Origin of the sequence: Aeromonas sp. 600774, assembly GCF_049175075.1 — a bacterium.
GTDB lineage: Bacteria > Pseudomonadota > Gammaproteobacteria > Enterobacterales > Aeromonadaceae > Aeromonas > Aeromonas veronii_A.
In genome coordinates this window covers 1-57,671 of the sequence record NZ_JAAKUJ010000016.1, presented here as the reverse complement: position 1 = coordinate 57,671, position 57,671 = coordinate 1, and the positions used below count along the sequence as shown (strand labels likewise).

Here is a 57,671-nt window from a genome sequence, read left to right as displayed (position 1 = left end):
CCCGGCGGGTCTGGAGCAACTCGGCGTCAAGGCCGATGACTTCGATACCCTGGCCAGCAACGCCCTGAAAGATGCCTGCGGCTTCACCAACCCGAAACAGGCGAGCCACGAAGAGATCGTCGCCATCTTCCGCGCGGCGATGTAAAGGCCACCGGATTGCCAGAAAGGGTCGCAGTGCGGCCCTTTTTATTGGCTGATGGATCAATGGCTTTTTACTTCCGTGGAGGGAGTCGGTATGATTTGCCGAGCCAAAAAAGACTGTATGGATGATCTGAACTCGATATGCGGATGAAACACCTGATTGCCGCGGCTTTGACCGCCCTCACCCTCTCCGGTTGCAGCCTGGTCTATCGTATCGATATTCCCCAGGGCAACTATGTGGAACAAAAACAGGTCGACAAACTGCGCCAGGGGATGACCCGCGAGCAGGTCAGCTATGTACTGGGGACCCCCATGCTGCGCGACGGCTTTGACCCCAACACCTGGTACTACCTCTATGAATTCCAGCCGGGCCACGGCGACAAGGAGCGCAAAGAGCTCACCGTCACCTTCGCCAACGACAGGCTGACCACTGTGACGGGTGACTTCCCGCTGCCAGCAGCTTTCAATACCCCGCTCTGATATCCCGCAAAACCGGCCTCGCGCCGGTTTTGTTTTATCCAGTCCCGCGTAATTCATCCTGCCCGACAACACTGAGTCATTTCTCCCCATTGCAGCTGCCCGCAAATTGCCTGATGCTGATGAGCAGCCACCATGGCATCAACACCATCGAATGACACAGGGAGAATCCCCATGAGCCGGATCCTGATTGCCGGAGCCAGCGGCCTGATCGGTCGCGAACTGGTGCAGCAACTGCCTGCCGAACATGAACTGACCCTGCTCTGTCGCAAGCCGGGCAAGAAGGCGCACCACTGGCTGCCGGTCGATTTTGATGATCTGGCCAGCGTCACCCTCTCCCGCTCGGTGGATATCGCCTTCTGTGCCCTCGGTACCACCCGCAAGGAAGCGGGCTCTGCCGAGGCGTTTCGTCGGGTCGATCTCGACTATGTGGTCGCCTTTGCCGAGCTGGCCCGCCGCCACGGTTGTCAACGGCTCATCGTGGTCTCAAGCATAGGGGCCAGTGCATCGTCCCCGGCTCTCTATCCGCGTACCAAGGGGGAGATGGAGCAGGCCCTGCTGGCCCAATCCTGGCCACGGCTCGCCATCGTGCGGCCCGCCATGCTGCTCGGAGATCGCCAGCCACCGCGCCTCTCCGAGCAGATCTTTCAGACCATCTACCCGCTGTTTCGGCCGCTGCTGGTGGGCAAGCTCGCCCGCTGGCGCGCCATCGAGGCCAGTCAGGTGGCTCGCGCCATGATCGCCCTCTCGAAACTGCCCGCCGGGTGCGAGATTGTCGAGAACGAGCAACTGCTGGCCCTCTGAACCCGGCCTTTTCCACCGCTTTCGCATTCAGTCGTGAAAACAGAAGGGCAAGCCAACCGGCTTGCCCTTTGTTTATCTGTTGGCGAGGTTCCTAACCACCCTGGCCACTATCGGTGGTCAGGAAGAGTGCCATCAACCGCGAATATGGTCGATAAAGGCGTCGATCTGCTCGCGAGTGCAGGCAGGATTCATAAAGACCGCCTTCTCCCCGGCGATGTAGGAGTACTTGCCACGGGCGTCATAGTCGGAATGGGCCACCGCCTCCACCCAGTTGGTGTAGAGCCCCACCTTGCCGCGCCCCTTGAACAGGCTGCGGTGATAGTCGGTGTTGCGCTGCAAGCGCGCCTTGTAGGCAGGATCGCCGGAGCGGGCCAGCTCGAAAGCGAACTCGGCCTCCGGATCGCTCACCCACTCGGAGTTGTAGATCTTGAAGCCGACACTCGGCCCCTGATTCTCCTGCGCCACCAGCTTGACGTTGCCAAGCTGACTCAGGCGATAGCGGAAGTAGTTGGCATTTTGCAGGCAGTGGGCCAGCACGGTGCGATATCCCTCGACCCCCATGTAGTTGAGCGCCGCATAGGCACCGAACAGACCGCTCGCGCCGCGGGAGCACTCGATGGTGGATTGCAGGTGGGTCTGGCCCTGAATGTCCCGCTCGAAGTAGGAGAAGTTCTCCGGGTCATTCTCCATCGCCTTGAGGTCATCCTGCTCCTTGATCATCACCAGACTGGAGGTGTAGGGCACATAGCCCCACTTCTGGAAGTCGACGGTAAAGGAGTCGGCATATTTCAGCTCGGCAAAGCGTGCCACGTTGCGCTCGATCCCCGCCAGAGTGGCGCTGTTGATGGCGAGCGGGTTGGCGGCAAAGTCGTAACCCAGGAAGAAGATCATCGACCAGCCGATAGCTGCATCGACGTGGATGTGCGGTTTGACTGCCACCTCGAACTGCTCGCAGAGGCGATTGCGCAGCTCGAACACGGGTTTCACCTGATCCACCCCGAAAGTGTCGGTAGTGCCCATGGTGAGCATGATGGTGGGCACCACGTGTTTCAGGGCAAAACAGGCGGTCAGGGTGCGTTCTAGGTGGTCGAGATCGATGTCGTTGTTCTCCCCCACCTGAATGCGGATGGTCTTGTTCTCGATGTCGACCCCGAGCAGGGAGAGGTTGGTGATGTTGGAGTAGTGGCCGCCCTGGGAGTTGATGATGCGGTAATCCTGATAGTGGCCGAGCCCCTTGTGCTTGGCCTCGGGCAGGCTTTTGCGAATGCCGAGCAGGTAGCCATAGAGGTTACAGAAGGTCCCCCCCTGGGTGAAGATGCCGGTAGCCCGCTCGGGGTCATAGCCTGCCAGCAGCGCAATCTGGCGCACTACCTTCTTCTCCAGCTCCTCGGCGACCCCGGCGTATTCGGAGTAGACCAGATTGGGGTTGGCCAGAATGCCCAGCTGGGCACCGTAAATGGCGGGATCCGCTGACATGGTGATGACGTTCTCGACGCTGGAGGGGTTCTCCCAATCCTTCGACAGCGCGGCGGCAAACAACAGCTCGGCCATCGGCTCGCCCGGGGTGCGCATGGTGGCGGGCACCGGCATGGTCTCGCAGAGATCGGCCAGGCGGGCACGGCCATCAGGCCAGGCGTTCAGGCGGGCATCCGGCGCCAAGCCACGAGCCCGAAATTCGTTGAGGGTGGCAAATCCGGGTTCGCGAAAAACGGGCCAGAGATCGGGATTGCGCGAGAAAAAGTTGGCTTTGACGGTGGCGAAACGGGCGGAGAAATCGGGGTGGACGGCATTGACGCTTTCGTCTTGCAGATAAACTAAGTCACTCATTTTTATACCATTAGTACAGCAAATGTGCGGCCGTTATACCCCTGTACCAGCGGGGCCAACAGTGACAATATCTAATGGCCTACCCTACTTTTTGTCATGTATCAGCCATCACAAGGGCTGGCAAAAAGGCGCCTTTGAGGCGCCTCTTTATATTTCGTGATCTTGCTCCCATCCTGGCTGACAGCGCCCTCAGTACCAGACCATCATCAGCGCAGCACTCAACGCAGGGAGGCCAACAGCCACTCGGCAAACTCCGTCAGCTCACTCTGCTGCTGCGGGAAGGCCGCCAGCCAGGGCTGCAGGCGCGCGGCGACAGCGTCCGGTCGATAGCCGCAACCCGCCAGTTCGGCCGCCAGCAGATCAAACGGGGCCGGCTCCAGAGTATCGCTAAAGAGTTGCGCCCGGGTGATGCCCCCCTTCTCCACATCAAAGTGCAGCTCCACCCCGCCCCAGCTGAACCGCTCCTCCAGCAGATGGCTGAAGGCCGGGGCATGGCCATAGTTCCACTCCCAGCTGCGCTGACGGGCGAAGGTCTCGGCAAAGCCCGGCAGATCCGGCATCTGCTCCGGGGAGATATGCTCGGGCTCAACTCGCGCGCCGTAATGGTGGAAGAAGGCCTCCTGCAGCGCCTCGCTCATCTGTCGATGGTCGATCCCCGGCTGCAGTTCGCACAGATTGGCCACCCGGCTGCGCACCGAGGTGATCCCCTTGGCCGCCAGCTTCTTGGGGTCGGGGTTGAGGTAGTTGGCAAGGCGGCCGAGATCGGCATCCAGCAGCAGGGTGCCGTGGTGGAACCCGCGATCCAGAGTCTCCCGATAGGCCGACCCCGATACCTTGCGCTCCCCGTCCGGGGTGGCCACCAGCAGATCGTTGCGACCGGAGGCAAACGCCTCGATCCCCAATCGCTTGAGCCCGTCCAGCACGATGGCGGTGGAGACGCTCTTGTCATACTCCGGCTTGCCCGCCATGAAGGTGAAGCAGCTGTTGCCAAGGTCGTGGAACACAGCGCCGCCACCGCTGCTGCGACGCGCCAGGGTCACCCCGTCCTCTTCCATGCGGCGGGTATTGCACTCCTTCCACGGGTTCTGGGCACGGCCAATCACCACGGTATTGGCATTGCGCCAGAGGAACAGCACCCGCTGGCCGGGGTCCATCTGGCGGAAGATGCACTCCTCGACGGCCAGATTGAACAGGGGATCGTGAGAGTCGGAGACAAGCAGACGCAAGCGGGACATAAAAAGACCTTATCCGGAACAGGGAGCAGCATGATAACACTGACGGGGTCCCATCACTGGCCCGTTACGCATTAACCGATGCGCAGCAGGTGTGACACATTTGCGTTACACCTGACCGCCCCATAAAAGTATCTATTGATATAACGACACAGCCTGACGTGCAACCACCGAGGAATCGCGGTTAAGCCGCAATCGAAACAATAAAAACGGGAGAAAATGGCTAGAATGCGACCACAGAGATAAGCCATATGGATCTCTTATTAATCACCTGGCTTGCGAGAAACAGCATGTATATATCCAGTGTGATGAATGACAACAAAATGACTACCCAACCCACCGATGCCTCGTTGCAGAGACTTGTTCTCCCCTTGCAGGTTACAAAGAAGTGCTTGAGTCCAGCTTAGAATCTGCTGCTGTTTCACCACGACCGCGACCATGGTCCGTTCTAACGCGCAGCGAGGAACGAGAGGTAAGGTTGATCGCTCCCCAAAAGTGGAGTTCACCCGATAATCGCGCCAATCACGGCAATGCGCGACACCACAGCCCCGGCCCTGCGGGCTGTGTGGCTAGTGCAGAGACATCAACAGACCCTGGACACAGCTCCCGAGAGAAACATTGTATGACGGAGAACGAAGCCCCTCGCCAGCACCTCAGCTGGTTTCTGCCAATGCTGGTCGGTATGGTTATCGCCACTCTGACTTCAATCCCCGTGCGAGCCCGGGAGCAAGTCATCGTCCAGTTGCCATGGCAACACCAGTTCCAGTTTGCTGGTTACTATGCGGCCATCGCCAAGGGGTTTTATCGGGAGGCCGGTCTGCAAGTGACCCTGCGCGAAGCGGATTCCCGCACCGATGTGGTCAGCGAGGTGATCTCGGGAAAGGCCCATTTTGGCATCAGCGGCAGTGATCTGCTGCTGGATCGGGCTGCCGGTCGTCCGGTAGTGGTGCTCGCCGCACTGCTGCAGCACTCGCCTCTGGTTCTGCTCACGCGGGATCGGCCAGATATTCGCAACCCGGCCGATCTGGCCAACAAGCGACTGATGCTGGAGCCAGGCTCCAACGAGCTGCTGACCTACCTTTCCCACCAGACCCGCAGCCGCGACTGGGTCACCCTCCCCTACAAAGAGGGGATACAAGCACTGCTGGCGGGCAAGGTGGATGCCATCAGTGCCTACAGCACTACCGAGCCCTTCTATCTGCAACAAAAAGGGATCCCCTATCGGGTCTTCAGTCCGCGCACCATCGACTTTGACTTCTACGGCGACAACCTGTTTACCTCCGAGCGGGAGCTGATCACCCGACAGGATCGGGTATACGCCTTCCAGCAGGCCAGCCTCAAGGGGTGGCGCTATGCAATGGAACACCCCGAAGAGATGATCAACCTGATCATGGCGCTGTATCCCAACGCTGCAAGTCGTGAACAGCTTGAGTTCGAGGCCCGCGAAACCAGAGAATTGATGCAACCGGACCTTATCGAACCCGGGTATATGCAACAGGAGCGCTGGCAGCAGATCGCCAAAACCTATCTGGAGGCAGGCATGCTCACGGTATTGCCAAACCTCGACCGCTTTATCTACGACCCCACGCAGGAGCGGCTGCGCCAGCAACGGCAACTGCTCGACAAGAGCGTGGCGGTGGCCATGCTTATCACCTTTACCCTGATGACCCTGCTCGGCATCTTCTTGCACCTCTACCTGCGCCTGCGTCAGGAGGCGCTGGATCGCCAACGGCTAACCCGCGAGCTAGCCCAGAGTGAGCAACACTACCGCTTCGTAGCGGAGAACAGCGCCGATGTGATCTGGACCATGGATGCCGCCAGCTTGCGCTTTCGCTATATCAGTCCGGCCATCGCCTCCCTGAGCGGCTACGAGGCCCCCGAACTGTTTGCCCTGCCCCTCAAACAGCTGCTGCCGGATGCTTCAAGACAACTGCTGCGCGAAGAGATCTCTGCCACCCTGGAGGCATGGTTACGGGGAGAGCATGACCAGACCCGCCGGGTCATTCGCACCCAGTTGCGCCACAAGGACGGCCATCTGGTAGCGACCGAGACCATTACTACCCTTCATGGTAACCACAAGACCCAACCGGAGGCGATCCTCGGGGTCACCCGGGATATCACCGAGCGGGCGGCGCGGGAGGAGATGATGCGCCGCCTCGCCTTCTATGACTCCCTCACTGGCCTACCCAATCGCCGCTTGCTGCAACAACGACTCAAGGAGCTACTGGAGCAGGAGACGCCTCGTCCATTGGCTGTGATGTTTATCGATCTCGATCACTTCAAGCCGATAAACGATACCTTCGGCCATGAAACCGGGGATATCTTGCTCAATCTGGTGGCCGAGCGGATGAGCCACTGCGTGCGCAAACAGGACCTGGTGGCACGGCTGGGGGGCGACGAGTTCGTTATCTTGCTGCCGGAGACTGGCGACGAAGTGCTGGCGGTGGCCGACAAGCTACACCAGCAGTTGCGCCATCCATTCCAACTGGAGGAGCAGAAGCTGCTTATCTCCAGCAGTATCGGGCTGGCGCTCTATCCCGAGCACGGGGAGGATGCCAAAACCCTGATGCACCACGCCGATCAGGCTATGTATCAGGCGAAGCATCGCGGCCGCGGCCGGGTCTGCCTCTTTACCCCGGGCCTTGATCCGGAACAGGGTGCCCTGCTGTGGCAACCCGGCCACGAATGCGGTCACCCGCGTATCGATGCCGAGCATCGTCAGCTGTTCGTGCTGACCAATCGGCTGCTGGAGCGGATGAAAGCTCAGCACGACAACCCTGCTCCGTTTTTGGATAGTCTTGAGAGACTGTTAGAGATGGCCCGCCATCACTTCGCTTTTGAAGAGCAGATGCTGGTGGAGATCGACTATCGGGAACTCGCCAGTCACCGTCAGGATCACCTGCGCCTGCTCAACAAGGCAAGCCAGTTGCTCCTCGCCGCCAAAGCGGGGACGCTGGGCAACGACGAGCTGCTCAACTTCATCATTCAGGAGCTGGTGGTCGGACACATGAGTCAGGCGGATCGCCGCTACTTCCCTCTGTTCAGATCTGAGCGCAGCGTGCCGGTTGCGGAGGTGGTCGCCTAGTCCCCCTGTTCAGACCCGAGCGTAACGCACCTCTTGCGAAAGGGGCGACCTAGTCACCGCGCAGGGCAACTACTGGGTCGAGACGCACTGCCCGCAGCGCAGGAGCGACCCCGGCCAGCAGGCCAACCAGGGCGCTGCAACCGAGCGCCAGCAGCAGATAGAGAGGATGGAGGGTGAGCGGCAAGCCGGCCGCCAGCAGGGTGAGCAGCAGCTTGAGCCCCCCGAGCAGTGCCAACCCCATGGCCCCGCCCAGCAGCGCCAACACCACGGCTTCGAGCAGGAACAACAATAGAATGCGCCGCCGTGGGCAACCCAGCGCCATCAGCAAACCCACCTCGGGGATCCGCTCCTGCTGGGCGATGCTCATGATGCTGAAGATGCCGACCGCCCCGATCAGCAGCGAGATAATGCCGAGCCCGCCAACCGCCAGCTTGATGATAGAGAGGATCTTGTCGAGGCTGGTCAGCATATCCTGCTGGGAGGTGAGGGTGAAATCCTCGGCGCCGTGGCGGGCGATCAGCACCCGCCTAATCTGGGCAGTGATCTCGGCCTCCGTCTGTCCGGCGCGATAGATGACGTCGATCTCCTGCAGCCCCTCCTTGTTGAACAGCGCCTGAGCGTGGGCGGCGGGCAGATAGATCATGTCGTCCAGATCAAAGCCGAGAAATTGCCCTTTGGGGGCCAGCACCCCAGCCACCCGAAAACGGCGATCACCGGCGCGCAGCAGACTGCCCGGCGCATCGCCCCCGGGAAACAGCTCCGCCGCCACCTTGGCACCCAGCACCGCATAGGCGCGGGGCATGGCACTGTCGTCCGCGGGCAGAAAACGCCCCTGCACCAGGGTGAGTCGCCAGCCGGAGAGCGCCGCCGGGCCGGTGCCCAGAATGGCGGTGCTGCGGGTGAGCCCGCGGCTGCGCACCTCCCCTTGCCCCTGCACCACAGGGAGCGCCGCCTCTACCCCTGCCAATCTGGCGAGGGCATCGGCATCCTCCAGCAGCAGGGGGCGACTGCTGGAGAGGATGCCGGGCGGGCCGCCGGCGGTTTCGGTCTTGCCCGGGGTCACGGCGATCAGCCGGGTGCCAAATTGGGAGAAGCTGTCGAGCAGATAGAGCCTGAGCCCCTCGCCGATGCCGGTGAGCAGGGTCACCGAGGCGATCCCGATGGCGATGCCGAGCGCCGACAGCAGACTGCGGCTGCGCCCCGCCAGCAAGGCGCGCCAAAGCCAGAACAGCAGATCGGCGGCGCGCATCAGCCACCGCTCCATTGCCCGCTGCGCAGGCTGCTGACCGGATCTTGCCGTGCCGCCCGGGAGGCGGGCAGCCAGCTAAATAACAGCCCGGTCAGCAGGGCCGCCGGTATGGTGCAGAAAGTAGCGAGCAGAGGGACTGCCGCCGGAAATCCAGGCCAAATCACTCCGGCGAGGGCAACCAGGGAATAGCCCAACACAGTGCCAAACAGCGCGCCACTGCCGCTCAGCAACAGCGCCTCCCACAAAAACAGCTGGCGGATCTGGCGACTGTCGGCCCCCAGCGCCTTGAGCAGACCGATCTCGCCAGTGCGCTGGCGGGTGCTGATCAGCGCCAGATTCATCATCATGATGCCGGAGACCAGCAGGCTGATGGCGCCGATGCCGGCAACTGCCAGGGTGAGGGTCGAGAGAATGGTGGAGAAGGTGGCCAGCATGGCGTCACGGCGCACCACGGTTACATCGAGCACCCCGTGGCGCGCCTGCATCAGCTGCTCCAGTCGCTTGACCAGCGGGGGCACTGCTTGTCCCGCCAGCGGCTGGATCAGCAGCCGAAACAGCCCCTCGGTGTTGAACAGCCGCATGGCGCTACCGACCGGGATCAGCGCGGCTTCGGCCATGTCCATCCCCAGATTGCTGCTCTGGCTGGTGAAGACCCCCACCACCCGAAAGCGGCGATTGTCAAAACGCAGCCACTGGCCGACCGGATCGGCCTGACCGAACAGCTCACGGGCCACCTTGGCCCCGAGCAGAACGACCGGGCGATCCTCTGCGGCATCCCCCGGTAGCCAGCGGCCGGAGAGCAGCTCCAGCCCGTGGGTATCGCGCAGCCCGTTGCTGCTGCCAAGCAGCATGGTCTGGCGCAGCCGCGCCCCCTGCTTGGCCTCGGCAAAGCCCATCACCAGCGGCACCAGCCGCACGTTTGGCTGATGCTGGCCAAGGTAGTGCATATCATCGAGAGTGATCTGCCGCAGACTGTTGCCGGTGACCGGCGGCAGCCCGCCGGTGGTCTCCTTGCGGCCCGGGAACATCACCAGCAGATCCTTGCCAAGGGAGCTGAACTGGTCGGCCACATAGCGCCTCGCCCCCTCTCCCAGCGCGGTGAGCAGCAGCACGGAAGTGACGCTCAGACTCACCGCCAGGATCAAGACCAGCGCCCGTGAGCGCTGGCGCAGCAGGGCCACGGCGGCAAAGCGGATCACATCGGGGCGCCGCATTCAGCCACCGCCGCTATCAATGTTGATGCGGCCATCGTTCATCAGGATCCGCCTGCCCGCCCGATCACCGAGGCGCGGGTCGTGGGTTACCACCACCAGCGTGATCCCCTGCTCCCGGTTGAGCACCTCCAGCAGGGTAATCACCTCCTCCCCGGAGCGGGAGTCGAGATTGCCGGTGGGCTCGTCGGCCAGGATCAGCCGCGGCGCCATTGCCATGGCACGGGCGATGGCTACCCGCTGACGCTGACCACCGGAAAGCTCGGCAGGGCGGTGTCCGGCCCGGTTCTCCAGCCCCAGCTCCCCCAGCAACTGCTGGCTGCGACGATGGCGCTCGGCGGGGGCGATCCCGCACAACATCAGCGGCAGCTCGACGTTTTCACGGGCGGTGAGGCGGGAGATAAGGTGAAACGACTGGAACACGAAGCCGATGCGATGACCGCGCAGCTGGGCCAACGCAGGTTCTGACAGAGTGGCGGTGTCCTCCCCTCCCAGCCAGTAGCGCCCCTCGTCTGGCCGATCCAGCAGCCCCAACACATTGAGCAGGGTCGATTTGCCGGAGCCCGAGGGGCCCATCACCGCCAGATACTCCCCCTCGGCAACCCGCAGAGAAACGCGATCGAGGGCGGCCACTTCGCTCCCCCCCAGAGTGAAACGACGGCTGACGGCATCAAGGCGAATGAGATCACTCATCCGTCTGCTCCGTGGCGGCGCTGAAAGGGCCCTCCCCGACAATCTGTCCGGGCTGGGCAGCCAGCCTATCACCGGTAGCGAGCCCCTCGGCCACCTCAATCCAGTTCCAGTTCTCCACGCCCCAGCGGGGCACCACCCGCACCAGCTTATCCCCTTCCAGCCGCAGCACACTGCCATCGTCGGCCCGGCTGCTGGCCGCTACCCGCAGCACATCGGTGGCGCGGGTCACCTCGACCTCAAGATCGGCGCTGTAGCCAATAAGCAGGGGCACATCGGTGGGCAGGGCAGTGAGCGCCGCCTCCACCTCCACTGTGCGGGCCTGCTTCTCCAGCTCCTTCACATAGGGGGCGATGCGGGTGACGGTGGCGGCAAAATCGCGCCCGGGCATGGCGTCGAGCAGTACCCGGGCAGACTGGCCCACCTTGAGGCGGGCAGCATCCACCTCATCGATGGGGGCTGAGACATACAGACAGCGATCGTCGATAAGATCGATAACCGGGGGCATGGCCACTCCGGGCGGTGAGGGGGTCATATATTCACCCAGCTTGCTGTTGACCTCCGCCACCACTCCGGCAAACGGCGCCAGCAGGCGGCGCTCGCTCAAGCGGGCCTCCACCTGGGCGACCTGCGCCTCGTCGACCCGCTCCTGCTGACGGGATGCCTGACAGATATAGCGGCGGGTATCGGCCAGATTCTGGGCCTGCTCGGCGAGGGTGCGGGAGGTGAGATTTTTGGCCAGCAAGGTGGCCAGCCGATTGGCCTCCCGCTCGTAGTAGGCCGCCTCGCTGCAACGCTCCTCGCGCTGGGTCTTGCCAAGGGCCTGCTGGGCACGGGCACGGGCGAGATCGGCGTGAATATCGTCACTCCAGAGGGTCAGCAGCAGATCTCCCCGGGCTACCCGCTCCCCGGCCTTAACGGCGATCTGCTCCACCACGCCGCCACCGGGCAGACTGAGCCCGGCCCGCTGGCACGACTTGATGGTGCCGGCCCGGGTATTGACCACGGTGACCAGCACATCCCCCCGCCCGACCTCTGCCAGCCTGATCGGCGTCGGCTGCGGTCGCCACCACCATGCTGCCGCAGCCACCGCTAGCACGGCGCCACTTCCCCACCACAACCAACCTCTCTTCATCGCGCATCCTTTCGCTAGTGACTCCCGTCATGAGCGTCGGGAGAGCAGGGCATAATAGAGCAAGGGTATCACCACCAGGGTGAGCAAAGTGGAGACCAGGATCCCGAAAATCAGGCTGATGGCCAGTCCGTTGAAGATGGGATCATCGAGGATAAACAAAGCCCCGATCATCGCCGCCAGCGCCGTCAGCATGATGGGTTTGGCCCGCACCTGCGCCGCTTCGATCACCGCCTGCTCGAACGCCACTCCGGCGCTGCGCTGCTGCTCGATAAAGTCCACCAGCAGGATGCTGTTGCGTACGATGATCCCGGCCAAGGCGATCATCCCGATCATCGAGGTAGCGGTAAACTGGGCCCCCAACAGGGCGTGGCCCGGCATCACCCCTATGATGGTGAGCGGAATCGGGGCCATGATGATGAGTGGCACCAGATAGGAGTGGAACTGGGCCACCACCAGCAGATAGATGAGGATCATCCCCACCCCGTAGGCTAGCCCCATGTCGCGGAAGGTCTCGTAGGTGATCTTCCACTCACCGTCCCACAACAGCGCCACCTCTCCCAGTTTATCCGGCTGCTGTACGTAATATTGGGGCAGGTCGATATCGGCACCGACGGCAAACATGCCGTAGAGCGGGCTGTCGGTGTGGCCACCCATGTCGGCCACCACCATCACCATGGGCTGCATGTTCTTGTGCATGATATAGCTGGGGGCCACCTCATCACGGCGACTCACCAGCTCGGAGACCCGCACCAGCTGACCGCTCTGGCTGCGCACCTTGAGGGCCAGCACACCCGCCAGATCCCGTTTGTCACCGGGGGCCAGTTCGATGCGGATCGACACCGGATACTTGGCGCCGTGACCCTGCAGCCAGCTGGCATCCTGATAACCCACCCCGCCATTGAGGGTGTTCACCAGGTCGCCGAGATCGACCCCGAGCAGGGCCGCCTTGCTGCGATCCACCACCAGCCGCCACTTGGGCTGCGGGTCGGTCAGATAGATATCCACATCCACCAGATCCGCCGTGGCCACAAAACGGGCCTGTACAGCGCGAGCGGCCGCTTCGCGGGCGGCCTGAGTCGGGCCATAGATTTCGGCAACGATGGGGGACCAGACCGGCGGGCCGGGGGGCACCTCAACGACTTTCAGGTTGCCCCCTGCCGCACTGGCGATGGCCTGCAGCGGCTCCCGAACCGACTGGGCAATCTGGTGGCTGCTGCGATCCCGCTCATGCTTGTCCACCAGATTGACCTGAATATCCCCCACGTTGGCGCCGCTGCGGATAAAGTAGTGACGAACCAGGCCGTTGAAATTGATGGGGGCGGCGGTGCCGGCATAGATCTGGTAATCCTTCACCTCTTCCACCTTGGCAAGCTCCCGCCCGACCGCCAGCAGGGTGCGCTCGGTCTGCTCCAGGGTCGCCCCCTCCGGCATATCGAGCACCAGCTGAAATTCCGACTTGTTGTCAAAGGGGAGCATCTTGAGCACCACCCACTGCACCACCGGCATGGCGGTGGCGGCCCCGACCAGCAGCAACACCACCAGCCAGAGTTTGCGTCTGGCGCGCTTGGCGCCATCACCGATCAGGAAAGGAGTCATCAGCCGGTGAAAAAGACCCGCCTTGGCCTCGCCGTGGGCACCGTGCACCGAATCCTTGAGCAAATGGCTCGCCAGCCAGGGTGAGAAGATAAAGGCCACCAGCAGGGAGATAAGCATCCCCATACTGGCATTGATGGGGATGGGGCTCATGTAGGGGCCCATCAGGCCACTGACAAAGGCCATCGGCAGCAGGGCCGCAATGACGGTCAGGGTCGCCAGTATGGTCGGCCCTCCCACCTCGTCCACCGCCCCCGGAATCAGATCCTTGAGCGCCCCCTTGCCCAAACCGCGATGGCGGTGGATGTTCTCCACCACGACTATGGCGTCATCCACCAGAATGCCGATGGAGAAGATCAGCGCAAACAGCGACACCCGGTTGAGGGTAAAGCCCCAGGCCCAGCTGGCAAACAGGGTCAGTGCCAGAGTGATGACGATGGCAACGCCAACTACCAACGCCTCGCGCCAACCCATGCTCACCAGCACCAGCAGCACCACCGCTGTGGTGGCAAAAATCAGCTTGCCTATCAGGGTGTTGGATTTGGTCTCGGCGGTGACGCCGTAGTCCCGGGTCACCGTCACCTCGACCCCGGCAGGAATAAGCCGGTTCTGCAAACTTTCGACCCGCGCCTCCACCCGCTTGGCCACATCGACCGCGTTCTGGCCCGGCTGCTTGCCGATGGCCAGGGTCACCGCCGGATAACTGGCCTGCCCCATCCCCATCCAGCTGCGTTTGGTCGGAGTCTCCTGACCCAGAGAGACCTTGGCCACCTCCCCCAGATAGACCGGCTTGCCGTCGTGCAGCCCCACTACCAGCTCGCGGGCCTCCTGCTCGCTTTGCAGAAACTGCCCCACCTGCACCTTAATCTCACTGTTGTTCTGCTCGATAGCCTGTGTCGTGCCCACCTGATTGGCGGCCGCAAGTCGCTGGCTCAGCTCGCCCCAGCTGATGCCGTGGGCACTGAGGGCCGCCGGATCCGGCATCACCCGCAACACGGCACTCTGGCTGCCCAGCGTGTAAATATCGCGGGTACCGGGAATGCGCTTGAGTTCGGTCTCCAACTCATGGGCGACCCGGGTCAGCTCGGGTGCCCCCAGTTGCTTGCTCCCCTCTTTGCTCCACTCTTTGCTCCATAAGGTCAAACTGACGATGGGGACATCGTCGATCCCCCTCGGTTTCACCAGTGGCTGACCGACCCCGATCCCCTGTGGCAACCAGTCGCGGTTGGAGTCGAGCTGGTTGTTGAGATCGACGATGGCCTGCTCGCGGCTCACCCCCACCTTGAACACCACCACCAGCAGGGCGCCATCGGGTTGGGAAAAAGAGTAGAGGGTATCAATGCCCTTTATCTGGGAGACCACCTGCTCGGCAGGGGTGGTGACGAGAGAGGCCACTTCAGCCGGGCTGGCTCCCGGGAAGGGAATATAGACATCGGCGAAGGTGACATCGATCTGCGGCTCCTCCTCCTTGGGGGTCACCAGCACTGCAAACAGACCGAGCAACAGCCCCACCAGCGCCAGCAGCGGCGTGATGGCCGAGCCCTGAAACAGCGCAGCCAGCCGACCGGCAGGCCCCAGCCTCTCCTTGTTGCCGTTCAGCTCGCTACTCATGGGCCACCTCCTGCTGCTGCGCCCAGGCATCGGGAGCCAGCTTGTCACCGGCTTGCAGCCCGGCCAGGATCTCGCACTGCCCTTCAAAGCAATGGCCGACCCGCACCGGCGTCAGGGCCCAGCCAGCGGGCTGCTGCAGATAGACGCCATTGAATTCCCCTTGCCGCAGCAGGGCGCGATCCGGCACCTGCAACACCTGACGCTCACCCTGCTTGAGCTGCACCTTGAGCCACATGCCGGGCAATACCCCGGCGGTTTGCGGCGGCAAGTCGAGGCGCAACCTGAAGGCGTGGCTCTGGCTGTCGGCATAGTTAAAGCGGGTCAATTTGACCGGGGTAACAGACTTGCCATCCGGCAGCAGCACCTGCACATCCGCAGGCTCACGAGCCAGCGTCAGGGCGGATTGGGGCAACTCCACCTCCACCCGCAAGGTGTCGAGAGAGAAGCCGGAGAGCAGCGGGGTACCGGGGGCGACAGTCTCCCCCAGCTCTACCAGCCGTTTGGTCACTACCCCTGCATAGGGAGCCAGAATGCGGGTATAACCGTAGGCCTCGCGGGCTTGAGTGAGAGCCGCATCGGCAGCGTTCACCTCGGCGCGGGCGGCGCGATCCGTCGCCTGGGCATTATCGAGCTGGGCGCGGGTGATCACCCCCTTGGCAATCAGCGCCTGAAAGCGGGCGAGCTGGCGCTCGGCTTCCACTTGCTGAGCCTGCGCCCGCGCCAGCCGCGCCTCGGCCCCCGTGACGGCGGCAAACTGCTCTTTGCCGCTGATCTCCAGCAGCGGTTGCCCCGCCTGCACCTGATCGTTCACATCCACCAGCATGCGGGAGACCCGGCCGCTGGTCTGGGCCGCCACCGTCCCCTGATTGATGGCACTGACAGTGCCATCCAGCGTCAGCCAGTCGGTCACCGCCTGTGGCGCCACTGTCAACGGGGGCACTGTCAGTGGGGCAATAGGCTCCCCGTCTGCGGCAAGGGCCCGGGGGGATGTCATGGCCTGCGATGTCATCACCAACAAGGTGATCCCCAGCAACCGGATCTTTTCCATCATTACTCTCCTTCCCTGGCATCATCAGTCACTTCACGGGATCAGCCGGTATGGGACTGGCGCACCTTACCCTTTCCCCGAGCTGGCGCCTTGGTCAGCACCCTGGCCAGCCCTCTGTCAAACAGCAAGATCCCGGCAACCATGGCCGCTATAAACAACATTATCATGGGCTGCCCGCTGGAAATGAGACTCAGAGCAGGCCCCGGGCAGATACCCACCAATCCCCAGCCGATGCCAAACAGCGCGGCCCCGCCGATCAGCCTGCGCTCCAGCCGAGGGGCTGGTACGGCTGCGATGGGCTCCCCCAGCACACTCTGGCGACGGGGTTTCACCAGCAGAAAATAACCCGGCATAAAGACCAGCAGAGCGCCCCCCATCACGAAGGCAAGGCTGGGATCCCAGGCCCCGGTCAGATCGAGAAAACCGGTGACCCGGGCGGGATCCATCATGCCGGAGATGGCCATCCCCAGTCCGAACAACACACCCGCAAACAAACTTGTCAGCAACTTCATGGCAATCAGCCCCTTACAGCAGATGATGAGTGACGAAGACGGTGATAAAGCCAGCCGCCATAAAGGTCAGGGTGGCGACGATGGAGCGCAGGGAGAGCCGCCCCATGCCACAGATGCCGTGGCCGCTGGTGCAGCCATTGCCAAGACGGGTACCGATGCCGACCAGCAGACCGGCCAGCAGCACTACAGGCCAGCCGGGCAAGGTGGTGAATGCGGGCATGGTGGCCCAACCCAGAGTCAGCGCCAACCAGGCGCCCGCCCCCAGCCCCAGCAGAAACAGCACCCGCCACGGTGCTCGGTGTTGCAGCGCACCGGCCAGAATGCCGCTGATCCCGGCCACCCGGCCGTTGAACAACATCAGGATCAGGGCCGACAGCCCCGCCAGCATGCCACCGCCCAAAGAGAGCAGCCATTGGCTTTCCATCATCAAGATTCCTTATTTTCTGAGTGACAAAAATGGGTTTGCAGCGCCCCCAGCACATCGGCGGCCGCCTCGCTCACCAGCGAGTAGTAGATCTGCTGGGAGACCTTGCGCGAACGGATAAGGCCGTAGCGCTTCAATACCGAAAGTTGCTGGGAGAAGGCCGACTGCCCGAGTTGGCTATGGGCCAGCAGCTCCCCGACCCCCTTCTCCCCCTCCACCAGCTGGCAGAGCACCATCAGGCGTTCGGGATGAGCCAACGCCTTGAGCAGGGAGGCGGCGGCTGTCGCATGTCTGTTCATCTCGTCGAATTGGCTCATAAGAGTAAATTAGCAATTGCTGATATTTGTTCTATTGTATAAAACAACACTAAATTAGCAATATCTAAAGTAGATAAGGAGAAAGACCATGACAGTAGATAACGGAGTCAGAATCGTCGCGGGTTGCATGTTGCTGCTCTCGCTGATCCTTACCACCTGGGTTCATCCGGGCTTTGTCTGGTTGAGTGCCTTTGTCGGGGTCAACCTGATCCAGAGCGCATTCACCGGTTTCTGCCCGGCCGCCATGCTCCTCAAGCGCCTGGGGCTGAAGTAACAGGTCGCGCAAGACAGGGGCGGTCCTGCTAGCGGGGCGTCATCGCGCGGCGATGGCTATCGTCGCTCCCTGATGCTTATGGAGGTAGCCAGTCGGCCCCATTATTGACAAACTTGTATCTAAATGTTGCTGGAAGGTCGATAAGGCTTTACCTCACCGCTCTGGATGAGTACCATTTTGCCGTTCTTAACACAGCGGAGACCATCAGTGGGCAACTCATCAAGTGACAGTTGTAGACCGACCCTCATCGTCGGTACCAAGGTCGCGAGCTAGCCGCAGGTCTTTCTCTGCCGTATGCTCGCAACCCTGCGAGAAGCGGAAATCCACTCCCCTCTTCTCCCTTTTTACACTTGACGTCAGGTGGTCTGGCTTTGCCATGACACCTTGCCTGCATAGTTTCTGCTTCCCACAAGGAGGCTGCTATGCGTTTTATCTCAATCAAACCGGCTGCGGATCGCGCGGTCGCAACAGGTTCTGTTGCACCCCGGGCTCACCCCCTGCTGAGCAAGCTGGGGCGCGGCATGTTGCCACGCTGGCTGGGCGGCAAACCGCGCCAGCACCACTATAGGCTGCAGATCCGCTGCGAGGATCGCGCCGATATGGAGCAAGTGCTGGATATGGTGAGCCACACCCTGCAACCGGCCGGACTGCAACCGATGCAATCGATGAAACCGGGTCGCGGCGGCGGGCGAGAGCTGGTGCTCAATGTGCACTGCACTCCACCCCAGCGCCGCTATCTGGTGCAGTTTGTTCATCAGGTCGGAGTAGCGCATCCGGTGCGCTGGGAGCTGCGTCCGCGCATCGACACGACTCCCGAACTCAACTGACGCGCATCCTGCTGCACTAACGACCGTTCAAGGGGCCAGCCACGCTGGCCCCACTTGTTGCGTCCTCTCCGAGCGTCAGGGCATCTGATGATGCTCGCGCCCCGGAAGCTAAACCCGGGACGCTGCGTTTTTCTGCTGGCCATCCGCTCAATCCCCCTCTGATCCATCCGCCACCCGGCGTTTCATCATGGATTGTGCCAAGCCAGCTTTCATAAGAAGGAGTACGCCATGAAGATGTGGCAACAACTAGACATGCTCTCACTGCTCGACACTCTGGCCAGCCTGCTGCTCGCCTTTGTGCTCGGCAGTCTGGTCGGGCTGGAGCGCCAGTACCGCCAACGTACCGCGGGCCTGCGCACCAACGTGCTGGTCGCAGTGGGAGCAGCCCTGTTCGTCAGCCTAGCCCAGCGAATCTATGACCTGCACGGCGGCAACTACAACGTGGTCCATGTGGTGGCCTATATTGTCTCCGGCATCGGCTTTCTCGGCGCCGGCGTCATCATGCGCGAGTCGGGCAATATCCGCGGCATCAACACCGCCGCCACCCTGTGGGGCGTGGCAGCGGTCGGCGCCGCCTGTGGCGCCGGGCTCGCCATGGAGGCAATTCTGGGTGCCCTGTTCGTGCTGGCCGCCAACACCCTGCTGAGACCGCTGGTCAATCAGATCAACCGTCGCCCGGTAGACAATCTGGACACAGAAGTCACCTACAAGGTGACTGCCCTGACCCCCCGTGAGCATCAAAAGGAGGTGCTGCACTGGCTCGAAGAGATGCTGGAGCAGGCCAACTATCCCATGAGCGAGCTCGACATCGAGCCATTTGGCGAGAGGGATCTGGAGATCTCGGCAGTGCTGCTGGCTACCTCCATCGATGGTGATGAGCTCGACGCCCTGATGGTGAAACTCGGCATTCATCCCCATATCAAGCAGATATTCTGGCGCGCCAGCACCACGGATTGAGTTGTCGGTCAGAGGAATGGCTCCATCAACCAACGGCAAAAAGCCCCGCCAGCAATGGCGGGGCTTTCTCATATGGATGAGCGAAGAGTGGCTAGCGACGACTGCGCCAGCGCACCTTGGGGGCGATCACCTGGGCAGTCTGCGCAGGGGGATTACCCGCAATCAGTTGCTGCATCAGCTCGAAAGCGGCGTGGGCCAGCGCCGGACAATCCTGCGCAACCGAGTCGATGCGCATAGGAATGCAGTCGAGCAGGTCGTGATCATCGAAGGTACACAGCCGCATCCCCGTCTCCATCAACCCCGCCTCGTTGAGGTAACGTAGCACCCCTTCCAGCAGGGTAAAGGAGGCGGTAAAGAGCCCCTTGGGGGGCGCTCCCAGCTCGGCCACCAGCTCGGCCATCAGCTGATAACCGGAGCTCGGCTGATAGTCACGATGGCGTACCCGGGCTGCATCGGCTTCAAAACCGGCGCGATGGAGCCCCAGCTCATAGCCCGCCAGCCGGTGACGGCTGGGGGAGAGATCCAGCAGGCCGCCGAAGTAGTAGATCTCCTCGCCGCACTCGCTGGCCATGTCCCGCACCAGTTCTGCGGTGGCCTTGCAGGCATCCGAAATCACCATGGGCAGGCGCGACTCGCCGATATGGCGGTCGAGCTGCACTACCGGCAGACGATCGTGGATACGGGCATAGATGTCATCACTGTGGACACTGGAGGCGACAATCAGCCCATCCACCTGACGGCTGATCAGGTTATCCACCACCCGCTGCTCGAGGGCGGGATCATCTTCGGAGCAGGCGATCAGCAACTGGATGCCCGCCTCCCGGCAGTGGGTCTCGAGGGCACGGGCGATGCGGGCAAAACCGAAGTTGGTGAGATCGGGGATCACCAGCCCCCAGGTGTAGCTGCGGGTCTCGCGCAGGGAGCGGGCGTGAAAGCTCGGCAGGTAGTGACACTCCTCCGCCACCGCCTGAATACGCTTGCGGGTATCGTCGGCAATCCGGTACTCCGCACTCTTCCCGTTGAGCACCAGACTGGCGGTCGCCTTGGACACCCCCGCCAGTTCGGCGATCTGGGCAATCGTGATCCGTTTCTTCTTCTCCACCTGGCCTCCCGGCTGACTAGAACCGGGCTATTGTACTAGGCACGCTGACAGCGGCCAGTGATTGAGGCAAATTTTGCAGCCATCATCGCCGTTACCTGATGATAGTTGCGGCTTTTCCCCGGGGAAGTAGCGCGCCGACAGGCTGTGACGACCCTCATCGATGAAACACTCCAGACTGGAGCGATCGCACAGCACGGTGATCCGCCCGCCAGCCCATGGGCTGCTGCGGGTCTCCCACGCTCCGCTCTGCCAGTTCTGGCGCCGCAAGATGAGGCGCCCCGGCTGCCACACCAGCTCGGCCACGGCGCCGAACCAGAGACTCCCCTCACCGCAGAGATCCAGATCGAGCCAGGCCGAGTCGATGGCCAGCCCCGGAAACTCGCTAAGCGTCCCCTCGAAACGGGTCAACTCTCCCTTCAATGCCGCGAGCTCCGCCACAGGCCGCTGGCAGAGCCACTCATCCTGCCAAAACAGCTCCCGCGGGCAGCTCATCTGGTGGATCCAGCCGTGAGCGATCGTAGGCTGGCTCATCTCGTTCTCCTCCGGCAGCCCCAGCCAACCAAACAAGAGGCGGCGCCCCTGACTGTCTCGGGTAGTTTGCGGCGCATAGAACTCGAAGCCCCGATCCAGCTCGTGGAAAGCCCCGTGCTCGAAGCGCTCGCCGTCAAAATCGCCCGCCAGCCAGCCGCACTGGTAGAGGTTGCGATAATCCTCGCCTGCCGGGGCAATCCCCTGCGGGCAGCTGATCAGCACATGGCACTCACCTAGCGGGAAGAGATCAGGGCACTCCCACATATAGCCAAACTCGCCCAGCCCCCCGCGCCCGCTACCGGCGATGGGGCCCACCCGCTGCCAGCTTTGCAGGGTCTCGCCGCGATAGAGCAGCACTTCCCCCTTGTCATCCAGAGTGCGAGCCCCCAGTACCATCAGCCACTGCTGGCCGTCGTGCCACACCTTGGGGTCGCGCACATGGCCGCTGTAGCCTTCAGGCAGATCCAGCACAGGCCCCAGCTTGGCAAAACCGGCCTCACCGTCGGCGCGGGCCAGACACTGATAGGCGGTGCGGCCGCCATCCGGGTATTTGACATTGCCGGTGTAGATGAGGGTCAGGCGCCCCTGCTCGTCGCTCACCGCAGAGCCCGAATAGCAGCCGTGGCTCTCATAGGCTTCGGTGGGCAACAGCGCCACCGGCTCGTGGTGCCAGTGCAGCAGATCGGTGGAGGTGACATGGCCCCAGCCCTTGTTGCGGTGCTCGCAGCCAAGCGGATTCCACTGGTAGAAAAGGTGGTAACGCCCATCGTGCTCGATAAAGCCGTTGGGATCGTTAAGCAGCCCCACCGGGGCTGCCAGATGCCAGCAGGGCCGATGGGGATCGGCCGCCGCCTTGAGCTGTCCGGCCAGCAGCGACCGGACAATCTGGTTGAGAAGATCGCTTTCCTTCATCACTCCACCTTGTACTTGAGCAGGTAGGATGCGGCGAAGGCGGCACCAAAGGCGATCACCAGCCCGATGATGTAGTGAATAAGGCTCATAGGCTGGACGATGGCCATGCCGGGAATACCGGTCAGCCCCACCGCCGTCATCCCCACCTTGGCCGCCACCACGTAGGCGCCGCCGCAGGCCCCGCCAAACAGACCGGCGAGGAAGGGTTTGATGTAGCGCAGGTTGACGCCAAAGATGGCCGCTTCCGTGATACCCAGCAGGCAGGACATGGCAGCCGGCACGGTAATGGCCTTGATCTTCACATCACGAGTCTTGAAGTAGACCGCGAGGCAAGCCCCACCCTGTGCCACGTTGGCCATGGCCCAGATGGGCAGCAGGAAGTTGACGCCAATTTGCGGATTCGCCAGCAGCCCCGCCTCGATGGCGTGGAAGCTGTGATGGATGCCGGTGATGACGATAAGCGAGTAAGTGCCGCCAAACACCAGCCCCGCCAACCAGCCCGCCTGCTCATAGAGGGCACTCAGACCGAACGAGATGCCATCCCCCAACACCCGACCCGCCGGGCCGATAAAGAGCAGCGCCACGAAACCGGTGATGATGACGGTGAGAAACGGCGTGAGGATCAGATCCAGCGCGTCCGGAATGCGCTTGCGCAGCTGTTTCTCCAGATGGGACATAAACCAGACCGCCAAGAGCACCGGGAAGACGGTGCCCTGATAGCCGATCATCGCCACATCCAGCCCGAAGAAGTCCATGGTCTTGAAGCCACCGGCCACGCCCCAGGCGTTGGTCAACGCCGGGTGGGTGAGGATGCCGCCAAGGGTCGCCCCGAGGTACGGATTGCCACCAAACTCACGTGCTGCCGTAAAGCCGATGAGGATCGGCAGTATGATAAAGGCCGCCGAGCTGAACATGTCGAGCATCACAAACAGGGCGCTGTCGGCATTGACCCAACCGTAGGTGCGCACCATGCCAAGCAGCCCCATCAGCAAGCCCGAGGCGACGATGGCCGGAATGATCGGCACGAAGATGTTGGAGAGGGTTCGCGCCAACCGCTGGGCCACGTTGAGCTTGGCCGCCGCCATGTCGGTCAGCTCCGCCTTGCTGGCGGTGCCGGTACCGGTCAGCGTCACAAACTCCGCATAGACCTTGTTGACCAGACCGGTGCCGAAGATCACCTGAATTTGGCCCGCGTTGCTAAAGCACCCCTTGACCCCCTCCAGCTTGTCGATGGCGGCCTTGTTCACCTTGCTGTCGTCGGCCAGCACCAGCCGCAGCCGGGTGGCGCAGTGGGCTGCGCTGACGATGTTCTCCTTGCCCCCGAGCAGGGGCACCAGATCCTTGGCTATCGCACTGATATTCATATTCTTCCTCTTATGACCCGCCACGCTGGCGGGCCCTTGTCACATGAGAGTAGGGGCTGTCGAGCCGGGCTTCTAGCCTCAGCTCAACAGCCGCTTGCGTCTGATCGCAAAAAGGCATCCAGTTCGGAGCGTGTCGGCAGCGCCGTCATGGCCCCCTTGGCGGTGGTGGCGAGCGCCCCGCAGCCGTGAGCCTGAGCCAGAATGACGGGTAGCTCGGCCAGCGTCGGCAGCGACGAGCGCCCGGCCAGCGCCGCCAGCAGACCGGCGACGAAGGCATCCCCCGCCCCCGTGGTGTCGAGCGGGGTCACTTTCTGCCCCACCCACTCCAACAGCTCGCCACCCAGACGCGCCACCACCCCGGCCGCGCCCCGGGTCACCAGCACCAGCGCCGGGCCAGAGAGAGTTGCAAGCCCGGCGACCAGTTCATCCTCGCCACTCAGCAGTTGCAGCTCCTCAATGGAGAGCTTGACCACATCCGCTTGCGCAATTGCCTGACGCACCAGCGGCAGCATCTCGGCGGGGTTGCCCCACACCTCGGGACGCAGGTTGGGGTCGAAGCAGACCCGCCCGCCTGCCGCCTTGATGGCCGCCATGGCCTGCAGGCAGCTGGTGCGCACCGGTTCGTTGGCAAGCGCGATGGAGCAGGTGAGCAGCCACTGACCGGCATCGAAGCGGGGCAACTCATCCGGAGTGAGGAACTGGTCGGCACTGGGGCGCACCATAAAGGTGAAGCTGCGCTCCCCCTCGTCATCAAGTTCTACCAGCACGGTAGAGGTGCGATGGTCTGGATCGAGCCGCAGCGCACCAATATCCACCCCCTCCCCGCTCAGGGTGTCGGCCATAAAGTGGCCGAATGGGTCAGCACCGACCCGGCCGATAAAGGCCGCATCGCCACCCAGCCGTGCCACACCAACCGCCACATTGGCGGGCGCACCACCCGGACACTTGAGGTAGTGCAACGCCCCTTCCGGGATCAAGTCCACCACCGCATCCCCCATTACCCACACACGATTCGTCACCTTGCTACTCCACTGCTGCATCGGATCCACGGTCAAACCCGAACTCTGTTCTGTTGGCTGGCATTATCAGCTAAACCGTTTTAGCCAACCAACAGATCTCGGCACCGGCTGCCATTTTTGTGATCGGGATAACGAACTAGAACCAGGTTTCCATCTGCACGCCAAAGTTCCACTCGCCACCGGCGGTGAAGTTGCTCTGGCCCATGGCATCGTCGCTGGCGTAGTTGTCGAGCTCGGAGGACCAGTCCATCCAGCTGGCGAACACCCTCAGTTCGGGCCGCTCGAAGAAACCGGCGGTCTGCGCCTTGAAGGTGGGGGCGAAGGTGAGCTTGGTGAAGTCGCCGTTCACCGCCTGGCGTCCCTTGTAACCCTTGGGATCGAGATCCATGTACTGCCAGGCCGCCTCGTAGACCAGCTCGACGTTCTGGCTCAGCACCTGCGCCACCCGGGTATTGAAGGTAAGCCAGCGGTACTCATCCCCTTTCACGTAGCGATCCTGACTCTGCTCGGCCAGCAGGGCCGGGGCAAAACGCCAGCGCGAGTTGAGATCGGTAGCGCCAAACACGGCGACCCGCACCGCATCGGCGTCCGGCAACAGCTCGCTGTCAGAGCCCAGCCCCTTGACCTCGGCCCCCAGCCCATGACCATACAGCACCGCCGCCTTGGCAAAACCGGGGTTGAGGCCAAAGAAGCTCTCGCCGTGATAGGCCAGCAGGGTGTGTGCCCCCTTGTCCGCCGCCTCGCTGCCCGCCCCCTTGTCATTAATGCGGGCGTCATTGTCCTTGGCCGAGAGGCCGTTCACCATCCACTGCCAGTTACCGACGCGGTTGTTCATGGTGAGGATGTAGCTCTCGATATCGGAAAGACCGCTGGCGCTGATGTCGCCGTAATCGCGGCCATAGAGGGAGAAGTTGGCCTTCCAGCTATCGGCCAGTTGCACGTCGTAGACGCCGCCGCCGGTACCGGCCAGGAACACCACGTCGGAATCGAGCCAGTGGATGTCAAAGTTGTCCCGATCAAAGCGCTTGCCCGCCCACAGCACCGCATTCTTGAAGGGGCCGTCGAAGCTCGCCAGATTGCCGATCTCGGCAAACACCTGACGGGTATTGAGGCTCGAATCGCTGGCGGTCCAGTCGTTGCTAGTCTCCACCCCGTCCGCCAGCATCAGCTTGTAGCGGGCCCAGCTGCCATCCTCGAAGGTCTGGGTTTTCAGCAGGTTGGCCTCCATGTAGGTGTCATCCTCGTTGCCAAGGCGACCGACAGCCCCGCCCACGGATCCTGCCGGGGTGATGTAGGGGCCACCGCGCCCGCCGTTGCCCTTGCTGTTTACCAACAGGCCCGAGCGGGCATAGCCGTGAAACTCGAAGCCCTGGGCACCGGTGGTCTTCTCATCCACCTTCTGGCTGCGGTTGTCGGCCACCTGCGCCTGCTCACTCGCCGCGCTCGCCTTCACTTCCGCCTGACTGGCACGGCTCTCTGCCGCCTCGGCTCTGGCTTCAGCCGCCTGTACCCGCGCCTCCAGCGCCGCCAGACGGGCCTCGATACCGCCATCCGCCGCCCACAGCGGGCTGCTCATCCCCAATCCCAGCGCTACCGCCAGCGCCAACTTGCTCTTGAACATCATCATCTTCCTCACCTGTCATCTGTGGCCCGGACGGGCGCTGTTGTTATCGACAGACGGAGCATAGCTAAACCGCTTTAGCCAACTCAATACAACAACTAAACCGTTTCAGCAGCAGTGTGAGCGGGATAACATTTGTACAGCAGGAATTGGCGGGAGTTGTGAGGAGGATCCCTCATCAGGATCCACTCAATAAGGCGGATCCCGATTCTGCGAGCAGCGACTATGTGAATAGAAGGAGTGCACCTCACCGGCAATCTGGTCATGGTGCTGGCAGTAGGTCTGCCGGGGACCGACATTCCCTAATGCATCATCCTGGTGTTGAAGATTGACACCCGCAGTGCACCATCAGGGTCCACTGTGAAATGACGTAAATAATACTGAGCATGTCTGCGATATGGCTGAATATTCGGCATAACCACCGTCAAATTATGAAAATATCAATAAAGATGTTTCTAAATGTTTCTGGCGCTGGATTAATTATTTACCAATAAGAACCATTCCAGTAGCATCGCCGCATTGATTAATAGCGGAGACCATCAGTGGGCAATTCATCAGATGACAGTAGGTTGCTGAGCTCATCAGCCAATACCTGAGTCGCGAGATCCCGCAGATTGTTCTGCCGCTATCTCGCGCTATGCGGAGAGCGGTTTATTTGCACCCAGGTGCACCCCTTCCCTGTATTCACTCGATGTCTGTTACTTACGCCATCCAATGCCAGACGCAAGATGACGTCATGATGCCTGCATGGTTCTTCTCCTGATATCAGGGCCACCATGTCATTACTACTGTTATCCCATCACCCCATGTTGTTTCGCCTCCGGTGTGCATCACAGATGGCGAACCTCTATCACTGCAGGTCAGTAGCCACAAGGCTTTCTGACAAGATGGCATGGGAGATGGCAACAGCTGCTAGCCGGGCGACGACCGTCCCGCGATCCGCTCCACCTTCATTTACTTGTGCCAAGTGCAACACCTGTTCATCCCCCATTCGCGATCGATAACGGGTAAACATATGACGATTTTTTACATCAATCAGGAGGTGAGTCATGGACCCTGACCCTGGAGCCGGTATCGGCCACTAGCCCGGGTTAATTCTCGGGTGTTATTTCCTTATTTATTTTTGCTGATGTGATGTCAGTCAGGATTTTATTTGCCATTTTCCAGGCTGATGTATTAAAGGATATATAAATGCAATACCAAGATATTCACCAACAACTCTATGTACTGCTGCAAAACAAGGATCGTATGGGGATCCAGAGCCTCAGCCTGAATATTCATGAGGTCGATCTGGCACAAGCGATAAACCGCCTGACAGATAAACATATTCATACCTTTCTAAACCTGGTCCCTGCGTTGCGTGCAGCACGTATTTTCCGCCATCTGCCCAGCGATATTCAGGCCAGTCTGGTACGTTCCATGGCCAAACCCCAACTGGAGGAGCTGTGTACCCGCCTCTCCCCCGATGACAGAGCCGATCTCTACAATCGTCTGCCCTCTGCCTTGCGCCAGACCCTGCTCGATGCGATGACAGACGAAGAGCGCGAGGATACACAACGGCTGGCCTCTTACCCGGAAAACCTCGTCGGCTCCATCATGAGCTCGGATTGTGCCAGCCTGACGGCTGACATCACAGTCGGAGAGGGTCTGCAACGGCTGCGCAGCACTGCTGCCGACAGGGAGAGTATTTATACCCTGTATGTCGTGGATGAAATGCGCCGCCTCATCGGAGTTGTCTCCCTGCGCGAACTGTTTCTCGCCGACAGCAAAACCCCCATCTCGGCCATTATGCAGCGCGAGCTGGTGAGTATTCAGGCCGATGCCCCCAAAGGCGAAGCCGCGGAGATGATCGCCCGTTACAACCTGCTGGCCCTTCCCGTATTGAATCAGGATCAGCAGTTGCTTGGCATGGTGACCGTGGATGATGCAATGGATGTCGCCGAAGAGGAAGATGCCAACCGGATTGCCCGTTTCGGTGGTACGGCTGCGCTGGGAGGCCCCGAGCTGGATCTGCGCGCATCCAGCACCTTTAACATGTTCAGTGCACGATTCTTCTGGCTGGCGGTCTTGACCGTGTTCGGCATACTGACCAGCAATCTGGTGGCAGCCCAGGAAGAACTCATCAGCGAAGTGCTGATCCTCGCCGCCTTTATTGCCCCTATCATCGACATGGGGGGCAACTCGGGCAGCCAGTCGGCCACCTTGGTGATCCGGGCAATGGGCATGGGTCAGATCAAGCTGAGCATGCGTGACTTCTTTTTCGTGCTGCGGCGCGATCTGCCCGTCGCAATGGCTCTGGGGCTGGGGGTCGCACTGCTGGAAGGGGTGATGGCATTCTGGAGCAAGAGCATCGGCTGGGACATCGTTCTGATTGTCAGCCTCTCTGCCATGACAGTGACTATTGTTGGCAGCTTGCTTGGCCTGGTCCTGCCGTTTGCCGCACGGAAGATGGGAACTGATCCGGCAACCCTCAGCTCTCCCATGCTGACCTCGATCATGGACCTGCTGGGCGTGTTGATCTATTTTGGCTTCGCCTATGCCTTCCTCGGTGGTTCATTGGTTGCAGCCTGACAGCGCACAGCAGATGGGGGCAGCCAAACCACCGCAATCTCCAATAGCTCAAGATAAAAGAGAGGGAGGCATCACGCCTCCCTCTCTCTTTATATCGATACGGGTCTATGCAATCACTTGGTCAGATCGTCGAAGAAGCGTTTCACCCCTTCGAAGAAACCTTCCGATTTCGGCTTGTGGGTCTTGGCAGCGGCGCCGCTGAACGACTCGTCCAGCTGACGCAGCAGCTCTTTCTGCTGCTCGGTGAGGTTGACCGGCGTCTCGATCACCACCTTGCACATCAGATCCCCTACCTGACCGGAGCGTACTGACTTCACGCCCTTGCCGCGCATGCGGAACATCTTGCCGGTCTGGGTCTCCGGAGTGACCTTGAGCTTGACGCGGCCATCCAGGGTCGGTACTTCAATCTCGCCACCCAGAGCCGCTGCGGTGAAGCTGATGGGCACTTCGCAATAGAGGTTGTTGCCGTCACGCACGAAGATCTCGTGCTCTTTGACGTGCACCTGTACGTACAGATCCCCTGCCGGTGCCCCCGCTTCCCCCGCTTCCCCTTCGCCGGAGAGACGGATGCGATCGCCGGTATCGACGCCCGCCGGGATTTTCACCGACAGGGTCTTGGTACGCTGGTAGCGACCTTCACCGTGACACTTGCGGCACGGATCCTTGATGATCTTGCCGCGGCCGTGACAGTGCGGACAGGCCTGCTGCACCGCGAAGAAGCCCTGACGCATCTGCACCTGGCCGGAGCCGTGGCAAGTCGGGCAGGTCTGGGCACTGCTGCCGGTGTGGGCGCCGGAGCCGTTACAGACCTCACAGTGAACCAGAGTCGGCACCTTGATCTCCTTGGAGACCCCGCGTACCGCCTCTTCCAGCGTCAGCTCCATGGTGTAGCGCAGGTCAGCACCACGGGCCGGGCCACGACGACCACCGCCACGGCTGCCACCGAAAATATCACCGAACACATCGCCGAAGATATCACCAAAGTCGGCACCACCACCGAAACCACCGTGGCCACCGCCACCCTGACTCGGATCCACACCGGCATGACCGTACTGATCGTAGCGGGCGCGCAGGTTGGCATCAGTCAGCACCTCGTAGGCCTCTTTGACCTCTTTGAACTTCTCTTCGGCACTGGCATCGCCCTGATTGCGGTCAGGGTGATACTTCATGGCCAGACGCTTGTACGCCTTCTTGATCTCGCGCTCGTCGGCACCTTTTGACACCCCGAGCACTTCGTAGAAATCGCGCTTCGACATACTCATCCTGTGGTTACGCAGACGGGCGTTGGTCACCCAACGCCCGTAAATTCATTGACTAAGCCGATGAGCGAAGCCTGCTTCACCCATCTGGGTCGGGCTTACTTCTTGTCGTCTTTCACTTCTTCGAACTCGGCGTCGACAACGTCGTCGTCAGCCTTGGCAGAAGAGGAGGACTGACCGGCATCAGCACCGGCTGCACCCTGGGCCTGAGCCTGCTGCTGGGCAATCTCCATCAGCTTCTGGGACGCTTCCAGCAGAGCCTGCTGTTTGGCTTCGATAGCAGCCTTGTCGTCACCCTTGATGGCGGTTTCCAGCTCGCTCAGAGCGGCTTCGATCTTGGTCTTGTCGTCGGCAGACAGGGCTTCACCGGCTTCGGTGATCTGCTTGCGTACGGAGTGGACCAGACCATCAGCCTGGTTGCGAGCCTGTACCAGCTCTTCAAACTTCTTGTCCTCGGCCGCGTTGGCTTCGGCTTCGCGTACCATACGTTCGATCTCCTCATCAGACAGGCCAGAGGAGGCCTGGATGGTGATCTTCTGCTCTTTGTTGGTCTCTTTGTCCTTCGCAGAGACGTGCAGGATACCGTTGGCATCGATGTCGAAGGTCACTTCGATCTGCGGCAGACCACGCGGAGCCGGACGGATGCCTTCCAGGTTGAACTGGCCCAGAGACTTGTTGTCGCTGGCGCGCTTGCGCTCACCCTGCAGCACGTGAATGGTCACGGCAGACTGGTTGTCTTCGGCAGTGGAGAACACCTGGGACTTCTTGGTCGGGATGGTGGTGTTCTTCTCGATCAACGCAGTCATCACGCTGCCCATGGTTTCGATACCCAGAGAGAGCGGGGTAACGTCCAGCAGCAGTACGTCGGTCTTGTCACCGGACAGTACGGCCCCCTGGATGGCAGCACCCATGGCCACGGCTTCGTCCGGGTTGACGTCTTTACGCGGCTCTTTGCCAAAGAACTCGGCAACGGTCTTCTGAACCAGTGGCATACGGGTCTGACCACCAACCAGAATCACGTCGTCGATCTCGCCAACTGCCAGACCGGAGTCTTTCAGGGCGACACGAACCGGCTCCAGAGAATCTTTCACCATGTCTTCTACCAAGGATTCCAGCTTGGCGCGGGTCACCTTGATGTTCATGTGCTTCGGACCGGTGGCATCTGCAGTGATGTACGGCAGGTTGACGTCGGTCTGCTGGGCAGAAGAGAGCTCGATCTTGGCCTTCTCGGCGGCATCTTTCAGACGCTGCAGAGCCAGCTGGTCGTTGCGCAGGTCGATACCCTGCTCACGCTTGAACTCGTCTACCAGATAGTTGATGACGCGGTTGTCAAAGTCTTCACCACCCAGGTGGGTGTTACCGTTGGTCGCCAGTACTTCGAAGGTGGTTTCACCTTCCACTTCGTCGATCTCGATGATGGAGATATCGAAAGTACCACCACCCAGGTCATATACGGCAACCTTGCGCTCGCCCTTGACCTTGTTTACGCCATAGGCGAAAGCAGCTGCAGTCGGTTCGTTGATGATGCGTTTTACATCCAGACCAGCGATGCGACCGGCATCCTTGGTAGCCTGACGCTGGGCGTCGTTGAAGTAGGCCGGAACAGTGATAACGGCTTCGGTGACCGGCTCACCCAGGTAGTCTTCGGCGGTCTTCTTCATCTTTTTCAGCACTTCGGCAGAGATCTGCGGCGGTGCCATTTTCTTGCCCTTCACTTCAACCCAGGCGTCACCGTTGTCAGCTTTGGCAATGGCGTACGGCATGATTTTCAGGTCACGCTGCACTTCTTCATCTTCAAAACGACGACCGATCAGACGCTTGATGGCGAACAGGGTGTTTTTCGGGTTGGTGATTGCCTGACGCTTGGCCGGCTGACCAACCAGGATTTCGCCATCATCGGCATAGGCAATGATGGACGGAGTAGTACGATCGCCTTCTGCGTTCTCGATCACGCGAGCAGTGTCGCCATCCAGAATAGCGACGCAGGAGTTGGTAGTACCCAGGTCAATACCGATGATTTTACCCATTTGACGAATCTCCAAATACTTTGAATAAACTGGCGAGGAACTCGCCTTAATGCGTTAACGGCTAGGTGGGGGCTGCCAATCTGGCTTTCAAGCTCCCGGCATCAAATTTTTTGTGCCGCCGCGGCCTTGCTACCTATATGGGGTCGCCAGACGCAGCTTCAAGCCCCAACCTAAAAAAACCACACCCTTTGTCATGGTTGCGCGATCACGTTGAGCCGTGAAACCGTGCAAGATGAACAGGTGTTGCACTGCGAAACAAAAAGCCCGCCAAGCGGCGGGCCTGGGCATCAAGTGCCGACTCAGTCGGCGGCCTTGGATACCATGACCATGGCCGGACGGATCACGCGACCGTTCAGCTCATAACCTTTCTGCATCACGGCGATCACGGTGTTTGGCGCCACATCTGCACTCGGCACCATGCTCATCGCCTGATGGGCATTCGGGTCAAACGGCTGGTTGGCCGGATCCAGCGCAACCAGACCGAACTTGGCCACACCGCTCTGCATGGATTTCAGCGTCAGCTCGACGCCTTCGATCATCGGCTTGAGCGCCTCATTCTCCTTGTCGGCGAGCTCAATGGCACGCTCCATGTTGTCCAGCACCGGCAGCAACTCGGCAGCGAACTTCTCCAAAGCGAACTTGTGCGCCTTCTCCACGTCCAGCTCGGTACGACGACGCAGATTCTCCATTTCAGCAGCGGTGCGCAGAGCGCGTTCACGCTCTTCCGACGCCTTCTGGAGGGCGGTCTCAAGCTGCGCTTCCAGTTCGGCAATGCGGGCTTGCTCAGCTGTCACTTCACTGTCTACATCGGTCGGCTCGACTGGCTGGGCTTCCACTTGCTCCATCGCTTCAACCTTTTGCTCTTCGTGGTTCATGACATCTCCAATTCCGGGGTTACTTATGAGGGCCCTGACGTCTGGTTGAGCGACCGGACGACCACAGACCGACTATGTTGGCGCTATTATGGGGATGCATCCCCGGCTTTCAAGGGGTAAAAGGCCAATCAGGGTGGATGCTCTGCCGCAAGCAGCTGTTTCTTGGCGTTGCCGCTCACCCTTTAGCCAGCTGACTCAAGGGGATAGCTGCCCCCGTGACACGGGAGAGCGTCACAAGCGGAGCAAAGCACTGTATACTGGCCCGCAATACTCATCCCAGACCCGACAGACTATGGATTCTCCGTTCAAAACCATCGCCCTGATTGGCAAACCCCACCATGAGGGGGCCAACCAGACGCTGACCGGCCTGCATCAATACCTGACCGCCCGCGGCTTTCGGGTACTGGTGGAGAGCCGGGTCGCCCAGACCCTGAGCATCCTCGATGAAAACGTGATGGATCTGGTGCAACTGGGCCAGCAGGCCGATCTCGCCATCGTGGTGGGCGGTGACGGCAACATGCTGGGGGCGGCACGGGTGCTGTCGCGCTTTGATGTGGCGGTGATCGGGGTCAACCGGGGTAACCTCGGCTTTCTGACCGACCTCTCGCCGCAAGATTATCTATTGCCACTGGAGCAGGTGCTCTCCGGCCACTACAAGAGCGAACACCGCTTCCTGCTGGAGGCCTCGGTCTATCGCCACGGCGAGCGCAAATCGAGCAATCTGGCGGTCAACGAGGCGGTACTACACCCGGGCAAGATCGCCCATATGATCGAGTTCGAGGTCTATATCGATGGCAGCTTTATGTATAGCCAGCGCTCGGACGGCATCATCGTCGCCACACCGACCGGCTCAACCGCCTACTCCCTGTCGGCAGGTGGCGCCATCCTCACCCCCAAGCTCAACGCTATCACGCTGGTGCCCATGTTCCCGCATACCCTGAGCAGTCGCCCCATCGTACTCGATGCCGACAGCGAAGTACGGCTGCTGGTCTCGCCGGATAATCAGGACGATGCCATGCAGGTGAGCTGTGACGGTCAGGTGACCCTGGCGGTCCACCCGGGGGACGAGATCCTCATCAAGAAGAGCCACCATCAGCTTCATCTGGTGCATCCCCTCGACTACAGCTACTTCCACGTGCTGCGCAACAAGCTCGGCTGGGGCAGCAAGCTGTTCTAATCAGCTTTGACCGACAACGGCATTGCCACAGAGGGTGCCTGAATTGGCGCCCTTCTCTTTTCTTTTGTGGCAACGTCCCCTGCACTCTCCTATCAGTACCGCGCTCCAATAGTCAGCACAGCATTCTCATAGCTATACCGCACTGGCGCGGCTTTCCTTTGTTAAAAATAACGGAGCCCTCTTTACTGTATATAAAACCAGTATATACTGGATACATACACAGTAATGTTGACCTATACAGGATGAGACCATGCTGACCCAGCTGACCGTCAACAACTTCGCCATCGTCAAGTTTCTCGAACTCGATCTGCAACCGGGGATGACCTGCATCACAGGTGAGACCGGTGCCGGTAAATCCATCGCCATCGACGCTCTCGGTCTCTGCCTCGGAGAGCGGGCCGAAGCCGGCATGGTGCGACCCGATAGCGACAAAAGCGAGGTCAGCGCCCGCTTCCTGCTGGACAACAACCCGGCTGCCCGCGCCTGGCTCGCCACCAACGAGCTGGAAAACGAAGGTGAGTGTATCGTGCGGCGAGTCATCTCTGCCGAGGGGCGTTCGCGCAGCTATATCAATGGCGTGCCCGTCCCCCTCACCCAGCTCAAGAGTCTGGGCCAGCTGCTGGTCAACGTGCACGGTCAGCATGCCCACCAGATGCTGCTCAAACCCGACTACCAGCTCTCCCTGCTCGACGGCTATGCCGGCCACCATCTGCTGCTCGACGAGGTGCGCCAGCACTATCAGCAATGGCGCCAACTGCAAAACGAGCTGAACCGGCTCAAGGCCGAGCAGCAGCAGCGGGAAGCCCGTCGCCAGCTTATCGAGTATCAGGTGCAGGAGCTGGACGAATTTGCCCTGCAACCGGGGGAGTTTGAGGAGATAGAAGAGGAGCACCAGCGTCTCGCCAACGGTACCGAGTTGATGCAGGAGTGTGGGGCTTGCCTCGATCTGCTCTATGACAACGAAGAGACCACCATTGCCGGCCTGCTGCAATCAGCAGTAGATAGAGCCGAGGGGCTGGTCAGCATGGACAGCCGCCTCACTCCGGTACTGGAGATGCTGAACGAAGCCCTGATCGGGGTGCAGGAGAGCCACAGCGAACTGCGCAGCTACCTCGATCGGCTGGAGCTTGATCCCGAGCGCTTCAACGAGCTGGAAGCCCGCCTCTCCAGGTCGATCAATCTGGCACGCAAGCACCATGTCAAACCGGCGGATCTGGCTCAGCACCACCAGGAGCTGGCCTCTGATCTCGCCCGCCTCAACTCCGATGAGGAGCGGTTAGAGGGGATGGAAGATGAGCTGGCCGAGGCTCGTCAGGCTTTTGTCCAGGCCGCCGAAGCCCTGAGTCAGAGTCGTCAGCGCTATGCCCAGGAGTTGGGCGCCAAGGTAACCAGCAGCATGCACGAACTGGCGATGCCCGATGGCCGCTTTGCCATCGAGGTGCGTCCCGATGCCCAGAGCAGCCTCTCTCCGCTGGGTATAGATCGGGTGGAATTTATGGTTACCACCAACCCGGGGCAGCCCATCCAGCCCCTTGGCAAGGTGGCTTCGGGTGGCGAACTGTCGCGTATCAGCCTCGCCATCGTGGTGATCAGCGCCCGCAAGATCTCCACCCCGACCCTGATTTTCGACGAAGTGGATGTGGGGATTAGCGGCCCGACTGCCGCCGTGGTGGGTCGCCTGCTGCGCCAGCTCGGCGAGTCCACCCAGGTGATGGTGGTCACTCACTTGCCTCAGGTGGCAGGCAACGGCCACCAGCATATGGTGGTGAGCAAGCATACCGATGGCAAAACCACCGAAACCCAAATGAGTGCTCTTGATGAGGCCGCCCGTCTCAACGAGCTGGCACGCCTGCTCGGTGGCGACCAGATCACCGACAACACCCTGGCCAACGCCCGTGAGCTGCTGCGTCGCTGAATCAGGCAATAAAGCCCATTTGCAGTGATGGCGACTGATAGCGCTGACCAGACATGCTGACTGCGCAGGCATGGACGAGTGCCATAGCCTGCACAGTCAGCAATAGCCAATAGCCAATAGCCAATAGCCAATAGCCAATAGCCAATAGCCAATAGCCAATAGCCAATAGCCAATAGCCAACTGTGATAACTGAACTCGCGTCAGGATTACCGACCCAGATCAATAAAATGGCGAGTTAGGCGAAGCTGGCAGCAACATGGGCGTGGATCCGGTTGCCTTCATGTAGCGGATTTCGCATAGTGTTGCCCCCCTTTATGGGTATCCAATTGTGAGGCTTTGTCTATGATCCACGTTTTTGGTCACAAGAATCCTGATAGCGACAGTATCTGCAGTGCGCTGATTATCACCGACTGGCTCAATGGCCAGGGTCATCAGGCCACCCCATGGCGTCTGGGTGACCTGCGCACCGAAACCCGTTTTATTCTGGAGCAGGCAGGCGTCAGCGAACCCGAGTTGCTGACCAAAGATCTGACCGGTGAAGATGTCTGGCTGGTGGATTTCAGTGATCTGGAACAGGGCCCTGCCACACTGGCACAAGCCAATGTACTGGGCCTGGTGGATCACCACCGTCTCGGCACTCTGGTCACCCAGTCCCCGCTGGATGCCTGGATCCGGGCCGTCGGTTGCACCTGCACCATCGCCTTCGATCTGCTGAGCCAGCAAGGCACTGTGACCCGCAGCCAGGCTCGCCTGATGCTGGGTGCCATCATGAGCGACACCCTCTGTCTCACCTCGCCGACCACCACCGAGCAGGACAAGATCGCTTGTGAGCGTCTGGCACCGCTGGCCGAAGTATCGCTGGCCGAGTTTGGTCAACAGCTGCTGATGGCAAAAACCGACCTGAGCGGTCTCACTCCTGCGCAGTTGCTGCAGCAGGATGAGAAAGCATTCCAGGCCGAAGGTCTGAACTTCATCATGAGCCAGATCGAAGTGGGCAGCGAACAACAGCTTGCCGACCAGATCGAAACTCTGCAGCAAGAGATGGCACACCGTGTTGAAAGCGAAGGGCTCGACTTCTTCGTGCTGATGGTGACTGACCTGACAGCCGCAGCCAGCCGTATCTACTTTACCGAGCACGCCAAAGTACCGGCCGAGTCCAGCTACCACCCGGGCTTTGTCAGCCGCAAGAAGCAGGGTCTGCCCTGGGTGATGGATCTGCTGGCCAAGGCCTGATCCTCACTCGTCATTACCTATTCCCAAGCCCTGCCACTGCGCAGGGCTTTTTCATCGCAACCGCCAGTCGCACTCCCCCCTCTTGCTGACCATCTTGCTCACCACTGCAGTCTCTCGCTTACTCCTTTCACGGCTTATTGACAGTTAACGCCATAACTTTGCTTACATATTTGCGGCTGTTATTTATCAGGGCTTTGCTGCAGGATAATCGCCGCGCACAATCTTTTCAGTTTCCATTCAGGTGATCGATGAACATAACCCCCAAGCAGAGAACCCTGGCCATCACCATGCTGATCGCCGTGGTGCTCCTCGGCTGGCTAATCTGGCCCAGTCAACCCCCCAAGGCGATGCTGACCGCTCAAGTGACCCGCGAGGATATTGCCCAGACCGTACTGGCCAGTGGCGTGCTTCAGGCCGTGGAGCAGGTGGATGTGGGGGCTCAGGTCTCCGGTCAGGTTACCAAGCTGGCGGTCGAGGCCGGTGATCAGGTCAAACAGGGAGACCTGCTGGCCGAGATCGATCCCCTGATTGCCCAGAACAACCTCAAGACGGCCGAGGCGGAGCTTGCCAGCAACCGCGCCCAGCTCAAGATCAAGCAGGCTCAACTCAAACAGAACGAGCTCGCCTGGCGGCGCCAGCAGCAGATGTTCAAGCAGGAGGCGAGCTCACGGGCCGATCTGGAGAGTGCCGAGGCACTGCTGGCGGTCACCCGCGCCGAACTGCAAAACAGTCAGGCCAACATCGACAACGCCATCATCAAGGTGGAGCGGGCCAAAACCGAGCTGGGCTACACCAAGATCCTGGCACCGATGGATGGCACCGTCATCAGCATTGTGACCCGTCAGGGCCAGACCCTTGCTGCCAGCCAGACGGTGCCGACCGTGCTCAAGCTGGCCAACCTCGAGACCATGACGGTCAAGGCGCAGATCTCCGAAGCTGATGTCACCAAGGTCAAAGCCGGCATGCCGGTCTATTTCACCCTGATCGGCGATCCGGATACCCGCTATCAGGGTACGCTTCGCGCCGTGGAGTTAGCGCCTACCAACATCAACGATCAGGCCACCACAGGTACCACCACCAGCAATGCGGCTGTCTACTACTACGCCCTGTTCGATGTACCCAATCCCGACCATACCCTGCGGGTCGCAATGACCACCCAGGTGACCATTGTGCTCGGCGAGCGCAAGCAGGTGCTCACTGTGCCGCAAACCGCCCTCGGCAAGTCGCTGGGTGACAACGAGTATGAAGTCACCGTGATTAAGGACGATGAAACAACCGAAACCCGCCATATCAAGACTGGTATGAAGGACGAGATCCGCATTGAGGTGATCAGCGGGCTGAGTGAGAAGGAGGAGGTGCAGCTCAATCACAGTGCCCCCGCCGACAATGATGAGATGGCGGTGATGCTATGAGTGAGCCCCTGAACCAGCTGCCGTTGATCCAGCTGAAAGGGGTCGAGCGACGCTACCAGAGCGGCGACAGCGAAGTCACCGTGCTCCACCCTCTTGATCTCACCATCTCGGCAGGAGAGATGATCGCCATTGTCGGCGCGTCCGGCTCCGGCAAGTCGACCCTGATGAACCTGCTGGGTTGTCTGGATAGCCCGAGCAGCGGCCAGTATCTGTTTCGCGGTCAGGACACCGCCACCATGGATGCGTTGGCGCTGGCCCGACTACGCTGCCACCACTTCGGCTTTATCTTTCAGCGCTACCACCTGCTGCCCCACCTCGATGCCGCCGCCAACGTGGAGATCCCCGCCGTCTATGCCGGCACCAGTCGCCCGGATCGCCAGGCACGTGCGCGTCAGCTGCTGGGCAGACTGGGGCTGGCCGATCGCAGTCACCATACACCGGGCCAGCTCTCCGGCGGTCAGCAGCAGCGGGTCAGCATCGCCCGGGCGCTGGCCAATGGCGGCGAAGTGATCCTCGCCGATGAACCGACCGGCGCACTGGATAGTCAGAGCGGCAAGGAGGTGATGGCGATCCTCAAGGAGCTGCACGCCCAGGGCCACACTATCATTCTGGTCACCCACGATATGAACGTGGCCAGCCATGCCGACCGGATCATCACCCTCAAGGATGGTCGGATTGAACAAGATAGCGGCCCGTGCCAAACGGCCGCGTTGGCCCCAACCACCACCATAGACCCTCAAAAAATAGTGCCCAATAAAGGCGCCATTGGCCACGACTGGGATCGCTATCGGGAAGCAGGACGGATGGCGATGCATGCCATGCTCGCCCACCGGATGCGCACCTTCCTCACCATGCTTGGCATCATCATCGGCATCGCCGCCGTGGTGAGCGTGGTCGCCCTTGGTCAGGGGGCGCGCGCCAAGGTGATCGACCAGATCAATGCAATGGGCACCAACACCATCGAAATCTTCCCGGGCAAGGGGTGGGGCGATGAGAAGATGGCCAGCATCCAGACCCTCAACAAGGGGGATCTCGATGCCTTGCTGGGGCAACCCTATCTCGCGGGCGCCAGCCCAGAGATTGGCAGCTCCGGCCAGTTGCGCTATCGCAACAAGACCAACAGCGGCAACGTGACCGGAGTCGGTAACGACTATTTCAAGGTGAAGGGGATGACGTTGGTCAGTGGTCGCTTACTGGAGTGGCAAGATATCCAGCAGCGTGCCGCCGTCGCCGTGGTAGACAAGAAGAGCATCACCAGCCTGCTTGGCAAGGATGATCCGGTCGGCAAGGTAGTGCTGGTCGGCACCCTGCCGGTGCGTATTGTCGGAGTGGTCTCGCAGGAGACCGGCTTTGGCCCCACCAGCCAGTCGGTCAATATCTGGCTGCCCTACAGCGCGGTGATGAGTCGCCTCATCTCGCAGCACCACTTCAGCCAGATCACCATCCGGGTCAAAGACGGGGTACAACCGGCACTGGCCGAGCAGGCGGTGATCGAGCTGATCACCAAGCGCCACGGGGTGAAGGATTTCTTCACCTTTAGCAGCGACAGCATCATCAAATCGGTGGAGAAAACCACGGCAACCATGACCTTGATGGTCTCGGCCATCGCGGTGATCTCGCTGATCGTCGGTGGGGTGGGCGTGATGAACATCATGCTGGTGTCGGTGGTGGAGCGTACCCGCGAGATCGGCATTCGCATGGCCGTGGGCGCCCGCCAGTCGGATATCCTGCAGCAGTTTCTGATTGAGGCTGTGATGGTGAGCCTGCTGGGGGGGATCTTCGGCGTCGGCCTCTCGCTCGGTATTGGCGCGCTCTTTTCACTGCTGGTGGACTCCATCAAGATGCAGTTCTCGCTCTTCTCCATCCTGATGGCCTTTGGCTGCTCGTCACTCATCGGGATCCTGTTTGGTTACCTGCCGGCACGCAATGCGGCGCGGCTCGACCCTGTTGTCGCACTGGCGAGGGAATAACAATGCACAAACTCTCCTGGCTGGCTCTCTCTATGGCCCTCAGCGGCTGTAGTCAGCACAGCACCTATCAAAGGCCCGAGCTGGCGATCGCTCCAGCATGGCAACAAGCAGAGGGCGCCCAACTGGCTGCGCAGGCTGGCCCCTGGTGGCAGGAATTTCATGATCCCCGGCTCGACAAGCTGGTCGACGCTGTACTGGCCGCCAACCCTGACATGCGTGTGGCGGCCCTCAAGCTCAAAAGCGCCCGTCTGGGCGCCGAGCAGGCCGATACCAACCTCACCCCCTCGGTCAATGGCACTATCGCAGCCAGTGGCAACAAGGATCTGAAAACCGGCAAAGACACCAACAGTCTGGGCCCCTCGCTGAGCCTCAGTTACGAAGTGGATTTGTGGGGCAAGCTTGCCTCGGTGCGAGATCAGGCAAGCTGGGAAGCAGCGGCAAGCGAACAGGACCTCGCCAGCACCCGACTGCTGCTGATCGGCAATACCCTGGAGCAGTATTGGCAGCTCGGCTATCTCGGCTCTGCCATCGCGCTCGGAGAACAGCAGCTGGCCAACCTGACCCGAACCGAGCAGCTGACCCAGACCAAATACCAGGCTGGCGCCATTACCCGGCTCGATCTGGCGCAGGCACGCCAACAGTTGGCCGGAAAACAGGCTGAGCTGGCCTCCCTCAAGGCGCAGCAGGAGCAGGCTCGCAATGCCCTGCGTCTGCTGCTGGGACGCAGCAGCGGGCCACTGGAGTATGCACCCGCTTCCCTTGCAAACCAGACCATCCCTGAACTTGCGGTGGGTATCCCGGCTGATGTGCTGGCACGCCGCCCCGATGTCAAAGCGGCCGAATTGCGGCTGCGCAAGACGCTGGCAAAGGGGGACGAGATCCGCACCAACTTCTACCCCAGCCTGACCCTGACCGGCAGCGCCAGCACCGCATCCGATAGATTGGCGCAGGTGCTGCAAAATCCGGTAGGTACGCTGGGAGCCAGCCTCGCCCTCCCCTTCCTTGAATACAACCGCACCCAGCTCGCCATCGAAAGCTCAGAGCTGGATTACCAGATCGCTGAAACCGAGTTTCGCAAACAGCTCTACACCGCACTGGTGGAGGTGGAAGACAATCTGGCCGCACGCCACTATGGCCAGCAGCGACTCGATTATCTGCAGGAACAACTGAGTTATGCCCAGGAGGCCGAACGACTGGCCAAGGCTCGCTTCCAGGCGGGTGCGACCGGTGTACAGGCTTGGCTTGATGAGCAGAACCGACTGTGGGATGCCCAGCAGAGCCTGCTGGCCCAGCAAAAAGAGCAGCTCACCACCACAGCCAAAATCTATCGCGCCCTGGGTGGCAGCGATAGCGTGACGCCCCGATAGCGCTTCACCTAGCCATTCCCCACTCTGCCGGCAGAGTGGGGAATATCATCGCCATAGACCATACAGAATTTCCTCTCCCACACTGCAGCCGAACTTCATTGCCCATTATCAGGGGCAGTCATGGCAGCGCAGTCAATTACATGCATCGGTGACCCAGAATATACCGGCCATACCTTACAGCTATCTCTATCCCTCACGCTCCCTGACCAGAGATAACGGTTACCGGATATTCAATCAGCAGAGAGCTTGGCTCTTGCCGAGCGGCGCCCCGTGAATCGTGAGAGACATATCCGAAGCGCATATCTGCGCGACGCATACAAATAGCGATATCACGCAGTTAATCCTGCACGACAAAGTTAATCGCGAACAATGAGTGATATTGAGCAAAGTAACAGTGAAGTGAAACGACGGTAAAAAGGATACAAGCGAGGATGTAGATAACAGTGGGGCGAAGGGGCTGATTGGATAACCACGAGTAAAACGGCAAAAATAATGCCGCCCAAGGGCGGCATTATTCAATCTCGGAACCTGACGAATTAGATCAGGAAATCGTTCAAGTCTTTACCCAGAGCTACTTGAGCAGCAATGGCTTTCGGCATACGGCCTTGACCGGTCCAGGTTTTTTCCTGGCCATCTTCTTCGTACTTGTATTTAGCCGGACGCGGAGCACGCTTGCTCTTGGCTGCGCCAGTCGCAGCAGCCGGAGCAGCGGCAGTCGCCAGCAGCTCGCGAGGATCAATACCAGCCTGCTGCAACATTTCGGTGAATTCATTCAGCTTGCGCTGACGCTCTTCCTGTTCAGCACGCTCCTGTTCGACAGAATCGGCGCGCTCTTGGTAAACCAGGTCAAACTTCTCTTTAGCTTCCAGCAGTTGCTCAAACGGCAGCTCACGAATAGCCGCACGCAGACTGCGAATGTTCAGCAGAACTTTCAGAAACTCGTTCATTATTTCCTCACAAAAAATCGATCACAGGGATTACCGTGTCAGAATAGCATGGACAATTGATAACAACATACTGTTTTTCTGTATTTGTATTATTTTTTATTTTGTACTCACTATGCTCTCTTGACACGAAGCGTGATAACAAATCAATGCTCCGTTGTGATCGCAATCCCCCCTCCCTCTGATGGATTATGACCTCAAATATCATAGGGCTCATTAATACCCCATTACGCTCTATCAGAAGACTCCCGTTATAGTAGGTCCAAATATGTCAAACCACAGCAACCTTGATATTCATCAGGTGAAATACTAAAACTAGCAAGTAACTTGTTTGCAGAAAAAACTCAAGCAACCATAAAATTTAACCATTGAAATCATAGTGTTAGAATGCTTTCGATAATGATTTCATATGTCTGAAGAAACATGAAAAGCCTGCATTTGAACATAACAGGCTTTAACCTTTTGTTAGATTACGCTAATTAGCGAGAGCATTACTTTGTACCGATTGCTCAACACTACTGGTCACCGATGTCGCTACAGAACCAGTGAGAAGAGGCTCAGAAGGATAGAGTTTGAGAGCTTCTAGACGCATCGCATTAGCAGCCTCTTTGCGACCTAGTGCGTTAAGTGCGATCACCATATTGGCGTATATGTTGGCACGTGGAGTATGACGTACAAAGGCCTGCCCCCACTCCAGATAAGCCTCCAGTTCAGCCTTGTTGTGTGTCTGCAAACCGACCATTAGACGGACAGCGTTTACATCAAACTCTACTCGTGTCAGCCATGCCATAGGATTGATAATCTCCAGCAACAGCGTCGGCTCTTTATAACCTCCTCGCTCGTATTTGGTGACGACCCAAGCGGTATGAAGGGCAGTCAGCATAAATGGGACAACCAATAAAGGAATGGCTATTGCAATAAATCGCAACAACAACCAGGGACGATACCCCATATCCCACCACGATGATCTACCACAACGCACAAGACAGGTTTCTTCAATCTCGCTGTCAACGACATAAATCAGCGTCAGCAACAACCACCACAACACGATCGCATGGTAAAAGGGATATTCCGTCTGGGTATGGAGCAATATCGGTGTAACCAGGGCAAGCAGTGCCATGGCATTTACCCAACGAACCTTCGCCAGACGCCACAACAATGCCCCTCCCATGATCACTATGCCAACCATGGGGGCAATGCCCCCCTCAACAGACCAATAGAGAAACTCGTTGTGGGGGTGGTCGAGGTTGTAAATTACCATTCCAATATTTGGATCTACCTGCCGAGCCTCTGTGTATGCGTGGAAGAATGCAGATTCAAATCCACCATATCCGACTCCCAGTAACCAGTTCTGAAAAAGTAAACGAAACGTAAAAGGCCAGATATCTGACCGGGCACCACCCGAAAGATATTCATTCATCCCCCGACTCACACCTGACACCCAATACTGAGAAGCGAATCCAAGAACTGCTCCCAGCAAGACCAGGCCGAGCATTCGTACCAATAAACGTTGACGATGCAACTGGGGTCCAAGCAGAATAAATGCTAGCAATCCCCCAAGCTGCCCCACCCGAGACTGCAGCACAATCAACAACAGGCTTGCGGCCAAAATCACCCCATAGCTAACCCTTCGCAACCAAACGTGATCATTGCCGCGTAGCACCAGCCAAATGGCCAACGCAATCCCGGTGGCCATAAAGGTCGCCATCACATTTGGCTGTTGAAAGATCCCGTACGGACGATTTGCGTTGGTGTCGTAGCCAATCCAGTTACCTGGCGTCAACAAATAGAACTGTACAAGACCAAGAGCAGCTTCCATTGCGATCGCAATCAAGACGAGATAGAGCAAGCGATCACGCTGTAACCGTTTAAAGCGCCATTGATACAGACCGAATAAAAACAAGAGACCAGCAAATAGCCCCAATAATCTGGGCATAGCATAATCCTTGAGTGGAAATCCTGGATAGAACATGGGAAGCAGAAGCAAAAGTGCACCAATCCATAAAGCCGCTTGTAGTCGAGAAAAGACCAAACGTTGGCGTAAAGTCACTTGCCACAACCCCAACCCAATTGCCAGCGAGGCAAATATCCATCCCCATGCGTTAAACGGCAGATAGAGCCCAGCGCCTCCCGGGTTATGCATAAAAAAATGCATCCCCAGCAACCAATAGAGCGCACATAAAACCATCATGATTCGCGTTAACATCACAGCCCAGCTCCTTAGGCCCACCCATTATTGAAAGGGCATACAAGATACAGACAAAAAGAGAGGGGGCACATTGCCCCCTCGATTACATCAACGATTCCTATTATGCCTCTTCTGGTCGGCGAAATGCATGGCGAATCAGAACAATACCAATACCAACCATTCCTCCAAGCAGGGTCGCCAACACCACAATCAAGGGACGTTTCGGCTTGTCACGGCTAAGGGCTTCATCTGGAGCATCAAGATAGGAGAAAGGACGAAATGAAATACCGTCCAAAGATATGCTTTTTAAACGTGCCATCTTTACCTGCAGAGACTGCAATTTGGGTTGATAAACCTCAAGGTCGATAGATTTCAGTAATGACAGTTTTTCCTCCAAACCTTTCGAACCCAAAGAAATGAGGAGACGATCCCGAACGTTATAATTTTCCAATGGAGCACTGACTCCAGCCGCTTTGGCTACTTTGTTAGCCATCGCCAATTCTACTATTTCCTGTTGCAGGGCACGTTTAGTGTCCTCCTGCATGATCAGGTACTCAGTTTTCATGCCATCCAACTGCAGATCACGCTGTTCAGTGAGTCGGTGTATCAACTGCTTTTGTTGCAGCTTGACAATGTAGTCAACATACCCTTTCAACATTGCCAGCGACCTTTCGGAAGTGGGGGCCGCAAACTTGAGCTCAACACCCGGCACCTCCCCCTTCTTATCTACGGGCTGAGCCGTGACGGATTTACTCCAGTCGCGCAGCCAACGCACCTGCGCCTTGCTATCTAACCCATGGTTTTTTACAACCTCTGCAAATAAAGGGCTGGCTTTGAGATAGTTACGGCGATTCTCGTAACTGTTGAACTCCAGAATAAATTCCTGGTGTAGATCTTTACCACTGGGAAAACCGCCAAGACCCAATGCAGTTGCATGCTTTGCCACTTTCAGCATCGGAGTCATGTCCTCCGGCTTAGGCTCTGCAACCACTGCCGAAGCTGACCACTGCTGCGGAGCCAACAACGCATAAGAGATACCACACACTGCAAATACGCCAGCAATAAGCACTATCAGCAGCTTCTGGCGCCACAACACCAGCATCAGCTCACGAAAATCAATCTCATCAGAAGCAGCAGGTACTACCCACTGTGCCGGTACATCTGGACTTTTTTCTTTCATCACTGTCTCACGTTAGGTTAAAACAAAAGATACAGGCATTTCAGTATGTAGCAACTCAAACAATTCGATATATGCACAAGGACTGGTCTAAAATAACATGAGTGCCCAGTTAACTAAAACTCATTGTTTCCGTCTAATCCAAGCTAAAAAACGCCATATTGAATTCAACCCCCACAAATAGAGCATAAAAAAACATAAAAAAAGAATAAAACTTAATAATTCAGGAGCTCGTATTGACTCGAAGTAAATACCAATTACAGCACATACTGTTGCCAAAAAACAAATAAAGCACAACGCCTGATTAGGAGATAACCCCGCGCGCATACATATATGATGTAAATGTTCTCTGTCAGGTTTAAAGGGGGAGTGTCCTTTACGAATGCGCCTAATCATAATCGCTACCATATCAATCAACGGTATAGCAATTAACCATAATGCTGTGACAGGATACATCTGCGCTTTAGGACCTTGCGTACCTTGTAGCAAGGTCCAGATAACTGTAAAGCCTATCAGCATACTTCCAGCATCCCCCATAAAAACCTTGCGACGCGTTCCAAAAGGAAATCCCAGATTAAGAATGACATAGGGGATGACAACGATCATCATCAATAGACAAAACCGAGCTAATAATAACTGTTCGTCAATATAATTAAGGTACGCTAACCCACCAAAGGTGACTAGAGTTAATCCACCTAGCAAGCCATCGATACCATCAACCATATTAAAAGCATTGATGGCGCCCAGAACGGCAAAAACAGTCACAATATAACCAAGAGGCCCTAATACAATTTCATGGCCAAAGGCTAACCCCCCCAAACTTTTTAGAGAAAGTCCAGCGCCAAAGATCATGGTACAAGATATTAATATCTGCACGACCAAGCGGATACGATAGTCAACATCATATTTATCGTCTATTGCACCCATGATAACCAAGACGGAAGCACATAAGACATAGATATCTGAACTAGTTAATAAATCAGGTTTGAACCATAACGCCAACATCAAAGTCAAATAGATAGAAATCCCACCAACCAAAGGAACTGCACCTTGGTGTAGTTTTCGCTCATTAGGCCGGTCAACTAGATTTATTTTTTTTGCCATCTTTCGTAAAAAAAACAAGCATATAAATGCTGTGATGAAAAAAATTGCATATTCCATTCTATGCCACCAAAGAAAGATATAAATATATGGTTAGAAATAAAATCAATTCAATCAAAAATAAAAGCCAGCCCCTAATAAATTAAGCAATTAAAATCAGCATCAATAAAACGATTAAACGAAAAGCTGTTCATATTTATCGACTACACTACGCCATTGATATTTATCATTTGCAATTTGCCTCATCCTCTCCCCGGAATGAACTACATGTTCATCATACTTTTCAATAAGCTGGCGCAACGTTTCTATGCTATTAAAATATAGAGCACTGTTATCTGTAGTATAGCGATTGAAAATACAATCAAATGCATATATTGGCATGCCAAATTGCATGGCTTCAACCAAAGAAGGATTGGTACCCCCAGCAGAATGACCATGCACGTATCCCTTACATTGCCTTCTCATCTTATAGAGTACGGAGATATCATAAATAGGATCAACAATCTCTATATTTTCATAATGCGAAAACCTGCTTTTAAGCGCACGACCATATTCACTTGCCTCCCAGTTACCAATGAAGCACAATTTCTCTCTAGATTTAGAAAAGGCAGTCAGGATCAATTCAATATTATTCTCAGGCTCTATCCGACAAAGTGAAAGATAAAAATCATCTTTGACATAATTTTCCTGATGTTCGACTTGTAATGCATGGTCTCCACCATAAGCTATGACCTCACTGACAACACCATATTCATCCATTACATAATCAGCGATACCCTGATTATCTGATACGACAGCATCTGAAAAACGAACGGCAAGTTTTTCCGAAAATTTCAAAAATTTTTTCGTCAGCCATCCCCACTTGTCGCGCCGCCACTCCAGTCCATCAATATTCGTAACAATACGTGACGAACTAAACAACCGATAGATGGGTAAAAACAAACAACCAGAGACCCCCAATATCAATGTGACATCAGGTTTTTTCTTAAGGCAAATTATCAGACTTAATATATCATAAGGTATACTAGAGACCCCATTAGCCTTGATCGGGAGATATAACAACGAAGCATCTTTATAATTTTCAGATTTTGTCTGATAGGAGTAAGAAGAGCAAAAAATATGATAATTTATACTTTCCGACTGATAATCAACAAGGTTCTGCACTAAAGACTCAAAGCCACCATAGCACGCCGGGACACCTACAGTACCAACAATATAGACTCTTTTCATTTCATTGCACACCCTATAACTTTGAAATCAATATTTTTGGGAAAGCGTTTTGGAGAGGAAAGCACCATTAATTATTCTATATTTCCGATAAGATCCAACCAAAAGACCAATCAAACAATAGAAAAACATAGATAGCTTAGGCACTTCAAACAGTGGACCGCTTAAGAAATATATTGGCGAAAGAGAAAAGAACCAGAAACAAGAGTTGAAAAATACTTTATCATCTAAATTATTAACTATGAGTTCAGCTCTCTTTGATATACATGACAGAATAATAATAATAGTTATAAATGTTACTAAGCCCACAACCCCATACTTATACAGTAAATAAGCATATATCGATTCTAAATAAATATCTTTCCCAACCCCAACCCCAAACAATGGATTGGATGATATCGCATCCCATGCGAATAAAATCTGATTAATTCTGGTATTAAAAGAACCAGAACCACCACCAGAAAAATCCAAACCGCCAGAAATTAAATAATTTATACCGGACACTACATATAAAAATCGAGTTTCAATTTCAGTTGAAAAATAATTTAAGAATGAGCTACCTACTACCAAAGCCATTAATATGAAGAATATTACTTTGAAGTCATAAACTCTTCTCACAAAGAGATTGAACACCTTAATTGAAATAAGAATGGATGAGACCAATATAAAATTTCTACTTTGTGTCAAAAAAATCAGAACAAATATTACTACAGCAATCATGAAATTCACAAAGTATGATTTAACTTCAACTCGTTTTTCTACTAGATAGCAAAATCTAGTAAAATAAAAACAAAGTCCCCAAAAAAGAAAGAATGCGTAGTGATACGTTGTATTAAACAGAGAAGTCAGCTTATCAGATAAGATATCTAGTGATTCTCTTTTATATAAAAAGAAACTTATTCCTGGAATGTAAATTTCAACAAATGAAACTAACATAGATATGATCAATACACAAACATATACTTTTTTAAATTTTTCATTAGGTGACTCAACAATATAACCATACACATAACCGACGATTGAATATAACAAAAAATAAATGATTTTCAATCCAGAAAACACATCTGATGCATCATTATTAGAATTTATGAATGTGATACATGTAGCCACTAAAAAAATTAGGAAAAAAATCAAAAAAGCTATAAAATCACTGAGCTTTACTTTTAAAAAAAATGGCAGAGTCAATACTGGTAGCAAGCTTATTCCAAGCACATGATACATCATACCATTGGTATAAGTAGGGAATATAGGAAATACACAGCTCAAAATAAAAGAAATAGTGAATATTATTTCAAAGTGACTTTTATTTATCACAAGAACCCTCATTCATTAATATATTCATCGAATTCTCAAGACGCGTAGAAAAATAGGCCTCATCTGGGATACTATGAGAGATAGAATTATCGCCACTTGTTTTCTCTAGCAATTTTATATCAGCATCAAGATCTGTTGACTCATTGTAATTAACTATAAACATCGAATTATATTCGTAATTTATTGATGTTATACATGGTGTATTATTCTTCAGGTATTCATATAGTTTAAGCGGGGAACCATCATGACTTTTCTCAGCCAAGTACGGTAATAATCCAATTTTGAACGAGGATATTAAACGTGGTAATTCATTATATGTAAAACGTCCTTTAATATGTACGCCATTACTGCGTAATTTATTGGACACACTTTTATCATATACTTCACCGTATACAACAACGCTATATCGTTTAGCCAAAGAACAGACAAAATCCACATCAAACTTGTCAGTCACAAAACCAACAAACCCAAAATCATACTCTGCCGCTTTATTACACTGAACACGATCGGAAAATTTACTCGTGAAAACGCCGTTTGGTACAATATCAAAGTTAAGCATACGATGCTTGGTGATGGCATGGGCTGCGGCGCCACTGACAGCTGTCATAAAATGATAATTGGCGGCAACATACTGATATTTCAGATCAACCAATCTTTTCTCTTGCTCGCTAAAACAGTTATGTTTGGTGAAATTGTCTATCATATCGTACCAATACATAACTCTGTCAGACTGAACCAAAGGAAATATCGCAAAGGGTGTGAAGTCTATAACCAGTAGAGTATTGTTACCATGTTGGCAATAGTTACTAACAAACAAATCAACATGCTCATTATAACAACCAACTGTCCATGCTCGTTTCTTCAGTGGCCCAAGTAAGTCAAAGCTAGTAACATCAATTACGTTAACACTGTCATAATTAAATTTTTGTTTTCTTTTATTCAAGATTCTTTCATATAAACTGACGGGCCTGTTTAGAACAGTAATACTATTTACATGTTTATTATCTGATAGCACTTCTAGAAATTGAAGATCACGCACTGCAGAACCATAGCAATGCCAAAAATAGAGATCACGATATGGAATAAACAGTATATCAAACATAGCCAGCATTCTCTTGGAGATAAAAAGTGGGGTATATCATATACCCCAAAAAATTATTGCTATAATACGATTTTATCAATGCTATTAAGATTCATTAGCTTTGATTTCAAGTCATACACGAAACCACAAGGTTTAACACAATGATAGAGTTCATGATCATGAATAAATATATCATGAGGCACCATTAGAGCAACTACATCATATTTTTTCTCTGGCTCCAGTTTATCAATCATTCGAATGCCATATTCAGTATATACTTCATCTGAATTAGCTACGGGATCGAAAACATCTATATTCAGGTTATATTTTTGCAATGTATTATAAACATCGATCACTTTAGTATTTCTAATATCAGGGCAATTTTCTTTGAATGTAAAACCGAGTATGAGAAGGTCAGAGCCAGGAACAATCATTCCTTTTCTCACCATGCCAGAAATTATTTGGTCACTAACAAAACCCGCCATTCCATTATTTATTTCTCGTGCAGAACGGATCATGTCCGGTGAGTAATTGAACTCGTTAGCTTTCTGCAATAAATAATATGGATCAACCCCAATGCAGTGTCCGCCTACCAACCCAGGGGTCAATTTAATGAAGTTCCATTTTGTACCTGCCGCATCTAAAACATCAGATACGTTGATATTCATCTTGTTGAACATCATGGCGAATTCGTTCATCAGGGCGATGTTCACATCACGTTGGGTATTTTCGATAACCTTTGCAGCTTCGGCAACTCTGATTGATGTAGCTTTAAATGTACCCGCAGTGATAATAGAACGATATAACTTATCAACAAATTCAGCAACGTCAGGGGTGGAGCCTGAGGTAATTTTCTTAATTGTAGTAAGACGATTTATCTTGTCACCCGGATTGATTCGCTCTGGGCTATAACCGGCAAAGAAGTCTTGATTGAACTTCAGTCCAGAAACACGTTCAATTTCAGGAATGCAGTCATCTTCTGTAGCTCCCGGGTAAACCGTAGATTCATAGATAACAATATCCCCTTTTGATATTACCGAACCAATCATTTGGCTTGCCTTCAATAATGGCGTCAAGTCCGGCTTGAAATGTTTATCTACTGGTGTTGGGACAGTAACTATATAGACGTTGGAATCTTTAATACTTTCGATATTGTAGCTATATATCAAGCGGGTTGCTTCACTCAACTCTTCGGAGGTACATTCTTTAGTAAGATCAATTCCCTTCTGCAGTTGCAGTACGCGTTCTTTATTGATATCAAAGCCCACAACATCAAAATTTTTTCCAAATTCTACAGCCAGTGGTAATCCCACATACCCAAGACCAATAATCGATATTTTTGCGGATTGCATATTTAGTTCCAAATTTAATGAAGTTTACATCAACGTGACAATTGGTAACATTAGAAATAGTTAATCAATGAAGTTTTTTATATCGCATTTTAAAAAACATTATGAATAATGGCTTATTGTTTTAGCAATTTTATTGATTGACATTTTTACTTCATGCCTGTAATCAAAAATACAGAACAATAATAATCCAAACCAAAAACAATATATATATGGAGCAGCACTAGCCTGCTTTAACGAGCCAATAATAGAACCTATGACAGCTAACAATGTATAAATATACATTCTAAACCTTGGCAAGGATTTCCAGACATAGATCGAGAACTCAGTTCTAAACACAAGAAATGCCCAAAATGATACAGCTGTACTACTGGCTGCACCAGCTGCACCAAAACTAGGAATTAAAAAAAAGTTGCACGTTATGTTAACTAAAAGTGCCAAGATACATGCTAACATTGAATATGCTGATTTACGTGCAATACCAATCCCAACAACGGTAGTTTCCGATAGTGTATAAAATAACGGATAGGCTAGACAAGCGACCAATATCCATTGTACCGAAGAGTATTGAGCAGGTAAGAAAAAAGATATTATCCATGACAGCATCCCAGCTAAACAAAAGATAATGACAACAAACAGTACGGTATAACGGCCAACCATTGTGATCTTATCATACCCTTCGTCTTTACTTGCCCACTTGTAGACCATCGGAGCCCATACAGTAGAGAATACAGACTGAAAAATTGTGGCTGCTGCAGCGAAACTGACCGAAACAGAATAAATAGCCAGCTCGCTATAACTACTCCATCGACTTAATAGGATTCTATCCAGTGAGGTCATTCCCCAAAAAGCAAGACCACCCAGAATTAATGGAAAACCAAAGCTTAACATTTTTTGCAACTGTAATATGTTTACTTTCTCAAAAAAACTCTGGTACCATTCACTACGAGTATTCCAAGCAAAAATAGAAAAAGCCAACATGATTGCCAATGTATTAGCCAGCAAAAGACATTCAAATGTTTTGGCAAAATCAAATAATAGAAAAAAAAGAATAATGACGAGTAAGAAAGCTTTAGGTAATAGCTGGCTCATTGAGAATGCTAGACCACGCTCATTCATTCGTAATACTAGTGACAAAAATCGCGACAAGAAACTGCAAAATAATGCGATTGCAAGTAACCAGCTAACTCCAATAGAGTCTAGACCAAATATAATTTTGGATAATAATGGGCCAAATATCAAGCTTACAGCCAGGGTGGCTACCAGTAATATTAAACCAGGTACCACTGTAGTTTTTAATAATAATGATTTGTTATCTGCCTCATGAAATTCACGAACATAAGCTTGATCTAAGCCAAGAGTAAAAAATAATGTCGCAAAACTCAACACGACATTAAGCAATGCCATCCTACCCACATCCTCTTGGCTAAAAATCCAAGCAATTATCGGGAGTGAAATGATCCCGAATAATGCTCCACCAACGGGGCCAATAGCAAAAAAGAATATTTTTTGAGGTGTCATATAACCGTCTTTTTTACGTTAGCGTTTGACTTCAAACAGTTACGAAAATATTTCTTTCAGCTGCTTAACCAAATTATCCTCACTAAAATAATTGCGTATCTTTTCGTTATTTGAGAGCGATATTTTAGGTTCTTGAGGCTTTAGCTCCAAGTTATCTAGTGAAAAAACTTTTATATCCAGCTTGGTGAATAAATCATAAGAACTGGTATCAGCGCACATATAAAGAGTTTTACCACGTCCCAGCAGATTAATCGCATTACCCATTGCCTGTTGCCGATTATGAGCAAATACGGCAATGTCAACTTCATCCAGTATTTTATTGTATTCATCCAACGACATAAAATCCATCAGAGCATGAAACTTGTCGCCAAACATTGCCTCGCCCTGTTGCTTAATTTGCTCAGCGTAAGCGAAATCACCATAAGATAATGGGCAATATATCTTGTCAACATGATTATTTACATCAAGCTTTACTAGTTTATCAAAAATTCGTTGATGATTATTAGTAACGTCTGCAGAGTTTCCCACTAACAGACTTACCTTAGTGGTATTTTCTGCATATTTCCTTGTTAATCGAGATAAATCTAAGTACCCACCATTGTAAATATTACTCTTATACATAATGCAGTCATAGCGGTGACCCTTAGCATTATACCACTGCTGAGCTTTATGGTAATCTCCTTCTATATAAGTAATAAACCCATCTAATCGACTTATCAAAAAATACCGAAACAATTCCATAACACGATAACGAGCATTTTTAACTGGCAACTCATGATAATATAAATCGCCCCCCCAAATTACCCATAAACACTTATGATGTAACCAAGGCATGAAGCACAGCATTGCAACTAAATGGGGGGAAAAAAGTCCATGTAATATGACCTTATCATTATTATGCAAACACTTTATTATTTTAAATATAGATCTAAAACTATTAACCCTTCGACAATTAAACATTGTCTGTGTTTGTTCATAGTGATATTGGCTTATATCGCCAAAAGTTATGACTGTATGGGTTTCGTCAGTGAAATTACGCTTAAGAATATCTATAAACCCGGGGATAAACTTATCTAAGCAGGCAAGATGTAATATTTTTTTTCTCATTTCAGCTCAATAAAAAGACCAATCTGATTGCAAATATACGCCACTTGTTCATCAGTTAACTCATAGAATAATGGCAGACGAACTAACGTGTCAGTGAAAAAATCCGAATGGGGCAATTCATTGCCTATATATTGGTCTTGGTAAAATTCACTTTTATGCAAAGATAAATAATGAAAAACTGCATGTATATCATTATCTTTTAGATGATTTATCAAGGCCGTACGTTGCTCAAGGCTTTCACATACTAAATAAAACATATGTGCATTATTAGTAGCATACTCAGCCACTTTAGGTAGCTTTATATTAGTATTTGTCAATTTAACTGACAAGTTATTATAATAATGTTGCCATATCGCTTTTCGCCTTGCCTGAATAGCGTCAATATTTTCAAGCTGAGCATAGAGATAAGCAGCAATGATATCAGATGGAAGAAAGGATGAGCCAATGTCTACCCAACCATATTTAGCAACTTCACCACGAAAGAATGAAGAACGATTAGTTCCTTTCTCACGGATAATTTCTGCACGATGTATATACCGCTCATCATTAATAGCTAATAGCCCGCCTTCACCCGATATTATGTTCTTGGTTTCATGGAAGGAAAAGGTACCAAAAGTACCAATACTGCCGAGTGGTTTCCCTTTGTAATAGCTATCTATCGCTTGTGCCGCATCTTCCACCACAGGAACATTATATTTCTTAGAAATTGCCATGATTGCATCCATATCACATGCAACACCTGCATAATGTACCACTACAATAGCTTTTGTTTTGGAAGTAATTAGCTTAACAAGCTGTTCAGGATCAATATTTGGGTGGTCTGCATAGCTATCAGCAAAGATGATTTTCGCTCCTCGCAACGCGAATGCATTGACTGTCGAGACAAACGTATAAGACGGAGCAATAACTTCATCACCAGGCTGGATGTCTAACAATAGGGCAGCCATTTCTAAAGCGTCTGTGCACGATGTAGTCATCAAAACTTTTTTAAAACCATAACGCGTCTCAAAAAAATCATGACATTTTTTGGTAAACGCTCCATCGCCAGAAATTTTTCCAGCAGCAACAGCTTGAGCGATATAAACTACTTCTCGACCATGTAAATATGGCTTATTAAATGGAATCATAATTAGCTCACCGTCATATAAATTTAATATAATGCACCATTAATAGAGTAATCAGCGCCATTAATATATGATGCATCTTTTGAAGATAAAAAACAAACTAATGTTGCAATCTCATCTGGTGTTGCAAATCGTCCAGTTGGTATATCTTTTTTTATTTTATTAAGGATATCCACACTAATACAATTTATCATATCTGTTTCTGTATATCCTGGCGATATGGAATTTACGGTTACCCCTTTAGCGGCACCTTCTAAAGCTAAGGCTTTTGTAAAACCTAAAACACCAGCCTTTGATGCGCAATAATTAACCTGTCCAAACTGTCCTTTATGTGCATTAACAGAAGATATATTTATTATTCTACCAAATCCGTTAAGCCTCATATGAGAAAATACAGGCTGAGTAATATTAAATAAAGATATAAGATTTACATTAATTACTGATAGCCATTCGTCATTGGTCATTTTATGAAAAGGCTTGTCGCAAGTTACTCCTGCATTATTTACCAACACATTCGGCATCAACTCATTATCTGACAAATATGAATATAGATCATCACAGCTCTTTTTTTCTGTCAGATCCAACTTATACGATGTCACATTTGGCAATTCAACTGGTGCAGGTGTATTTTTATATGTATACACAACACGATGATTTAGTGCCGCCATCTTTTTTACAATGGATAATCCAATCCCTCGACTACCACCAGTAACAAGCACATTCATAAAAATCCCTTTTACTTACTATTCAACTCAGTAATGTATTTCTCTTCTAACTCTAAAAGATCCATTTTTCGCTCTTTGATTCGCTTAGCTGGGATACCAAAATATATACCCCATGGCTTAGTACTTTTCGTTACCATCGACATAGCACCAACAGAACACCCTTCAGATATAACAACACCTGGTAATATAGTACTTTTGGTTCCCACAATTACATGCTTTCCTATTGAGACAGCCTTGAATGTTTCCTTTTTGAATTTTTTGGGAATAGTTGGATTAGTCATTGTCTCACCTGAATAGTCATCACTTTGAGTGAAAACATGACAACCATATGCAAGTCCAGAAAAATCATCCATGGTGATACCTGATATTCCACCAGCCAAATTACAATAGGCTGCTATATGAACATTCTTACCTATTCTTATTACACCAGAAATAAGACAAAAATCATCTATTCTAGAATTATCATCAATAGTGATCTCTTCTGGATTATAAATAGAACATTTATCACTTATCTTAACATTAGCACCAATATGTTTGAATCCAATGTTTTTAAGCTGCTCTTCTGTTAAGAATGCCATTTAAATTCCCATCTCCTCAAAATGATATATAGCTACCGAAAGGCTGTTTTATGGAAAGATATAAAAAATACAAAAATCTTATCTTTTTATCATTTAACCAAATTACTAAAATGACAAATGGCTACAAAAATGGATCAGCATCAATAAATGAAGGTTGCTGTTGGTCTTTGTCTGATAGACGATAATCTATATATTGATCAGACCATGTTATGGCTAGTTGCCCATCGTTCCAGAGAATACCTCTGTCGCTATCTCTGCAATAATAATTTGTTGTCTTATATAAAAAATCTGCTGTTTCGGTCAAGGTTACAAATCCATGCGCAAATCCTTCCGGGATCCACAGCTGTCGCTTGTTTTCTCCAGAAAGGTGAACGCCTACCCATTGCCCAAAGGTCGGGGAGCTTTTACGAATATCTACCGCTACATCAAACACTTCACCGGCCACACAACGCACCAGTTTGCCCTG

Annotated in this window: 48 protein-coding genes (1 of these 48 running past the window's edge); 14 read left to right on the top strand and 34 right to left on the bottom strand. The window is 54.9% G+C overall.

The genetic code is table 11. The features are described from left to right. From yiaY to G5171_RS17280, 3 genes are all read left to right on the top strand, one after another. On the top strand, positions 1 to 145 hold the 3' end of the coding sequence (yiaY, locus tag G5171_RS17290) for an L-threonine dehydrogenase (protein WP_139406289.1). It extends 1,007 nt beyond the left edge of the window; 145 of the gene's 1,152 nt are visible here — the last part of the coding sequence; its start codon lies beyond the left edge, outside the window; the stop codon is at positions 143 to 145. Positions 146 to 282: 137 nt separating this feature from the next. Then, entirely contained in the window at positions 283 to 621 is a 339-nt protein-coding gene (gene bamE / locus G5171_RS17285) for an outer membrane protein assembly factor BamE (protein WP_005337980.1), read from the top strand. A 171-nt stretch (positions 622 to 792) separates the two neighbouring features. Continuing rightward, the gene (locus tag G5171_RS17280) at positions 793 to 1,422 is read left to right on the top strand and encodes an NAD(P)H-binding protein (RefSeq protein ID WP_421260489.1); all 630 of its coding nucleotides are present in this window, start codon (positions 793 to 795) and stop codon (positions 1,420 to 1,422) included. A gap of 132 nt (positions 1,423 to 1,554) precedes the next feature. Here the strand turns inward: G5171_RS17280 and G5171_RS17275 are convergent, their stop codons facing one another. After that, the gene (locus tag G5171_RS17275) at positions 1,555 to 3,249 is read right to left on the bottom strand and encodes a pyridoxal phosphate-dependent decarboxylase family protein (protein WP_118854054.1); all 1,695 of its coding nucleotides are present in this window, start codon (positions 3,247 to 3,249) and stop codon (positions 1,555 to 1,557) included. 218 nt (positions 3,250 to 3,467) lie between these two features. Beyond that, positions 3,468 to 4,484 carry a lipoate--protein ligase A gene (locus tag G5171_RS17270; RefSeq protein WP_421260488.1) on the bottom strand — a complete coding sequence of 339 codons (1,017 nt, stop codon included), beginning with the start codon at positions 4,482 to 4,484 and terminating at the stop codon, positions 3,468 to 3,470. Positions 4,485 to 5,103: 619 nt separating this feature from the next. Between G5171_RS17270 and G5171_RS17265 the strand changes: the two genes are divergently transcribed. After that, positions 5,104 to 7,566: a diguanylate cyclase domain-containing protein gene (locus G5171_RS17265; RefSeq protein WP_421251125.1), complete on the top strand. Its 2,463-nt coding sequence runs from the start codon at positions 5,104 to 5,106 to the stop codon at positions 7,564 to 7,566. Positions 7,567 to 7,615: 49 nt separating this feature from the next. Here G5171_RS17265 and G5171_RS17260 read toward each other — a convergent pair whose 3' ends face one another. Genes G5171_RS17260 through G5171_RS17220 form a run of 9 tightly spaced genes read right to left on the bottom strand, consistent with a single transcriptional unit; the run spans position 7,616 to position 17,356 of the window. Continuing rightward, positions 7,616 to 8,815 (bottom strand): ABC transporter permease, encoded by a 1,200-nt coding sequence (locus tag G5171_RS17260; protein WP_111901241.1) that lies wholly within the window; start codon positions 8,813 to 8,815, stop codon positions 7,616 to 7,618. Further along, positions 8,815 to 10,029, bottom strand: coding sequence for an ABC transporter permease (locus tag G5171_RS17255; RefSeq protein WP_421260487.1), 1,215 nt, complete (start codon positions 10,027 to 10,029; stop codon positions 8,815 to 8,817). Before G5171_RS17255 ends, G5171_RS17260 begins: the two co-directional genes overlap by 1 nt. Then, positions 10,030 to 10,719 carry an ABC transporter ATP-binding protein gene (locus G5171_RS17250; protein WP_421260486.1) on the bottom strand — a complete coding sequence of 230 codons (690 nt, stop codon included), beginning with the start codon at positions 10,717 to 10,719 and terminating at the stop codon, positions 10,030 to 10,032. Next, positions 10,712 to 11,851 carry an efflux RND transporter periplasmic adaptor subunit gene (locus G5171_RS17245; protein WP_421260485.1) on the bottom strand — a complete coding sequence of 380 codons (1,140 nt, stop codon included), beginning with the start codon at positions 11,849 to 11,851 and terminating at the stop codon, positions 10,712 to 10,714. The genes G5171_RS17250 and G5171_RS17245 overlap by 8 nt, the downstream gene beginning before the upstream one ends. Before the next feature lie 27 nt (positions 11,852 to 11,878). Then, positions 11,879 to 15,055, bottom strand: a complete 3,177-nt coding sequence (locus tag G5171_RS17240) for an efflux RND transporter permease subunit (protein WP_421260484.1) — start codon at positions 15,053 to 15,055, stop codon at positions 11,879 to 11,881. After that, a complete protein-coding gene (locus G5171_RS17235; RefSeq protein ID WP_421260510.1) occupies positions 15,048 to 16,103 on the bottom strand; it encodes an efflux RND transporter periplasmic adaptor subunit in 1,056 nt (351 codons plus the stop codon). Before G5171_RS17235 ends, G5171_RS17240 begins: the two co-directional genes overlap by 8 nt. Positions 16,104 to 16,144: 41 nt before the next feature. After that, complete coding sequence (locus G5171_RS17230) at positions 16,145 to 16,615, bottom strand: DUF6691 family protein (RefSeq protein ID WP_421260483.1); 471 nt, start codon at positions 16,613 to 16,615, stop codon at positions 16,145 to 16,147. A 13-nt stretch (positions 16,616 to 16,628) separates the two neighbouring features. Beyond that, positions 16,629 to 17,042, bottom strand: a complete 414-nt coding sequence (locus G5171_RS17225) for a YeeE/YedE family protein (protein WP_064338373.1) — start codon at positions 17,040 to 17,042, stop codon at positions 16,629 to 16,631. Next, a complete protein-coding gene (locus G5171_RS17220; RefSeq protein ID WP_005338008.1) occupies positions 17,042 to 17,356 on the bottom strand; it encodes an ArsR/SmtB family transcription factor in 315 nt (104 codons plus the stop codon). Before G5171_RS17220 ends, G5171_RS17225 begins: the two co-directional genes overlap by 1 nt. An 88-nt stretch (positions 17,357 to 17,444) precedes the next feature. On the opposite strand from G5171_RS17220, the gene G5171_RS17215 reads away from it, so the two are divergent. The 3 genes from G5171_RS17215 (at position 17,445) to G5171_RS17205 (ending at position 19,414) form a co-directional block, all read left to right on the top strand. Next, positions 17,445 to 17,630, top strand: a complete 186-nt coding sequence (locus G5171_RS17215) for a YgaP family membrane protein (RefSeq protein WP_201990468.1) — start codon at positions 17,445 to 17,447, stop codon at positions 17,628 to 17,630. Positions 17,631 to 18,052: 422 nt separating this feature from the next. Beyond that, on the top strand, positions 18,053 to 18,457 hold the full coding sequence (locus tag G5171_RS17210; protein WP_421251130.1) for a hypothetical protein: 405 nt from the start codon (positions 18,053 to 18,055) through the stop codon (positions 18,455 to 18,457). Positions 18,458 to 18,685: 228 nt separating this feature from the next. Continuing rightward, on the top strand, positions 18,686 to 19,414 hold the full coding sequence (locus G5171_RS17205) for an MgtC/SapB family protein (RefSeq protein WP_201990472.1): 729 nt from the start codon (positions 18,686 to 18,688) through the stop codon (positions 19,412 to 19,414). A gap of 91 nt (positions 19,415 to 19,505) precedes the next feature. On the opposite strand, the gene G5171_RS17200 is transcribed toward G5171_RS17205, so the two are convergent. The 6 genes from G5171_RS17200 to G5171_RS17175 all read right to left on the bottom strand — a co-directional run bounded on the left by G5171_RS17200 (position 19,506) and on the right by G5171_RS17175 (position 27,014). Further along, a complete protein-coding gene (locus G5171_RS17200) occupies positions 19,506 to 20,516 on the bottom strand; it encodes a substrate-binding domain-containing protein (RefSeq protein WP_421260482.1) in 1,011 nt (336 codons plus the stop codon). 27 nt (positions 20,517 to 20,543) lie between these two features. Beyond that, a complete protein-coding gene (locus G5171_RS17195) occupies positions 20,544 to 21,959 on the bottom strand; it encodes a glycoside hydrolase family 32 protein (protein WP_421251132.1) in 1,416 nt (471 codons plus the stop codon). After that, positions 21,959 to 23,323, bottom strand: coding sequence for a sucrose-specific PTS transporter subunit IIBC (locus G5171_RS17190; RefSeq protein ID WP_005359249.1), 1,365 nt, complete (start codon positions 23,321 to 23,323; stop codon positions 21,959 to 21,961). The genes G5171_RS17195 and G5171_RS17190 overlap by 1 nt, the downstream gene beginning before the upstream one ends. Positions 23,324 to 23,406: 83 nt before the next feature. Continuing rightward, on the bottom strand, positions 23,407 to 24,363 hold the full coding sequence (locus G5171_RS17185; RefSeq protein WP_421251133.1) for an aminoimidazole riboside kinase: 957 nt from the start codon (positions 24,361 to 24,363) through the stop codon (positions 23,407 to 23,409). Positions 24,364 to 24,478: 115 nt separating this feature from the next. Continuing rightward, on the bottom strand, positions 24,479 to 25,969 hold the full coding sequence (locus G5171_RS17180; RefSeq protein WP_421260481.1) for a carbohydrate porin: 1,491 nt from the start codon (positions 25,967 to 25,969) through the stop codon (positions 24,479 to 24,481). An 844-nt stretch (positions 25,970 to 26,813) separates the two neighbouring features. Next, entirely contained in the window at positions 26,814 to 27,014 is a 201-nt protein-coding gene (locus tag G5171_RS17175) for a hypothetical protein (protein ID WP_421244597.1), read from the bottom strand. Between the two features lie 140 nt (positions 27,015 to 27,154). On the opposite strand from G5171_RS17175, the gene mgtE reads away from it, so the two are divergent. After that, the gene (gene mgtE, locus G5171_RS17170; RefSeq protein WP_421260480.1) at positions 27,155 to 28,534 is read left to right on the top strand and encodes a magnesium transporter; all 1,380 of its coding nucleotides are present in this window, start codon (positions 27,155 to 27,157) and stop codon (positions 28,532 to 28,534) included. A 113-nt stretch (positions 28,535 to 28,647) separates the two neighbouring features. On the opposite strand, the gene dnaJ is transcribed toward mgtE, so the two are convergent. The 3 genes from dnaJ to grpE form a co-directional block, all read right to left on the bottom strand. Then, positions 28,648 to 29,790: a molecular chaperone DnaJ gene (gene dnaJ / locus G5171_RS17165; RefSeq protein WP_216979159.1), complete on the bottom strand. Its 1,143-nt coding sequence runs from the start codon at positions 29,788 to 29,790 to the stop codon at positions 28,648 to 28,650. Positions 29,791 to 29,891: 101 nt separating this feature from the next. Continuing rightward, a complete protein-coding gene (gene dnaK, locus G5171_RS17160) occupies positions 29,892 to 31,820 on the bottom strand; it encodes a molecular chaperone DnaK (RefSeq protein ID WP_421260479.1) in 1,929 nt (642 codons plus the stop codon). Between the two features lie 299 nt (positions 31,821 to 32,119). After that, positions 32,120 to 32,695: a nucleotide exchange factor GrpE gene (gene grpE, locus G5171_RS17155; RefSeq protein ID WP_005344280.1), complete on the bottom strand. Its 576-nt coding sequence runs from the start codon at positions 32,693 to 32,695 to the stop codon at positions 32,120 to 32,122. Positions 32,696 to 32,987: 292 nt separating this feature from the next. Here grpE and nadK point away from each other — a divergent pair, with 292 nt between their 5' ends. The 6 genes from nadK (at position 32,988) to G5171_RS17125 (ending at position 41,769) form a co-directional block, all read left to right on the top strand. Next, positions 32,988 to 33,872, top strand: coding sequence for an NAD(+) kinase (gene nadK / locus G5171_RS17150; RefSeq protein WP_005338038.1), 885 nt, complete (start codon positions 32,988 to 32,990; stop codon positions 33,870 to 33,872). Between the two features lie 250 nt (positions 33,873 to 34,122). Then, positions 34,123 to 35,787, top strand: a complete 1,665-nt coding sequence (gene recN, locus G5171_RS17145; RefSeq protein WP_421260478.1) for a DNA repair protein RecN — start codon at positions 34,123 to 34,125, stop codon at positions 35,785 to 35,787. A gap of 342 nt (positions 35,788 to 36,129) precedes the next feature. After that, a complete protein-coding gene (locus G5171_RS17140) occupies positions 36,130 to 37,020 on the top strand; it encodes a manganese-dependent inorganic pyrophosphatase (RefSeq protein WP_421260477.1) in 891 nt (296 codons plus the stop codon). Between the two features lie 248 nt (positions 37,021 to 37,268). Beyond that, the gene (gene macA / locus G5171_RS17135; protein ID WP_421244593.1) at positions 37,269 to 38,432 is read left to right on the top strand and encodes a macrolide transporter subunit MacA; all 1,164 of its coding nucleotides are present in this window, start codon (positions 37,269 to 37,271) and stop codon (positions 38,430 to 38,432) included. Next, complete coding sequence (locus tag G5171_RS17130; RefSeq protein WP_421244592.1) at positions 38,429 to 40,402, top strand: MacB family efflux pump subunit; 1,974 nt, start codon at positions 38,429 to 38,431, stop codon at positions 40,400 to 40,402. Before macA ends, G5171_RS17130 begins: the two co-directional genes overlap by 4 nt. A 2-nt stretch (positions 40,403 to 40,404) precedes the next feature. After that, a complete protein-coding gene (locus G5171_RS17125) occupies positions 40,405 to 41,769 on the top strand; it encodes an efflux transporter outer membrane subunit (RefSeq protein ID WP_421260476.1) in 1,365 nt (454 codons plus the stop codon). A gap of 536 nt (positions 41,770 to 42,305) precedes the next feature. On the opposite strand, the gene G5171_RS17120 is transcribed toward G5171_RS17125, so the two are convergent. The 14 genes from G5171_RS17120 to rfbC all read right to left on the bottom strand — a co-directional run. Further along, on the bottom strand, positions 42,306 to 42,716 hold the full coding sequence (locus tag G5171_RS17120; protein ID WP_005344269.1) for an H-NS family nucleoid-associated regulatory protein: 411 nt from the start codon (positions 42,714 to 42,716) through the stop codon (positions 42,306 to 42,308). Between the two features lie 472 nt (positions 42,717 to 43,188). Next, the gene (locus G5171_RS17115) at positions 43,189 to 44,919 is read right to left on the bottom strand and encodes a Wzy polymerase domain-containing protein (protein WP_421251136.1); all 1,731 of its coding nucleotides are present in this window, start codon (positions 44,917 to 44,919) and stop codon (positions 43,189 to 43,191) included. Between the two features lie 103 nt (positions 44,920 to 45,022). Continuing rightward, entirely contained in the window at positions 45,023 to 46,081 is a 1,059-nt protein-coding gene (locus G5171_RS17110) for an LPS O-antigen chain length determinant protein WzzB (RefSeq protein ID WP_421251137.1), read from the bottom strand. A 120-nt stretch (positions 46,082 to 46,201) separates the two neighbouring features. Next, complete coding sequence (gene wecA / locus G5171_RS17105; RefSeq protein WP_337073613.1) at positions 46,202 to 47,239, bottom strand: UDP-N-acetylglucosamine--undecaprenyl-phosphate N-acetylglucosaminephosphotransferase; 1,038 nt, start codon at positions 47,237 to 47,239, stop codon at positions 46,202 to 46,204. Between the two features lie 114 nt (positions 47,240 to 47,353). After that, positions 47,354 to 48,409 carry a DUF1972 domain-containing protein gene (locus G5171_RS17100; protein WP_421251138.1) on the bottom strand — a complete coding sequence of 352 codons (1,056 nt, stop codon included), beginning with the start codon at positions 48,407 to 48,409 and terminating at the stop codon, positions 47,354 to 47,356. A 27-nt stretch (positions 48,410 to 48,436) separates the two neighbouring features. Continuing rightward, positions 48,437 to 49,720 (bottom strand): O-antigen ligase family protein, encoded by a 1,284-nt coding sequence (locus G5171_RS17095; protein ID WP_421251139.1) that lies wholly within the window; start codon positions 49,718 to 49,720, stop codon positions 48,437 to 48,439. Beyond that, positions 49,710 to 50,822 carry a hypothetical protein gene (locus tag G5171_RS17090; protein WP_421251140.1) on the bottom strand — a complete coding sequence of 371 codons (1,113 nt, stop codon included), beginning with the start codon at positions 50,820 to 50,822 and terminating at the stop codon, positions 49,710 to 49,712. Before G5171_RS17090 ends, G5171_RS17095 begins: the two co-directional genes overlap by 11 nt. Before the next feature lie 59 nt (positions 50,823 to 50,881). Continuing rightward, positions 50,882 to 52,153, bottom strand: coding sequence for a nucleotide sugar dehydrogenase (locus G5171_RS17085; protein WP_337073617.1), 1,272 nt, complete (start codon positions 52,151 to 52,153; stop codon positions 50,882 to 50,884). 99 nt (positions 52,154 to 52,252) lie between these two features. After that, positions 52,253 to 53,671 carry a lipopolysaccharide biosynthesis protein gene (locus G5171_RS17080; protein ID WP_421251141.1) on the bottom strand — a complete coding sequence of 473 codons (1,419 nt, stop codon included), beginning with the start codon at positions 53,669 to 53,671 and terminating at the stop codon, positions 52,253 to 52,255. Between the two features lie 39 nt (positions 53,672 to 53,710). Continuing rightward, complete coding sequence (locus G5171_RS17075) at positions 53,711 to 54,778, bottom strand: TDP-N-acetylfucosamine:lipid II N-acetylfucosaminyltransferase (RefSeq protein WP_421260475.1); 1,068 nt, start codon at positions 54,776 to 54,778, stop codon at positions 53,711 to 53,713. After that, positions 54,775 to 55,905 (bottom strand): dTDP-4-amino-4,6-dideoxygalactose transaminase, encoded by a 1,131-nt coding sequence (gene rffA / locus G5171_RS17070; RefSeq protein WP_408750497.1) that lies wholly within the window; start codon positions 55,903 to 55,905, stop codon positions 54,775 to 54,777. Before rffA ends, G5171_RS17075 begins: the two co-directional genes overlap by 4 nt. Before the next feature lie 23 nt (positions 55,906 to 55,928). Continuing rightward, positions 55,929 to 56,627 carry an SDR family NAD(P)-dependent oxidoreductase gene (locus tag G5171_RS17065; RefSeq protein ID WP_408750499.1) on the bottom strand — a complete coding sequence of 233 codons (699 nt, stop codon included), beginning with the start codon at positions 56,625 to 56,627 and terminating at the stop codon, positions 55,929 to 55,931. A gap of 11 nt (positions 56,628 to 56,638) precedes the next feature. Beyond that, complete coding sequence (locus G5171_RS17060) at positions 56,639 to 57,205, bottom strand: acyltransferase (protein ID WP_408138761.1); 567 nt, start codon at positions 57,203 to 57,205, stop codon at positions 56,639 to 56,641. 121 nt (positions 57,206 to 57,326) lie between these two features. After that, a partial coding sequence (rfbC, locus tag G5171_RS17055) for a dTDP-4-dehydrorhamnose 3,5-epimerase (RefSeq protein ID WP_421260474.1) occupies positions 57,327 to 57,671 on the bottom strand: 345 nt, incomplete at its 5' end.

Excerpts from the sequence above, each read along its gene's own strand:
- bamE (WP_005337980.1), top strand. The coding sequence starts at position 283 with ATGCGGATGAAACACCTGATTGCCGCGGCTTTGACCGCCCTCACCCTC.
- G5171_RS17280 (WP_421260489.1), top strand. The coding sequence starts at position 793 with ATGAGCCGGATCCTGATTGCCGGAGCCAGCGGCCTGATCGGTCGCGAA.
- G5171_RS17275 (WP_118854054.1), bottom strand. The coding sequence starts at position 3,249 with ATGAGTGACTTAGTTTATCTGCAAGACGAAAGCGTCAATGCCGTCCAC.
- G5171_RS17270 (WP_421260488.1), bottom strand. The coding sequence starts at position 4,484 with ATGTCCCGCTTGCGTCTGCTTGTCTCCGACTCTCACGATCCCCTGTTC.
- G5171_RS17265 (WP_421251125.1), top strand. The coding sequence starts at position 5,104 with ATGACGGAGAACGAAGCCCCTCGCCAGCACCTCAGCTGGTTTCTGCCA.
- G5171_RS17260 (WP_111901241.1), bottom strand. The coding sequence starts at position 8,815 with ATGCGCGCCGCCGATCTGCTGTTCTGGCTTTGGCGCGCCTTGCTGGCG.
- G5171_RS17255 (WP_421260487.1), bottom strand. The coding sequence starts at position 10,029 with ATGCGGCGCCCCGATGTGATCCGCTTTGCCGCCGTGGCCCTGCTGCGC.
- G5171_RS17250 (WP_421260486.1), bottom strand. The coding sequence starts at position 10,719 with ATGAGTGATCTCATTCGCCTTGATGCCGTCAGCCGTCGTTTCACTCTG.
- G5171_RS17245 (WP_421260485.1), bottom strand. The coding sequence starts at position 11,851 with ATGAAGAGAGGTTGGTTGTGGTGGGGAAGTGGCGCCGTGCTAGCGGTG.
- G5171_RS17240 (WP_421260484.1), bottom strand. The coding sequence starts at position 15,055 with ATGAGTAGCGAGCTGAACGGCAACAAGGAGAGGCTGGGGCCTGCCGGT.
- G5171_RS17235 (WP_421260510.1), bottom strand. The coding sequence starts at position 16,103 with ATGGAAAAGATCCGGTTGCTGGGGATCACCTTGTTGGTGATGACATCG.
- G5171_RS17230 (WP_421260483.1), bottom strand. The coding sequence starts at position 16,615 with ATGAAGTTGCTGACAAGTTTGTTTGCGGGTGTGTTGTTCGGACTGGGG.
- G5171_RS17225 (WP_064338373.1), bottom strand. The coding sequence starts at position 17,042 with ATGATGGAAAGCCAATGGCTGCTCTCTTTGGGCGGTGGCATGCTGGCG.
- G5171_RS17220 (WP_005338008.1), bottom strand. The coding sequence starts at position 17,356 with ATGAGCCAATTCGACGAGATGAACAGACATGCGACAGCCGCCGCCTCC.
- G5171_RS17215 (WP_201990468.1), top strand. The coding sequence starts at position 17,445 with ATGACAGTAGATAACGGAGTCAGAATCGTCGCGGGTTGCATGTTGCTG.
- G5171_RS17210 (WP_421251130.1), top strand. The coding sequence starts at position 18,053 with ATGCGTTTTATCTCAATCAAACCGGCTGCGGATCGCGCGGTCGCAACA.
- G5171_RS17205 (WP_201990472.1), top strand. The coding sequence starts at position 18,686 with ATGAAGATGTGGCAACAACTAGACATGCTCTCACTGCTCGACACTCTG.
- G5171_RS17195 (WP_421251132.1), bottom strand. The coding sequence starts at position 21,959 with ATGAAGGAAAGCGATCTTCTCAACCAGATTGTCCGGTCGCTGCTGGCC.
- G5171_RS17190 (WP_005359249.1), bottom strand. The coding sequence starts at position 23,323 with ATGAATATCAGTGCGATAGCCAAGGATCTGGTGCCCCTGCTCGGGGGC.
- G5171_RS17185 (WP_421251133.1), bottom strand. The coding sequence starts at position 24,363 with ATGCAGCAGTGGAGTAGCAAGGTGACGAATCGTGTGTGGGTAATGGGG.
- G5171_RS17180 (WP_421260481.1), bottom strand. The coding sequence starts at position 25,969 with ATGATGATGTTCAAGAGCAAGTTGGCGCTGGCGGTAGCGCTGGGATTG.
- G5171_RS17175 (WP_421244597.1), bottom strand. The coding sequence starts at position 27,014 with ATGACTCACCTCCTGATTGATGTAAAAAATCGTCATATGTTTACCCGT.
- mgtE (WP_421260480.1), top strand. The coding sequence starts at position 27,155 with ATGCAATACCAAGATATTCACCAACAACTCTATGTACTGCTGCAAAAC.
- dnaJ (WP_216979159.1), bottom strand. The coding sequence starts at position 29,790 with ATGTCGAAGCGCGATTTCTACGAAGTGCTCGGGGTGTCAAAAGGTGCC.
- dnaK (WP_421260479.1), bottom strand. The coding sequence starts at position 31,820 with ATGGGTAAAATCATCGGTATTGACCTGGGTACTACCAACTCCTGCGTC.
- grpE (WP_005344280.1), bottom strand. The coding sequence starts at position 32,695 with ATGAACCACGAAGAGCAAAAGGTTGAAGCGATGGAGCAAGTGGAAGCC.
- nadK (WP_005338038.1), top strand. The coding sequence starts at position 32,988 with ATGGATTCTCCGTTCAAAACCATCGCCCTGATTGGCAAACCCCACCAT.
- recN (WP_421260478.1), top strand. The coding sequence starts at position 34,123 with ATGCTGACCCAGCTGACCGTCAACAACTTCGCCATCGTCAAGTTTCTC.
- G5171_RS17140 (WP_421260477.1), top strand. The coding sequence starts at position 36,130 with ATGATCCACGTTTTTGGTCACAAGAATCCTGATAGCGACAGTATCTGC.
- macA (WP_421244593.1), top strand. The coding sequence starts at position 37,269 with ATGAACATAACCCCCAAGCAGAGAACCCTGGCCATCACCATGCTGATC.
- G5171_RS17130 (WP_421244592.1), top strand. The coding sequence starts at position 38,429 with ATGAGTGAGCCCCTGAACCAGCTGCCGTTGATCCAGCTGAAAGGGGTC.
- G5171_RS17125 (WP_421260476.1), top strand. The coding sequence starts at position 40,405 with ATGCACAAACTCTCCTGGCTGGCTCTCTCTATGGCCCTCAGCGGCTGT.
- G5171_RS17120 (WP_005344269.1), bottom strand. The coding sequence starts at position 42,716 with ATGAACGAGTTTCTGAAAGTTCTGCTGAACATTCGCAGTCTGCGTGCG.
- G5171_RS17115 (WP_421251136.1), bottom strand. The coding sequence starts at position 44,919 with ATGTTAACGCGAATCATGATGGTTTTATGTGCGCTCTATTGGTTGCTG.
- G5171_RS17110 (WP_421251137.1), bottom strand. The coding sequence starts at position 46,081 with ATGAAAGAAAAAAGTCCAGATGTACCGGCACAGTGGGTAGTACCTGCT.
- wecA (WP_337073613.1), bottom strand. The coding sequence starts at position 47,239 with ATGGAATATGCAATTTTTTTCATCACAGCATTTATATGCTTGTTTTTT.
- G5171_RS17100 (WP_421251138.1), bottom strand. The coding sequence starts at position 48,409 with ATGAAAAGAGTCTATATTGTTGGTACTGTAGGTGTCCCGGCGTGCTAT.
- G5171_RS17090 (WP_421251140.1), bottom strand. The coding sequence starts at position 50,822 with ATGTTTGATATACTGTTTATTCCATATCGTGATCTCTATTTTTGGCAT.
- G5171_RS17085 (WP_337073617.1), bottom strand. The coding sequence starts at position 52,153 with ATGCAATCCGCAAAAATATCGATTATTGGTCTTGGGTATGTGGGATTA.
- G5171_RS17080 (WP_421251141.1), bottom strand. The coding sequence starts at position 53,671 with ATGACACCTCAAAAAATATTCTTTTTTGCTATTGGCCCCGTTGGTGGA.
- G5171_RS17075 (WP_421260475.1), bottom strand. The coding sequence starts at position 54,778 with ATGAGAAAAAAAATATTACATCTTGCCTGCTTAGATAAGTTTATCCCC.
- rffA (WP_408750497.1), bottom strand. The coding sequence starts at position 55,905 with ATGATTCCATTTAATAAGCCATATTTACATGGTCGAGAAGTAGTTTAT.
- G5171_RS17065 (WP_408750499.1), bottom strand. The coding sequence starts at position 56,627 with ATGAATGTGCTTGTTACTGGTGGTAGTCGAGGGATTGGATTATCCATT.
- G5171_RS17060 (WP_408138761.1), bottom strand. The coding sequence starts at position 57,205 with ATGGCATTCTTAACAGAAGAGCAGCTTAAAAACATTGGATTCAAACAT.